Source organism: Bradyrhizobium sp. JR4.3 (assembly GCF_040547695.1).
GTDB lineage: Bacteria > Pseudomonadota > Alphaproteobacteria > Rhizobiales > Xanthobacteraceae > Bradyrhizobium > Bradyrhizobium canariense.
The window spans coordinates 1-56,017 of sequence record NZ_JBEPQF010000035.1; the positions used below are offsets into that span (position 1 = coordinate 1).

At 64.9% G+C, this 56,017-nt stretch carries 50 protein-coding genes (1 of these 50 cut by a window edge); 26 read left to right on the forward strand and 24 right to left on the reverse strand.

Annotated features, from left to right (window positions below; translation table 11 throughout):
• Window positions 1-258: 258 nt before the first annotated feature.
• Complete coding sequence (locus ABIB91_RS34405) at window positions 259-3,918, reverse strand: AsmA family protein (protein WP_354171236.1); 3,660 nt, start codon at window positions 3,916-3,918, stop codon at window positions 259-261.
• Between the two features lie 278 nt (window positions 3,919-4,196).
• The gene (locus tag ABIB91_RS34410; protein ID WP_354171234.1) at window positions 4,197-5,426 is read right to left on the reverse strand and encodes a cytochrome P450; all 1,230 of its coding nucleotides are present in this window, start codon (window positions 5,424-5,426) and stop codon (window positions 4,197-4,199) included.
• Between the two features lie 129 nt (window positions 5,427-5,555).
• On the opposite strand from ABIB91_RS34410, the gene ABIB91_RS34415 reads away from it, so the two are divergent.
• The 4 genes from ABIB91_RS34415 (at window position 5,556) to ABIB91_RS34430 (ending at window position 7,745) form a co-directional block, all read left to right on the forward strand.
• Window positions 5,556-6,167: a TetR/AcrR family transcriptional regulator gene (locus ABIB91_RS34415; RefSeq protein WP_007600944.1), complete on the forward strand. Its 612-nt coding sequence runs from the start codon at window positions 5,556-5,558 to the stop codon at window positions 6,165-6,167.
• 182 nt (window positions 6,168-6,349) lie between these two features.
• The gene (locus ABIB91_RS34420; protein ID WP_219683461.1) at window positions 6,350-6,886 is read left to right on the forward strand and encodes a hypothetical protein; all 537 of its coding nucleotides are present in this window, start codon (window positions 6,350-6,352) and stop codon (window positions 6,884-6,886) included.
• 60 nt (window positions 6,887-6,946) lie between these two features.
• Window positions 6,947-7,300, forward strand: coding sequence for a hypothetical protein (locus ABIB91_RS34425; protein ID WP_354171231.1), 354 nt, complete (start codon window positions 6,947-6,949; stop codon window positions 7,298-7,300).
• A 22-nt stretch (window positions 7,301-7,322) separates the two neighbouring features.
• Window positions 7,323-7,745, forward strand: a complete 423-nt coding sequence (locus tag ABIB91_RS34430; protein WP_354171242.1) for a hypothetical protein — start codon at window positions 7,323-7,325, stop codon at window positions 7,743-7,745.
• 91 nt (window positions 7,746-7,836) lie between these two features.
• On the opposite strand, the gene ABIB91_RS34435 is transcribed toward ABIB91_RS34430, so the two are convergent.
• Both ABIB91_RS34435 and ABIB91_RS34440 read right to left on the reverse strand, forming a co-directional pair.
• Complete coding sequence (locus ABIB91_RS34435) at window positions 7,837-8,292, reverse strand: hypothetical protein (RefSeq protein ID WP_007600940.1); 456 nt, start codon at window positions 8,290-8,292, stop codon at window positions 7,837-7,839.
• Between the two features lie 137 nt (window positions 8,293-8,429).
• Complete coding sequence (locus tag ABIB91_RS34440; protein WP_354171229.1) at window positions 8,430-8,918, reverse strand: MarR family winged helix-turn-helix transcriptional regulator; 489 nt, start codon at window positions 8,916-8,918, stop codon at window positions 8,430-8,432.
• A gap of 120 nt (window positions 8,919-9,038) precedes the next feature.
• Here ABIB91_RS34440 and ABIB91_RS34445 point away from each other — a divergent pair, with 120 nt between their 5' ends.
• Together ABIB91_RS34445 and ABIB91_RS34450 are read left to right on the forward strand one after the other, a co-directional pair.
• The gene (locus tag ABIB91_RS34445) at window positions 9,039-9,938 is read left to right on the forward strand and encodes an alpha/beta fold hydrolase (RefSeq protein ID WP_354171227.1); all 900 of its coding nucleotides are present in this window, start codon (window positions 9,039-9,041) and stop codon (window positions 9,936-9,938) included.
• Window positions 9,939-9,994: 56 nt separating this feature from the next.
• Window positions 9,995-10,798, forward strand: a complete 804-nt coding sequence (locus ABIB91_RS34450; protein ID WP_354171225.1) for an isocitrate lyase/PEP mutase family protein — start codon at window positions 9,995-9,997, stop codon at window positions 10,796-10,798.
• Window positions 10,799-10,893: 95 nt separating this feature from the next.
• Here ABIB91_RS34450 and ABIB91_RS34455 read toward each other — a convergent pair whose 3' ends face one another.
• From ABIB91_RS34455 to ABIB91_RS34465, 3 genes are read right to left on the reverse strand one after another with little or no spacing between them, the layout of a single operon-like run.
• The gene (locus ABIB91_RS34455) at window positions 10,894-12,198 is read right to left on the reverse strand and encodes a glycoside hydrolase family 130 protein (RefSeq protein ID WP_354171223.1); all 1,305 of its coding nucleotides are present in this window, start codon (window positions 12,196-12,198) and stop codon (window positions 10,894-10,896) included.
• 43 nt (window positions 12,199-12,241) lie between these two features.
• Window positions 12,242-14,518: a glycosyltransferase family 4 protein gene (locus ABIB91_RS34460; RefSeq protein WP_354171240.1), complete on the reverse strand. Its 2,277-nt coding sequence runs from the start codon at window positions 14,516-14,518 to the stop codon at window positions 12,242-12,244.
• A complete protein-coding gene (locus ABIB91_RS34465; RefSeq protein ID WP_354171221.1) occupies window positions 14,506-15,471 on the reverse strand; it encodes a class I mannose-6-phosphate isomerase in 966 nt (321 codons plus the stop codon). Before ABIB91_RS34465 ends, ABIB91_RS34460 begins: the two co-directional genes overlap by 13 nt.
• 631 nt (window positions 15,472-16,102) lie before the next feature.
• Here ABIB91_RS34465 and ABIB91_RS34470 point away from each other — a divergent pair.
• Window positions 16,103-16,387 carry a hypothetical protein gene (locus tag ABIB91_RS34470; RefSeq protein ID WP_157158654.1) on the forward strand — a complete coding sequence of 95 codons (285 nt, stop codon included), beginning with the start codon at window positions 16,103-16,105 and terminating at the stop codon, window positions 16,385-16,387.
• A 65-nt stretch (window positions 16,388-16,452) separates the two neighbouring features.
• Here ABIB91_RS34470 and ABIB91_RS34475 read toward each other — a convergent pair whose 3' ends face one another.
• The 3 genes from ABIB91_RS34475 to ABIB91_RS34485 all read right to left on the reverse strand — a co-directional run bounded on the left by ABIB91_RS34475 (window position 16,453) and on the right by ABIB91_RS34485 (window position 23,122).
• Complete coding sequence (locus ABIB91_RS34475) at window positions 16,453-19,038, reverse strand: EAL domain-containing protein (RefSeq protein ID WP_354171219.1); 2,586 nt, start codon at window positions 19,036-19,038, stop codon at window positions 16,453-16,455.
• Window positions 19,039-19,180: 142 nt separating this feature from the next.
• Complete coding sequence (locus ABIB91_RS34480; RefSeq protein WP_354171238.1) at window positions 19,181-20,473, reverse strand: MFS transporter; 1,293 nt, start codon at window positions 20,471-20,473, stop codon at window positions 19,181-19,183.
• A gap of 258 nt (window positions 20,474-20,731) precedes the next feature.
• Window positions 20,732-23,122 (reverse strand): bifunctional diguanylate cyclase/phosphodiesterase, encoded by a 2,391-nt coding sequence (locus tag ABIB91_RS34485; protein WP_354171217.1) that lies wholly within the window; start codon window positions 23,120-23,122, stop codon window positions 20,732-20,734.
• Between the two features lie 316 nt (window positions 23,123-23,438).
• Here ABIB91_RS34485 and ABIB91_RS34490 point away from each other — a divergent pair, with 316 nt between their 5' ends.
• Window positions 23,439-24,605 (forward strand): ABC transporter substrate-binding protein, encoded by a 1,167-nt coding sequence (locus ABIB91_RS34490; protein ID WP_502917057.1) that lies wholly within the window; start codon window positions 23,439-23,441, stop codon window positions 24,603-24,605.
• A gap of 6 nt (window positions 24,606-24,611) precedes the next feature.
• Here ABIB91_RS34490 and ABIB91_RS34495 read toward each other — a convergent pair whose 3' ends face one another.
• From ABIB91_RS34495 to ABIB91_RS34510, 4 genes are read right to left on the reverse strand one after another with little or no spacing between them, the layout of a single operon-like run.
• Window positions 24,612-25,589, reverse strand: a complete 978-nt coding sequence (locus ABIB91_RS34495) for an NAD(P)-dependent oxidoreductase (protein ID WP_354171213.1) — start codon at window positions 25,587-25,589, stop codon at window positions 24,612-24,614.
• A 12-nt stretch (window positions 25,590-25,601) separates the two neighbouring features.
• Window positions 25,602-27,479: a TRAP transporter large permease gene (locus tag ABIB91_RS34500; protein ID WP_354171211.1), complete on the reverse strand. Its 1,878-nt coding sequence runs from the start codon at window positions 27,477-27,479 to the stop codon at window positions 25,602-25,604.
• A 7-nt stretch (window positions 27,480-27,486) separates the two neighbouring features.
• Entirely contained in the window at window positions 27,487-28,518 is a 1,032-nt protein-coding gene (locus ABIB91_RS34505; RefSeq protein WP_354171209.1) for a TRAP transporter substrate-binding protein, read from the reverse strand.
• Window positions 28,500-28,946 (reverse strand): hypothetical protein, encoded by a 447-nt coding sequence (locus ABIB91_RS34510; RefSeq protein WP_354213181.1) that lies wholly within the window; start codon window positions 28,944-28,946, stop codon window positions 28,500-28,502. The genes ABIB91_RS34505 and ABIB91_RS34510 overlap by 19 nt, the downstream gene beginning before the upstream one ends.
• On the opposite strand from ABIB91_RS34510, the gene ABIB91_RS34515 reads away from it, so the two are divergent.
• Together ABIB91_RS34515 and ABIB91_RS34520 are read left to right on the forward strand one after the other, a co-directional pair.
• Entirely contained in the window at window positions 28,945-30,432 is a 1,488-nt protein-coding gene (locus ABIB91_RS34515) for a caspase family protein (protein WP_354171205.1), read from the forward strand. The genes ABIB91_RS34510 and ABIB91_RS34515 overlap by 2 nt on opposite strands.
• Window positions 30,433-30,618: 186 nt before the next feature.
• On the forward strand, window positions 30,619-32,286 hold the full coding sequence (locus ABIB91_RS34520; RefSeq protein WP_354171203.1) for a SulP family inorganic anion transporter: 1,668 nt from the start codon (window positions 30,619-30,621) through the stop codon (window positions 32,284-32,286).
• A gap of 202 nt (window positions 32,287-32,488) precedes the next feature.
• On the opposite strand, the gene ABIB91_RS34525 is transcribed toward ABIB91_RS34520, so the two are convergent.
• The 3 genes from ABIB91_RS34525 to ABIB91_RS34535 form a co-directional block, all read right to left on the reverse strand.
• On the reverse strand, window positions 32,489-32,851 hold the full coding sequence (locus ABIB91_RS34525; RefSeq protein ID WP_354171201.1) for a hypothetical protein: 363 nt from the start codon (window positions 32,849-32,851) through the stop codon (window positions 32,489-32,491).
• Window positions 32,852-32,969: 118 nt separating this feature from the next.
• Complete coding sequence (locus tag ABIB91_RS34530; RefSeq protein ID WP_354171199.1) at window positions 32,970-34,289, reverse strand: Spy/CpxP family protein refolding chaperone; 1,320 nt, start codon at window positions 34,287-34,289, stop codon at window positions 32,970-32,972.
• Window positions 34,290-34,389: 100 nt separating this feature from the next.
• Window positions 34,390-35,814 carry an FAD-binding oxidoreductase gene (locus tag ABIB91_RS34535; protein ID WP_354171197.1) on the reverse strand — a complete coding sequence of 475 codons (1,425 nt, stop codon included), beginning with the start codon at window positions 35,812-35,814 and terminating at the stop codon, window positions 34,390-34,392.
• Window positions 35,815-35,901: 87 nt separating this feature from the next.
• On the opposite strand from ABIB91_RS34535, the gene ABIB91_RS34540 reads away from it, so the two are divergent.
• Window positions 35,902-36,408, forward strand: coding sequence for a thioesterase family protein (locus tag ABIB91_RS34540; protein WP_354171195.1), 507 nt, complete (start codon window positions 35,902-35,904; stop codon window positions 36,406-36,408).
• A 122-nt stretch (window positions 36,409-36,530) separates the two neighbouring features.
• Here ABIB91_RS34540 and ABIB91_RS34545 read toward each other — a convergent pair whose 3' ends face one another.
• On the reverse strand, window positions 36,531-36,704 hold the full coding sequence (locus tag ABIB91_RS34545) for a DUF1328 domain-containing protein (protein WP_007600914.1): 174 nt from the start codon (window positions 36,702-36,704) through the stop codon (window positions 36,531-36,533).
• A gap of 241 nt (window positions 36,705-36,945) precedes the next feature.
• Between ABIB91_RS34545 and ABIB91_RS34550 the strand changes: the two genes are divergently transcribed.
• From ABIB91_RS34550 to ABIB91_RS34590, 9 genes are all read left to right on the forward strand, one after another.
• Window positions 36,946-39,552: an ATP-dependent helicase gene (locus tag ABIB91_RS34550; RefSeq protein ID WP_354171192.1), complete on the forward strand. Its 2,607-nt coding sequence runs from the start codon at window positions 36,946-36,948 to the stop codon at window positions 39,550-39,552.
• 7 nt (window positions 39,553-39,559) lie between these two features.
• Complete coding sequence (locus tag ABIB91_RS34555) at window positions 39,560-39,850, forward strand: type II toxin-antitoxin system HicB family antitoxin (RefSeq protein ID WP_007600912.1); 291 nt, start codon at window positions 39,560-39,562, stop codon at window positions 39,848-39,850.
• An 88-nt stretch (window positions 39,851-39,938) separates the two neighbouring features.
• Window positions 39,939-40,355 (forward strand): hypothetical protein, encoded by a 417-nt coding sequence (locus tag ABIB91_RS34560; protein ID WP_007600911.1) that lies wholly within the window; start codon window positions 39,939-39,941, stop codon window positions 40,353-40,355.
• Window positions 40,355-41,026 carry an OmpA family protein gene (locus ABIB91_RS34565; RefSeq protein ID WP_007600910.1) on the forward strand — a complete coding sequence of 224 codons (672 nt, stop codon included), beginning with the start codon at window positions 40,355-40,357 and terminating at the stop codon, window positions 41,024-41,026. The genes ABIB91_RS34560 and ABIB91_RS34565 overlap by 1 nt, the downstream gene beginning before the upstream one ends.
• Window positions 41,027-41,180: 154 nt before the next feature.
• On the forward strand, window positions 41,181-41,717 hold the full coding sequence (locus tag ABIB91_RS34570) for an Mpo1 family 2-hydroxy fatty acid dioxygenase (RefSeq protein WP_354171189.1): 537 nt from the start codon (window positions 41,181-41,183) through the stop codon (window positions 41,715-41,717).
• A 29-nt stretch (window positions 41,718-41,746) separates the two neighbouring features.
• Complete coding sequence (locus tag ABIB91_RS34575) at window positions 41,747-42,778, forward strand: NAD-dependent epimerase/dehydratase family protein (protein WP_354171187.1); 1,032 nt, start codon at window positions 41,747-41,749, stop codon at window positions 42,776-42,778.
• A gap of 30 nt (window positions 42,779-42,808) precedes the next feature.
• Complete coding sequence (locus tag ABIB91_RS34580) at window positions 42,809-43,435, forward strand: methyltransferase family protein (RefSeq protein ID WP_354171185.1); 627 nt, start codon at window positions 42,809-42,811, stop codon at window positions 43,433-43,435.
• 287 nt (window positions 43,436-43,722) lie between these two features.
• Window positions 43,723-43,932: a hypothetical protein gene (locus tag ABIB91_RS34585; RefSeq protein ID WP_007600906.1), complete on the forward strand. Its 210-nt coding sequence runs from the start codon at window positions 43,723-43,725 to the stop codon at window positions 43,930-43,932.
• Between the two features lie 140 nt (window positions 43,933-44,072).
• Window positions 44,073-45,377, forward strand: coding sequence for a PQQ-dependent sugar dehydrogenase (locus ABIB91_RS34590; protein ID WP_007600905.1), 1,305 nt, complete (start codon window positions 44,073-44,075; stop codon window positions 45,375-45,377).
• Window positions 45,378-45,380: 3 nt separating this feature from the next.
• Here the strand turns inward: ABIB91_RS34590 and ABIB91_RS34595 are convergent, their stop codons facing one another.
• Window positions 45,381-46,205, reverse strand: a complete 825-nt coding sequence (locus ABIB91_RS34595) for an aspartate dehydrogenase (RefSeq protein WP_219683446.1) — start codon at window positions 46,203-46,205, stop codon at window positions 45,381-45,383.
• A gap of 37 nt (window positions 46,206-46,242) precedes the next feature.
• Window positions 46,243-47,160, reverse strand: a complete 918-nt coding sequence (locus ABIB91_RS34600; protein WP_354171182.1) for a LysR substrate-binding domain-containing protein — start codon at window positions 47,158-47,160, stop codon at window positions 46,243-46,245.
• A 133-nt stretch (window positions 47,161-47,293) separates the two neighbouring features.
• Between ABIB91_RS34600 and ABIB91_RS34605 the strand changes: the two genes are divergently transcribed.
• The 4 genes from ABIB91_RS34605 (at window position 47,294) to ABIB91_RS34620 (ending at window position 49,752) form a co-directional block, all read left to right on the forward strand.
• On the forward strand, window positions 47,294-48,367 hold the full coding sequence (locus tag ABIB91_RS34605) for a tartrate dehydrogenase (protein ID WP_354171180.1): 1,074 nt from the start codon (window positions 47,294-47,296) through the stop codon (window positions 48,365-48,367).
• Between the two features lie 229 nt (window positions 48,368-48,596).
• Complete coding sequence (gene hspD / locus ABIB91_RS34610) at window positions 48,597-49,052, forward strand: small heat shock protein HspD (protein ID WP_035994254.1); 456 nt, start codon at window positions 48,597-48,599, stop codon at window positions 49,050-49,052.
• 116 nt (window positions 49,053-49,168) lie between these two features.
• Complete coding sequence (locus ABIB91_RS34615) at window positions 49,169-49,486, forward strand: hypothetical protein (RefSeq protein WP_007600899.1); 318 nt, start codon at window positions 49,169-49,171, stop codon at window positions 49,484-49,486.
• A gap of 26 nt (window positions 49,487-49,512) precedes the next feature.
• Window positions 49,513-49,752 carry a hypothetical protein gene (locus tag ABIB91_RS34620; RefSeq protein ID WP_354171178.1) on the forward strand — a complete coding sequence of 80 codons (240 nt, stop codon included), beginning with the start codon at window positions 49,513-49,515 and terminating at the stop codon, window positions 49,750-49,752.
• 343 nt (window positions 49,753-50,095) lie between these two features.
• Here the strand turns inward: ABIB91_RS34620 and ABIB91_RS34625 are convergent, their stop codons facing one another.
• Window positions 50,096-51,028 (reverse strand): LysM peptidoglycan-binding domain-containing protein, encoded by a 933-nt coding sequence (locus ABIB91_RS34625; protein WP_354171175.1) that lies wholly within the window; start codon window positions 51,026-51,028, stop codon window positions 50,096-50,098.
• A 128-nt stretch (window positions 51,029-51,156) separates the two neighbouring features.
• The gene (locus tag ABIB91_RS34630) at window positions 51,157-51,774 is read right to left on the reverse strand and encodes a CGNR zinc finger domain-containing protein (protein WP_354171173.1); all 618 of its coding nucleotides are present in this window, start codon (window positions 51,772-51,774) and stop codon (window positions 51,157-51,159) included.
• Window positions 51,775-51,901: 127 nt separating this feature from the next.
• On the opposite strand from ABIB91_RS34630, the gene ABIB91_RS34635 reads away from it, so the two are divergent.
• Window positions 51,902-52,750 (forward strand): alpha/beta fold hydrolase, encoded by an 849-nt coding sequence (locus tag ABIB91_RS34635; protein WP_354171171.1) that lies wholly within the window; start codon window positions 51,902-51,904, stop codon window positions 52,748-52,750.
• Window positions 52,751-52,772: 22 nt separating this feature from the next.
• Here the strand turns inward: ABIB91_RS34635 and ABIB91_RS34640 are convergent, their stop codons facing one another.
• Window positions 52,773-53,762 carry a zinc-binding metallopeptidase family protein gene (locus ABIB91_RS34640; protein ID WP_354171169.1) on the reverse strand — a complete coding sequence of 330 codons (990 nt, stop codon included), beginning with the start codon at window positions 53,760-53,762 and terminating at the stop codon, window positions 52,773-52,775.
• Window positions 53,763-54,164: 402 nt separating this feature from the next.
• Window positions 54,165-54,878 carry a hypothetical protein gene (locus ABIB91_RS34645; protein ID WP_354171167.1) on the reverse strand — a complete coding sequence of 238 codons (714 nt, stop codon included), beginning with the start codon at window positions 54,876-54,878 and terminating at the stop codon, window positions 54,165-54,167.
• A 281-nt stretch (window positions 54,879-55,159) separates the two neighbouring features.
• On the opposite strand from ABIB91_RS34645, the gene ABIB91_RS34650 reads away from it, so the two are divergent.
• Window positions 55,160-56,017, forward strand: the 5' portion of a protein-coding gene (locus ABIB91_RS34650) for an ABC transporter ATP-binding protein (protein ID WP_027570727.1). 66 nt of this gene lie beyond the right edge of the window; 858 of the gene's 924 nt are visible here — the first part of the coding sequence; its start codon is at window positions 55,160-55,162; the stop codon falls past the right edge of the window.

Below are 56,017 nucleotides of genomic sequence, written 5' to 3' on the forward strand. Positions count from 1 at the left end.
AAGACCGTCTGCGTTCGCGCGCCATCCGAGGCCGCACAAAAAAATACCCCATATCGAGCCTCACTCCCGCTCGGCCAATTAAGCAAAGCCCTCGCCTGCGGGAGAGGGGTGGGGAGAGGGTGTCTCAACGGAGGGATTCCCCCAGAGGAGAGAGCCCTCACCCGGCACGCGGGACGATGCTTCGCATCGCCCGGACGCGCCGACCTCTCCCGCGAGCGGGAGAGGTTAAGAAGGCGAGCGGCCCGACCTCCAAACCAATCACGGATTTGACGGCGTCAGCACCAGCGGCGGCTTTGGCTTGGGCTTTGCGGGGGGCGGCCCCGGGGCCGGCCTCACGTCGATCGGCGGGGGCAACGGCGCGATCTGTTGGCTTGCAAGCGGCTGGCTTGTGAGTGGAGGGCTTGTCAGTGGCGGGCTTGGCGCCGCGGGAGCGGCGTGCGGCGGCTTCGGTGTCGGCGCGACCCTGATGTCGGCCTTGGGCTTCGGCGGCGGCGCACGGCGGGGATCGCGGCCGGGCATCGGCACATCCTGCAGCGACGGCTCCGGCACGGGATCCGGCGACACCAGCGTCGGCAGCGCGGCGGTCGCCGGCGGCGGCTCGCCGCGCTCGATGGCGTCCAGCCGGCGCGTCTCGCGGTCGATCGTGCGTACCGCAAGCCACGAGGACAGCGGCCCGACATCGACGGTGCGATTGAGCCTGTCGGGGGGACCGGCCGCGAACAGCTGGATCTCCGGCGGTGCGCCGGAGAGCCCGGTCATGATCGGCGTCAGGCTGGCGCGTATGTCGGCCTGGTCGGCGGGGATGTCGTAGCCGCCGGAGACGATGGCACGCGCGTTCTTCGCCTCCAACGACGTTGCGCCGACGCGCAGGCGCCCGTCGCGGATCGTGAACGGGATCTGCGCCGAGGCCACTGCAATCGGACCCGCCGACAGCGCGGGCTCGACCAGTTGCCGCAGCCGGTTGTCGTCGGCAATTTGGCCGCCGTCGCTGGCGCGGATGGCGATCTCGAAGGCGCGCGGATTGAGGCCGGAGATTTCAGCGGATTCGAGCGTCACCGTGCCGTTGCCGGCGAGCGCACCGGTGAGCGCCGCAACGCTGCGGCCCTGGCTGGTCAGCGCCATCTGCGCCGAGGCGCGTCCCTTCGGCAGCGCAAGGTCGCGATAGCGCAGCGCCGCCGCGTCGACATTGCCGAGTTCGATGCGCGCGTTGAGCGTCAGACCATTGGCGCCATTGCGCGCATCAAGGCTCGCCGACATCTCGCCGCCGCCGACGCCGCCCTTCATTGCGTCGAGCGCGAGCGACTGACCGTCGCTCCGGACCGTGCCGCCGAAGGGGCGCAGCTCGATGCCGCCGGGCAACGTGCCGTGCAACGCCTGGAAGGCGACGCGGCCGCGCCAGCCGCCGAGAAGCCCGGCATTCAACGGCGCATTCGCATCGTGTCCGGCCGCGCCGATGGCCATCGCGAGCGCGGGCACGAGGTCGAGCGTATCGAGGCCGACTTCGCCGTCGACGGTCTTCTCCTGATCGAGCGTCACCGCCAGATGACCGCGCAAATGCGAGCCGGCCAGTGTGCTGTCGAGATCGTTGAAGGTCAGGCGGTTGCCGGCGAGGCCGACGCGCGAGGACAGATTGACGCTCTGCACCGATTTATCGGCCAGGCTGGTCCCGAACAGCGGGGCCAGATTGGCGTTGCGCACGCGCAAATTCACGCTGCCTTTCGGCTCCGACAATTCGACGTTGCCTTGTGCGTCCGCGTCCAGCCCGCCGCCGCTAAGCTTTGCATTCAATTGCAGCTGATGGCGCCACGCGCCGCCCAAGTGGCCTTCGAACTGCGAAGCGCCCTCGCCCGCGGCCACCACGCGATCGAGCCCCAGCAACGCCAGCAGCGCACTTCCCTGTGGTGTCGAGACTTTCGAATCCAGCGTGAAGTCGCTGTTGCGCAAACGGTCGATGTCGATGCCGTTGAGGGCGGCCACCGGCGTCTGCGCGGCCAGCGTCGCGGTGGCCTTGAGTTGCGGCGCGTCGAGCTCGATCACCGCGCGCGCGTCGTTGCGATCGGCATGCTCGGCGTTCTTGTCGAGGCTGAGGTCGAGCTTGAGGCGGGTCGCACCTGGCAGCGACGGGATGGCGTCGAAGCGCGCGCGCACCGACGGCGCAAACGGCTCGATCAGTGCGGTGAGATCGCGCAGCGAATTGGCGGAGGATTTCAGCGCGAGCTTGCCAATGGCCTTGGCGCGGTCGAAGCTGCCGCTCGCTTCCGTGGTCACGCCGCTGGCCTGGCCGAACCGCAACTGCTCCAGCGAGAGCGACGCCGGACCGTAGCCGAGTTTCGCGGTGAACGGCCGCAGCTCCTGCCCGGCCGAGATCGCGCGGCCGATATCGAGCGAAAGCTTCGCTTCCTCCGGCCATTCGCCCTGCGGCCCCGAAAGCGCGCGCACGAAACTCGCGGCGGCATCGAGGTCGAGGCGGTCGGCCTTGAGCTCCGCGTCGATCCGCGAGCCCTTGCTCGCGCCGGTCTGGACGAAAGCAATGCGGCCTTCGACCGCGCCGCCCTCGATCTCGGCCTTCAGCCTGTCAATGGCGAAATGGTTGGCGGCAATGGTCACGTCGCCGGCAAGGCGCATCGGCCGGGTGCTGCGGCGGTTGACCTCGCTGCGGCCCTGAAGCCAGGCCACCAGCGTATCGGGATCGGAGGAATCGACGCTGAGACGGCCGCTGAAACTGTCGGCGCCGGGCGTGGCGCCGTTGAGCGAGAGCTGCGTCTGGCCCGGGGCGCGCAGCTCGAGCCGCTGGAAGGTCCAGGATCGTCCGTCGGTCGCAAGCTCGGCCGTGATGTTCTGGAGCGGCCGGCCGCCGAGCATGATCTGGTCGGAGTTGAACTCGATCTGTGCCGGGATCGGCGCCTGCGGGATTGCGGCGAGGCCTGCGCGGAGCGCCGGAAGGATGCGCTGCGGCTCGGCATCGTTCTTGGCCGTCAGCTTGTCGGCATCGACCTGGCGCGCCGACAGCACCGCGCGCAGCAGCGGCGAGGCCCCGAACCTGACATCGCCGACGCCGCCGAGCTTCAGCGCGGAGTCTTCGGGCCCGAAGCTGGCGTCGACCTGCTCGAACTTGGCGCCGGCCGGATCGGCCTTGAGTTTCGTCGTGAGCTTCCAGGGCATCGGCCCCGCATCGCTCGGCTTCTTCGGCGCGGGCACCGCGAGCGTCAGCGCGCCTTCGAATTTCGGCAGGCGATTGTCGAAGGCAAGCACGCCTTCGAGATCGGCCAGGATGGCGCGCTCGCCGGGATCGACGTTGAGGTGGAGGCGGGTGGCGTTGCCGTCGGCGCTCGGGCCGGAGGAGACGCGGAACGGATAGCGCACCCCAGCGGCGGTGAAACTGCCGTCGCCCCGGACCGAGCCGGCCAGCGAGCGCACGTCGCCGGAGAAGGCGATGTCGTTGAGCTCCAGCGTCGAACGGCTGGCGGCATCATGCAGGGCAATGCGGCCGGTGAGGTTCAGCCGCTCGATCGCCAGCGAAGCCAGATTGAAGCTGCCGTTTGCGGTGGACGGCAAATCGACCCGCCCGTGCGCGTCGAGGCCGAGATCGACCGCCATGCCGTTGACCGAAAGCTCGGTGGCGCGCCATTCGCCGCGCATCAGCGAGCTCAGGCTGAACTCGACGTCGAGCTTGTCGGCGCGCAGGCGGCCGAGATCGTTGTTGCCGCCGAAGGTGACCGCGCGCAGCCGCAGCGTCGGCGCCGGCAACAGCCGCGCGTCGAGCTCGCCCGCCACCCGCACCGGCACGCCGATGATCCTGCCGGCCTCTGCTTCGAACTGGGGCCTGAACTGGTTCCAGTCGACGAAGTAAGGCCCGATCAGAGCGGCCAGCAGCGCTAAGATAAAGGCAATCGCCAATCCGAGCAGCGTCGTCTGCACGGGTCTCCCCTCGGCCAAACCGGATGCGGGCCTTGCCTGAGCCGCAGGGCCTCAGACGTACCGGAACAGCCCCTTATATAGGGGGAAGTGTGGCGAAGTCACAGCGACTGTTGCGCGCGGAGGTTAACGCGGGTGTGAGATCCTCATGGTGAGGAGGCGCGAAGCGCCGTCTCGAACCATAGAGGCCCCGCTCTCGCCCGCGGCCATCCTTGGAGACGCCCGCTTTGCGGGCTCCTCAGGATGAGGGCCAATGCTCGCAGAATCAGTGCTGGCGGCCATCACCAGCTCGCCGGCAGCCGCTTCAGGCCGCGTAGTACGAAGGTCGGCCGCCATTCCGGGTTTTCGAGGTCGTCGATGCGCAGGTTCGGCAGCCGCCGCAACAGCGTGGCGATGGCGATCTCGGCCTCGAGACGGGCCAATTGGGCCCCCAGGCAGAAATGGATGCCACCGCCGAACGACAGCGGCCTCACGTTCTGGCGGGTGACGTCGAGTCGGTCGGGCCGGTCAGGATAGACCGCCGGGTCGCGGTTGGCCGAGCCAAGCAGGCAGAGCACGGTCTCGCCCTTCGGGATCTTCGCGCCGCCGACATCGTCGATGTCCTCCAGCGCGACCCGCCCGGTCATCTGCACCGAGGAATCGTAGCGCAAGAACTCCTCGATCGCGCCCACCATCAGCTCAGGTCGCGCCTTCAAAAGCGCGAGCTGGTCCGGATTGCGATGCAGCGCCAGCAGGCCGTTGCCGATCAGATTGACCGTGGTCTCGTGGCCGGCGCCGAACAACAGGATGATGTTGGCGGTCAGTTCCTCGTTGGTGAGCTTGTTGCCGTCTTCCTCGGCCTGCACCAGCTGGGTGATGAGATCGTCGCCGGGATTTTTGCGACGCAGCTCGAACAGCTGCTGGAAATACATCTGCGCCATCATGTTGCCGGCGTTGCCCTTGGCAATCTCCTCCGGCGAAAGCGGCACGGGGTCGAGCAGCCGTCCGCCGTCGCGTGAGCTGTTATAGAAAGTCTCGCGATGGTCCTCGGGGATGCCGAGCATGTCGCAGATGATGGTGACCGGCAGGCGGAAGGCGAAATCCTCGATCAGGTCCATGTGGCCGCGTTCGATCACGGCATCGATGGTCTGGTCGACGATCTGCTGGATGCGCGGCCGCATGTCCTCGACGCGGCGGGCGGTGAAGGCCTTCACGACGAGGCCGCGCAGGCGGGTGTGGTCGGGCGGATCGGCCTGCAGCATCCAGTGGCTCATGCTGCGGAAGACCGGCTCCTCCATGATCTTCTCGCTATAGCGGCGCTTGGAACGCTCGACGAAATCCTTGCCGAACCGCTTGTCGCGCATCACGAGGCTGACATCGGCATGGCGGCTGGTGACGAACTGGCCGAACGGCGTCACGTGAATCGGAAAGATCGCGCGGAGCCGCTCATAATGCGGATAGGGATCGCGGATGAAGTCCGGCGACAGTGGATTAAACAGCGGACCGCCGGTGCCTTGCACATGCTCGTTCATGGTGACCTCACATCGGTTGCCGCATGAATCGCATACGCCGGGCAGCCCCTCTTGCGCGGCGCAATCATCCCTGAATTGTTAACTCGATACATTGTTGTATCGAGTTGCATTCTGCCCTAACCTGCTCCGATGTCAAGGGTGAGAACCAGGCCGACCAGGGACGACACGCGCGACAGGCTGTTCGAGGCGGCCGCGCGCGTGTTCGAGGAGGACGGCATCGGCGGCGCCAGCATCGAGGCGATCGCAGCGGCGGCCGGATTCAGCCGCGGTGCGTTCTATTCCAACTTCAAGAGCAAGGACGAGCTGATCATCGCCATGATCGAGGACCATGTCGCGCAGTCGATCCGGCGCAACATGGACATCCTCGCGCAGCACGACAATCTCGACGACTTCATCGCAGCGCTGAAGGCGATGGATCGCACAAGGCAGGACCCGCTCGGCCGCTCGCCGCTGCTGCACATGGAGATGATCCTGTTCGTCGCGCGCGCCGAGAAGCGCCGGCCGGAGCTTGCAAAACGCCTGCGCGCGCGGCGCAAGCTGGTCGCCGACATCGTCGAGGCCACACTGAAGAGCAACGCAAAGGACGACACGCTCAATCCGCCATGGATGGCCTCCGTCGTGCTGGCGCTGGAAGACGGCTTTCGTCTGCATCGCCTGATCGATCCGGAGACGACGCCGGCCGACAGCTTTCTGCGCGCGATCACTGATCTGCGGCGCAGGACGGGATTGTCGTCGAAGTAGCGTTTGTTTTCTTCAGATCGTCGCGCTGTTCCCGCTCGACATCGGCGCGCCGCGCCGCTGGAACCTCGTCGCAATTCTCGCGCGCATTTTCCACATCGTCATACCGATCCAAGGAACGTTTCTGCAGCTTGCCACTTTATCCCGGGCCTGTTTTGGCAATTTGATCATTGGAGGAGACAGCGATGAGGATTCTGAAATTGTCTGCGGCCGCAGCCGCGCTGCTGGCCGGTACCGCGCTCGCCGTGGCGCAGTCGAGCTCGACGGTCGGCACTGGCGGCTCGTCAGCCGGCGGCGGCACCAGCAACTCGACGATCGGTACGGGCGGTTCATCGGCAGGTTCGGGCAGCGGCTCAGGCTCGGCCTCGACGCTTGGCACCGGCGGCTCGTCGGCCGGCGGCGGCACCAGCAGTTCGTCCATCGGCACCGGCGGCTCTGCCGCGGGCTCCGGCAGCGGCTCAGGCTCGGCCTCGACGCTCGGCACCGGCGGTTCGTCGGCTGGTGGCGGCAAGAGCTCGTCCAGCGTCGGCACGGGCGGCTCTGCGGCAGGCTCCGGCTCCAACTCCGCATCGACGCTCGGCACCGGCGGCTCGTCGGCCGGCGGCGGCAAGAGCGGCTCGACCGTGGGAGCCGCCGGCTCCTCCGCGGGACATGCCAGCGACATGGGCATGGAAAAAGGCAAAGGCCACCACAAGGACGAGATGAAGAAGGACAAGGACTGACATCCCGGCCGGCGGAGCGGCAGCAATGCCGCTCCTTCGTCCTTCCTGAGGAGGACTGGCATGAACAGATCAATCGTTGCGATCGCAGTTTTGACTTTGATGAGCAGCGCCGCTGTGGGGGAAACCATGCAGAAAACCGGCAAGACCGCGTCCGGCGAGACCTGCCGTGTCACGGTGGAAAAACATCCCGACGGCAGCATCACTGCGCTGGGGTCATCGGGTTCGGGAACAACGGGCTCGACCTCATCGAGCGGCTCGCTGTCGAGCTCGAGCTCGGCCGGCGGATCGTCGGTGCACATCCAGGCCGGTGGCGGCAACGTGTCGAGTTCGTCCTCGACGGCCGGCGGCCCGGGTTCGACCAGTGCGAGCACCGTCACAGTCAACGGCTGCACCATCTCGACATCGTCGCCATAGCAAAAGGATTTCACAGATGAGAATGTTGATCGCGACCTCGTCGGTCGCACTCCTGCTCACCGCCGCCTCGCCGTTGTCGGCGCAAACCAGCATGACCGGCGGCACCGGCGGCTCGGCTGCCGCCGGCGGCACCTCGGCCAGCACGCTCGGCACCGGCGGCACGTCGACGTCGGGCTCCGGACAGACCGGCTCGTCCATTGCAGCCGGCGGCAGCGCCGCCTCCGCCAACGGCAAGGCGCAGTCCGGCACCAGCATGAACAAGGGCAACGGTCCGGTGCTAAATTCCAATGCGCGCGCGCAGGCGCATGAGGGTGGCACGTTCAGCCGCTCCCACACCCGCACGAAAGTGAAGGCGGGCGAGGAGGTCGGGTCCACCACCAAAACCATGTCGCACGTGCCGGGCTCCAAACCGACCATGTCGACGACATCGACCAATTTGCGCTGAACCATCCTCACGAGACTGCTGCCCGCGATTTGCGGGCAGTTTTTTCTTTGTGAGCAGATTTTTTTGTAAGCAGGTTTTTCTTTGTGAACGATCAACCGCCGCTCAGCGTGTGGCTGACGCGGGTCACGACTGCATCCCACTGCCGCTTCTCGGCGGCCGGGTAGTTGATCAGCACGCAATGCACGTAGCGGCGGCCAAAATTGCAGCGGTCGTACCAGATCTTGCCGCCCCGGGTGCTGGAGACCACGAAGAAGCGCGGCGTGATGCGCTTGTAGGTGATGCCGGACGGCGGATTCTTCCGCGCCAGGAAAGCCGCCGGTGAACTGCCTTCGTTCGGAACGGCCTGAACCGTCAAATCCGCCCGGCCGTCGCTGGTCCGGTACTGCATGCCATAGCCGTCGGGCCGACCGGCTTGCTCGGTGAAGATGGACGAAGGGATGTCGACACTGGTCCCGGTCTCGGGAATGCGGTAGCCGCTCCAACTCTCCGCACCGGCAGCAGCCGGCAAGGCAGAGAGCATCACAAGGATGGCGGCGATCTTCTTCATCGTATGGCCCAGTTTGCGCTCGACGGCCGACAACGTGGAGAAACGCCGGACGTTCCTATCCGCGACGTGAACGCGCGTTGCGCCCCGAGTCGCTCGACCAGACCTCGCAAGCCGGATGATGGCGTCGAGTGCACCCGCTAGCGAGCGCGTTTGCCCTTGTCCGTGGGCAACGGGCAGTTCGTACAAACGCTGTCGTCGCACATGCGACAGATCGTGAAGCGATCCATCTCGGACGTATCCTGCCGAGCCAACAACTCGTGGAGCAGCGTTTCGAGTCGTTTCGTTTCAGCCGGCGACAGCACATCCAGAAGCGACGCGACGGCCGAAATTCGCGACGTCATCAACTCGTTGCGGGTTGAGGCGCCCTTCGCTGTCAGGTGCAGAGCAACCTCGCGGCCGTCCTGTCCGGGCCGACGTTCGACCAGCCGATCCGACACCAGACGGTCCACCAGCCGGACCGTTCCTGAATGCGACAGGCCAAGGATCCGCCGCAGCTTGTCGTTGGTCATGCCCTGGCCATAGCCGATGACGACCAGTGCGGCAGGCGTCTCGCCGCCGCGGCCTATGACCTCGCGCGCGCCCTGCTCGATCCGATCCATGACGGCGAGCGAAAGCGCCCCCAGCAAATTTGCGATTCCAGTTTCCATGAGCCGGACAATATGTGCGGAGCGCACAAAAAACAACTTGACGAATATGTGCGCTCCGCACATATTTGCTCGCGGGGCACGATGACATGGAGAATGACGATGAATATCGGGAGCGCGGCACGACAAGCGGATGCCCAAGCGAATACCAGAGGCATTGAACCCGCCTTGAAATACGTGCAGGCCAACGGCGTGCGCTTCGCCTATCTCGAACAGGGCGACGGCCCCTTGGTCATGTTCCTGCACGGCTTTCCCGACAATGCCTGGTCGTATCGAAAGCAGCTGCAGGTCTTCGCGGATGCAGGCTATCGTGCGGTCGCGCCGTTCCTGCGCGGCTATGCGCCGACCGAGATTCCGGCGGACGGAGTTTTCGATCCCATCGCACTGGGCAAGGATCTAGAAGCCCTCATCGCGGCGCTGAGCGACGACGGACAGGCACGCGTCGTCGGCATGGATTGGGGCGGCACGTCGACCTTTCAGGCGCTGGCCACGGCGCCATCCGCGATCAAGGCCGCCGTGGTCATGAACACCGCACATCCGATTACAATTTCAAGCATCAGAAGAGATCCGGAGCTCGTTCGAGCCGTCTTCCATGTCTATTTCTTCCAGTTGCCCGGCGCCGTATCGGCGGTCAGCACCGAGGGTCTTCCCTTCGTCGACTATCTCTGGAAGCTGTGGTCGCCGACATCCAACAATGCCGAGCACATCCGTTCGATCAAGGAGACGCTCAGCTCGCCCGGCACGATGGCCGCGGCGCTTAAATATTACGGAGGCCTGACCGATGCGGCGCTCGCGGGCCGGCTGCCGATCAATGACATGCACACGCCGACGCTGACGATCTACGGCAGCAACGATCCGACAGCGAGGTACTCGGTCGAGGAGGAGCCGCTGTTCAAGGGGCCGCACCAGCGGATTGTCCTGCCCGATGTCGGGCACTTCCCGCACCTCGAGCGTGAGGAAGAAGTCACCGGCCTGATCATGGACTGGTTCAAGACGCACTGAACGCAGAGGGCGTGGCCCACAACACCCTTTGAGTTCTCTAATCCGGAGTGCGCGCAATGGACGCCAAGACCCAACAGCAATACGCCGAGACCTTTCATGCCCTTCACAGGAAGGGCGATCCGCTCGTCCTGTTCAACGCCTGGGACGCCGCCACCGCCAAAGCCATCGCGAAGACCTCTCCGGCCATCGCAACCAGCAGCGGAGCGGTCGCCTCCGCACTTGGATACGCCGACGGAGAAAATATCCCGCTCGACATGCTGACCGGCCTGGTCTCGCGAATGACCGCGGCCGTGTCGGTGCCAGTCTCAATCGATCTGGAGGCAGGATATGGCGACACCCCGGAGGCCGCCGCAAGATCGGCGACCGAGATTTTGAAAGCCGGCGCCGTCGGCATCAATATCGAGGACGGGCTCTCGGGGGGACAGCGGCAGCTGGTCAATCCCGAACGCCATGCCGCCAAGATCAAGGCCGTGCGGGACGCCGCGAAAGATCTGGGAGTTCAGCTGTTCATCAATGCGAGAACGGATCCGTTCCTTCTGAAATTCGGATCGCCGGACGAGTGCATGAACGAAGCGGCACGGCGGGCGAAGGTCTATGCCGAGGCCGGCGCCGACGGAATTTTCGTCCCCGGCCTCACCGACCTCGCTCTCATTGAAAGGTTCGTTCAGCTCACGCCTCTGCCGGTCAACATCATGGTGACAAAAGGCGTTCCCGCAATCCGGGATCTGGCTCGCGTCGGCGTTCGGCGGGTGAGCCTTGGCCCGTGGCCGATGATGGCAGCGATGCGGATGATCGGACAGGCCGCGGCTGCGGTCGCTGCGACCAAGCAATACGGCACGTTCCTGCAACCGAACGCCTGAGCCTGGCCATCACTAGCTCGAAGCAGCGTTCTGCGCCGACCGCTTCACGCTTTTCGAATCCATCGGATGGACGTCGAGAGCGGTCAGCGCAGTTCCTATGCGTTACTGTCCATGGCCGCGATCAACGATGCGATCTCGATGGTCGCGAAATTGCAGAAGCTGTCGGAGACCGCGTAGGGGAAGATGATCTTGTCGCGGTGGCGCATCGCGCCGCAGGTGTAGACGACGTTTGGAACATATCCTTCGCGTTCGGAAGGGTCCGGGCGCAATAGCGGCTCGCGCAGGCGGCCGAGCACCTTCGAAGGGTCGTTCTTGTCCAGCAACGCGGCCCCGATCGAATATTTCCTCACAGGGCCGACACCGTGCGTCAGCAGCAGCCATCCCTCATCGAGCTCGATCGGAGATCCGCAATTGCCGATCTGTACGAACTCCCAGGGGTATCGCGGCTTCAGAATCGGCTGGCCGCCATCCCACGTATGGAGATCGTCGGAAAAAATCAGATAGAGGTTCTCGTTGTCCTGGCGCGCGATCATCGCATATCTGCCCCCGATCTTGCGCGGGAATAACGCCATGCCCTTGTTGCGCGCGGCATTGCCCTTCAGGGTCGATAGCCGGAACGATACAAAGTCGGACGTCTCGATCAGCTCCGACCGGATCGCGCGTCCGCTATAGGCGGTGTAGGTCGCGTAGTAGATCGTCTCGCCGGCGTTGCTGAAATGCACAAAACGGGCATCCTCGATCCCGTTCGACTGCGCTTCGGTGACCGGAAAAATCACCCGCTCGCTCAGATCTTGGCCAGCCGCGAATGTAACATCAACCCCGTCGCCGCCGGCGCTCGATGTCAGCCTGACGAGATCGGGGCTGGATGCAAGACGCGCCGTCGGGTCGATCGTCACGGTCCCGTCTGCCGCAATAAGCCCCGACCGAAATGTCAGGGACGACACATGACCTTCGCCGACGGCACGCAGACTCAGGATGAAGCGGAGGCTGCCTTCCGGCGTTCCGGATTGATCGGGATGTGGCACGATACTCGGATTGAACAATGCCGAGGCCTCGAACGAATATTCGTTAAGAAAATAGGCGCCCGCGAGTTGGCGCTGCACCTGCGTGAATACAGCATGGTCGGCCAGCGCCTCTTCCATTTCCGCGGCGCGTGCCTCGAAAATCTGCAACAGGTTGCGGTGACGGCCGAGGAAATTCTCCAGAACGTCGGCCAATTGCCGGTTAGCCGTCTCGGGATCGAGCGCGAGGACCCGTTCGACGATATGATTGGCGCGGGTCTTGTCTGTCGGATTGAGGTCGCGCGGCTCGGTTGCCGGCTTGAAAGGCCGAACGATGACACGGGTCGGATCAGGCCGCAGCTGAAGGGCTTGGCGTTTGAGGAAGGGAGATTGCGACAAAACGGCCTCGATGGGTTGAAGGAGGAAATTGTAACCGGCTCCGTCAGGCGACGAGAGGAGCAGGCTTGGCCCGGCTTTCGCTCAGGCGGGCAATTTGCCGAATCTCGGAAAGCCCAAGCAAATACGACACCACGGATTCCCCTCCGCGATTCTCATTGGGACGATCGGGGTGCAGGCCATCCCGGCAGCTTCCGGTTTCCAAATCGACCAGCGAGGCCGATAGATCGTTGCTGCCCAGAAACCACGCAAAGACCCGCGCGGCTTCGGCTTTCCACTCGACATCGTGATCGGCCCGCCATGCGGCAAGGCATGCCGCGATGGTCGCCGCGGCCTCCAGCGGCTGCTGGTCGAAGGCTTGCGAGGGTTGGCGTCGCTCACCAAATCCCGCCGTGCCGATCGGGCGGAATTGGCCCTTCGCCGAAGTTTGCCTCTTCACAAGCCAGCGCAGCGACTCCAGCCCGATATTGACATAGCGCGATGTCTTACTCGCCAGGCCCGTCATGATCAGCGCCTGGGGCAAGCGCGCGTTATCGTAGGCCAACCCATCCTCGAACCAGACCCAATCGCCTGTTGCCACAGTGTCGAAGATCAAGATCAACCGATCGGCAAGCACGGCACGCAAACGGGTCGCCTGGACATCGTTCGGGACAGCCGAGCAGTATGCATCAAGGCCCAGCAATACGAACGCCCACGCACGGGGCGAACGAAACTCTTCCGCTGTTGCCATCGCTTCGGAAAACAGCGCCGCGGCCCATGAGCGCCGCGACGTGCTGGCATCGGTCAACGCGCACACGCCTAAGGCCCAGAGCGTGCGTCCGTGACTATCCTCCGACCCCTGGTCCTCCAACCAGCAGCGGTTGAAGCCCATGAAATTGCGAAATCGTCGTGTATCCGGATTCCAGGCATGCTGGACGAAGGCGGCAAATCGCGCCGTCAGCGCTTCCGGCAGCCGCTCTTCGCCCGGATTGTTGAGTGCACAGGCCACCAGCAGCGCCCGGGCGTTGTCGTCGACGCAATAGCCGTGGGCACGATCCGGCACGCTATGAACGGCATGCTGAAACAGTCCCGTGTCGTCGCACATCGACAGGAAGTGGCCGAGCTGCATTTCCGGCGGCGCGCGGCTGTCGCGCAGCAGCGTACCAGTATCCGTGCGCGCGATGGTCTTGAGCCGATGCCGGCGGCCGGCGTTCTCGAAGATCGACATATAGCGCTCGGCGGTTCTTTCCCATGTCATCGCGCGGCTGCTCGAATAGGCGCGCTTGCGCATCGCCTGCCGAAGCACGTCGTTGGTGAGCAGCTTGGCGATTTCGATGCCAAGCGCTGCCGCATCGCCGAACGGAACCAGGATGCCGCGGCCATCGGCCAATAGTTCACGGGCATGCCAATACGGGGTGGACACCACGGCTTTACCGAGGCCGAAACTATAGGCCAGCGTGCCCGAGGTCATCTGGGCCTCACTGAGGTACGGCGTCACGTAGACGTCGGACATCGAGATGAAATCGAGCAGCGTTTTCTTGTCGACGAACTGATCGAGGAACACGACGTGATCCTCGACGCCAGCCTGGCGCGCGTGCGCCATCAGGGACTCACGATAGGCTTCGCCACGATCGCGCACGAGGTTGGGATGCGTCGCACCGAGGACGACGTAAACGGCGTCGGGTCGGGTCTTCAGAATCGAAGGCATCGCATCGATCATGACTTCGATACCCTTGTTCGGCGACAGCAATCCGAAGGTCAGGATGACCGACTTGTTGCTGAATCCGAGCGCAGCCTTGGCCGCGTCGGGTTCGACGAACGCAAATTCCGGGATACCGTGTGGGATGATTTCGATCTTCTCGTCAGCCACGTGGTAGACGGAACGCAACAACTCCCGACCCTTCTCCGCCATCACGACGACCTTGGACGAGCATTCGACGATGCGCGCGATGACGTCACGCTGAGCCTCCGTCGGCTCGGACAAGATCGTATGCAGGGTTGTCACGATCGGTATGGTCAGGCGCGACAGGAGCGCCATGATCTGGCCTCCGGCCTCGCCGCCGAAAATGCCGAACTCGTGTTGCAGCGAAACGGCCTCGAAGCCGCCGCTGTTCAGATAAGTGGCCGCACGGACATAATCATCTTGCCTGTCGTCGTTGATCTCCAGGCCCACGGTGGCAGGATAATCGTAGACCTGGCCGTGATCGGTCATCGCGACGATGACGGTCTCCAGATCACTCCGGGACGCCGCAATGGCGCTCTGCAAGTCGGTGGTGAAGGTCGCAATGCCGCAGCGGCGGGGAAGCGAATTGCCGATGAATGCGATACGATTTACGGCAGCCAATTTGGCGTCTCCGATTGTTTGAGCGCGGCGGTCTCGAAGGGAGACGCGACCAGGGTGCTGGGAAAGGCGTGCGGTGCGCAACTGGCGCTCGCGGCGCTGCGCTCTATCAACGCAGCGAGGTTTATCTTCGGGCCGGGATAGGCCAGTAGCGCTTTCAACCCGTTCGCACCGACCTCGATTTCCGCATGGTCGGCTTCCAGGAAGATCGCCTCCCCCGGCGCCAGCCTCGTCGAGCCGAGTTGGGCCTGGCCTTCTATCGCCAGCAGCCAGGTCTCTTTCGGTGCGTCGAGCATCCAAACGGAGCCCGGAGCAAGGTCAATTTGCTCCAGCGCAAAATATGAATTGACCGTGAGGACCGTTCGCGCGCCGCTCAGACGTTCGGACGGCAATTGGATCTGGCGCGGGCCTGCTGTCGCCACCGCGACGGCATTGTCGATGTGCAGTTGGCGCTGTCGTCCATAGTCGAACAGCCGGAACGTGGCGTCGCTGTGCTGCTGGATTTCGACGAGCACGATGCCGGCGCCGATCGCATGTACGGTTCCGGCAGGAATGAAAATGGCGTCGCCTGGATGAACCGGCTGCCAATCCACGATATCGGCGATCGAGCCGTCAGTGATTGCCGCTCGCAACTCTGCGGCGGAGCGCGGATGGTTCAGTCCCACCGCGACCCTAGCACCGGGGACCGCGGAGACGATGTACCAGGCTTCGGTCTTGCCGTTGGCAAGCCCGATCGAGCGCGCGAACGCATCATCCGGGTGAACTTGAATCGATAGCGGCTCGGAGGTGAAGAGCATTTTTAGCAGCAACGCCGTCTCCGGCCCAGCAAGGCCCGGACGCTCGAACCACAATTCCCCGATCGGGCCGTCGCTCGTCGACGCCAGGCTCCAGGGCCGCAGATCGAGACTGCCCCAGGGCTTCGGCTTGGTTCGCACGATAGCATGTTCGATCGTCAAGCGGGCCCCCAAAGGCTGTGCGATCAATCGTTGACTGTTCGTGCCGGGCGCGGGCCGGTCCAGGGCGGAAGCGCATCCCATTCGGCCCTTCGCATGCGGCGCTCTTCATCGCCGACCTTCACGAAGACAAACGGAGCGTCGTCCTGCCCGGTCTTCGATCCCGTGAATGTGGCCGGAAGCCCGTTCGAATTTCGGATCGTTGCTGTGTTTGCCACGTAGCCTCCTGACGACCTGCGTGCGAGATCGCTGCTGCAGATCAATTGAAAATGGATTCCGCTGCATGAAGGCCGACGCAGCGACCCGCAGCGGCACCGGAGATACCAATCAGTCCAGGAGATTTGTATTTTGGGATATCGGACATCCGACCGCCTTCGTGGTTGAGGCGGGAGCGCAATGCTCTCAGTCACCGATAACTGCCAAGGGCGGGCGGCGATATCGAGCATATAGGAACGCTGTCGCCCAATAGCGAGACGAGAGCATCAATCAGATCGGCTTTATTAGCTGTATCTTTGTGTTGGCATTGCTCTATGGTCACACGGCCTGACGTCTGAGTTGACAGGGCTCATCGCTCGATTTCAATACTGGCCGGCTGATCCCCCTCTCAGAAGGGTTTTCGGCAATCGGATGTCGCATGGTTTCAACGGACCGTTTCCGGCAAGAGATTCGATCCCGGCTCGAATTGGCGAATGCGCAAGGCCTTAAGAACGTGACCATCGAGTGTGGCGAGCTTTACCGGTCCATGAGCCCGCTGCCCACGTTCAATCGATGGATGATCTTCTGCTGCAATGCTATGCGCGCGGAAATGGCCTTGACCGATCATTTGATTTTCGACGACAGGAACGAAAGCTTGCTGACCGTTCACTATGCATTGCCGCGTCAATGCCGACCAAAGCCAAACCAGGCACGATCGAAGTAACGCGTTTCGTTGATTTCGATGGCTAGCCCGTCGTTGCTGCCGTGGCGGCTCCGAGAGTAGACGCCCTACGCCGACCGCTTCACCGCAGTCGCGCCGGCCGGTGCAATGTCGAGACGAGCCAGCATCGCCTGCGCCTGCTCGGCGCAGTGCTCGATCAGCCAGCGCTCGAAGGCAACAGGCGCGAGCGCGGGTGCGTAAAGAAAACCCTGCACGACGTCGCAGCCAAGTTCGGCCAGCACCTTGCGCTGCGCCTCGGTCTCGACCCCTTCGCCGACGACGGTCATGCCGAGGCCCTGCCCGACGCGCACCACGGCGGTGGCGATCGCGAGCGCGCCAGCGTCGCGCTCGATGTCGCGCATGAAGCTGCGGTCGATCTTGAGCTCGCGGATCGGCAGATGGGCGAGCCGGCTGAGGCTGGAATAGCCGGTGCCGAAATCGTCCACGGAAAGCCCGACGCCGAGCTCCCGGATCGCGTTCATCGTCTCGAGCGCGGCGACGCTGTCCTGCATGAATGCGCCCTCGGTGATCTCGAGCATGAGCGCATCCGCCGGCAGATCGTATTCGGCGAGGATGTCCTTGAGCCGCGCGGCCAGCGTGACGTTGCGGAAGTTGATCGGCGACAGGTTCACCGACACAGATGGAATGTCGAGCCCGGCGCGGCGCCAGCTCGCCATCTGCCGGCAGGCCTCGCGCACCGACCACAGGCCGATCTGCTCGATCAGGCCGCACTCTTCGGCAAGCGGGATGAATTTTGCCGGCGAGACGTCGCCGAGTTCGGCATCGTGCCAACGCGCCAGCGCCTCGACGCCATGGATCGCGCCGTCGCAGCTGCGAATCTGCGGCTGATACCTGAGGGTCAGCGCGCCCTCGGCGATGGCGCGGCGCAGCGCCGCAATCAAGGCTAGCCGCTGCTCGGTGAGCCCGTTCATCTCGGCGCTGAACAGGCGATGGGTCGAACGTCCCGCCTGCTTGGCCATGTACATTGCCGCGTCCGCCTGTTGCATCAGGGTGTCGATGTCGGTCGCGTGATCGGGATAGAGGCTGACGCCGATGCTCGCCGACATCTGCAGCTGCCTGGAGCCGAGCCGCAGCGGCGCGGCCAGCGCTTCGGTGATTCCGGCCGCCACGCGCGCGGCACCCTCGGCGTTGCGTCGTGGCAGCAGGATGACGAACTCGTCGCCGCCGAGCCGCCCCAGCATGTCCTCGGGTCCGATCTGCTCGCGCAGGCGCTGCGCCAGCTGGATCAGGAGCTCGTCGCCGGCGGCATGACCGAGCGTGTCGTTGACGTCCTTGAAATGATCGACGTCGAGGAAGGCCAGCGCGACGTGGCTGCCGGTCGGGCAGGCATCGATGGCGGTGGTGATCAGGCGTCGCAATTGTGCGCGGTTTGGCAGACCAGTGAGGATGTCGTGATAGGCGAGCCGCGCGATCTCGGCGCGCGCTTCCTTGCGCTCGATCGCGAAGGCGCCGAGATTGACGCAGGCATCGACGATGCGGCGGTGCCAATTGCTCGGCGCGCGCGGCTCCCGGTAGTAGAAAGCGAAGGTGGCGATGACCCGTCCGTCCTTGGCCTTGACCGGCGTCGACCAGCATGCGCGCAGGCCAATCGCGAGCGGCATCGCCTTGTAGGGCTGCCAGCGCGGGTCGGTCTCCAGATCGGTCGCCAGCACCGGCTCGCCGTAGAAGGCCGCGGTTCCGCACGAGCCGACATTGGGGCCAATGGCAATGCCCTCCAGTGCGCGGGAATAGCCCTCGGGCAGGCTTGGGCCGCCGAGCGGATGGATCAGGCCCGCGGCATCGACGTGAAGCAGCGAACAGACGACGTCGGGCGCGATCTGCTCGACACGGCGGCACAGCCGGTCTGCAATCTCGCCGATCGGAACCTCATCAGCGAGCGCGCCCATGATGAGCTGCTGGAGCGAGTGCAGCTGCTTGGTCTCCGTGATGTCCTCGAGCAGCGCGAAGATGTGCTTGACCTGGCCCTTCCTGTCGCGGAAGGCATCGATGCGGGCACAGACCCAGATCTCCTCGCCATCCTTGTCATAGGCGAGCATCTCGACCTCGCCGCGGTGGCCGCCATCCATCAGGCGCTTGACGAGCTTCGCAACGGCCTTGCGATCGGTGTGGCGGCCGGCGATCAGGCCCCGGGCACGGCGGCCTTCGGCTTCCTCGCTGGTGTAGCCGAACAGCGTCGTGAAGGCGGAATTGACGTAGACGATGTTCTGGTCGGTGTCGGTGATGAGCACCGCGCGGTTGGTCTGGTCGGAGACGGCGTGGAGAAGCCCGATCCTGACGCGGCGCTCGGCATCCGCGGTAACGTCACGCGCGAACACGATGCGATGGGTCACGCCGCCACTTGCAATGGATGAAAGCGAGATGGCCGCCCGGATGCGGCTGCCGTCGTGTCGCACCAGGCTGATCTCGTCACGGAATTCCGCACACGGTTCGGCCTGGAGGCATTTGAGGCTGAGAAGTCCGGCGTCGCGGCCGAGCACCTCAGCCCGTGCGAGTTTCCAGATCCGCTCTGCACCGGCATTGAAATGCGTGATGCGATACGCGCTGTCGACGATGACGATGCCCTCGTCGGCGCGTTCGAGCGCGGCCAACAGCACTTCCGGAGTTTCTGTCATGGGACAATCGGAGGCAGACATCGTTGGACCCGGAGGCATCGGGAAGATATGGCAACCGAGGCTAGCGCCGCGATGGTGTCCAAGACGTTTTTGCAGTCCGCTCGCACCGCGACATGCTTAACATTCCGCAAAAGACGCGAAGGTAATTCGGTGCGTACGGAACCTATTCGGGGGCGGTTCCCGCCTGAAGCTTGCCGGCGACGGCGCGCACCTTGCGCGGCGCGGCTTGCCAGATCGAGAGCGCCGACAATCCGCTCACGATGATGGCAACGCCAAAGGCGAGCGTGTAGTCGCCGAGTCGATCGTAAAGCAAGCCTGTGACCCAGGGACCGGCGGCGCCGCCCGCCAATGCCGCCAGCATGATCGTGCCGAAAATGCTGCCCTGGTGCCTGCCCTGAAAAATCTCGAACACCACTGCGCCCATGATCGAGGTCAGGCCGTAGCCGAGCGCGCCTTGGGTGAACACCATGAGATAGACCAGCCACAATGACGGCTGGAATTTCAGAGCCATCAGCGCCGCGAAAGAGATCGCAAAACCCGCGCAGCTGATTGCCCATACCCATTCCCGCCCGATCCGGTCGGAGACATGGCCGAGCAGGATCTGGCCGGGAATGCCGAGCAGGCTGACGATGCCGAGCGCCCACACCGCGACACCCGGGCTGAAGCCGATGTCGAGCAGGAATTTGGTCTGGTGCACCTGCACCGCGTACCAGATGTACAGGCCGCAGAAATAGCCGAGCGCGATCCACCAGAACCGCGCCGTGGTGACCGCTTTCCGGAGTGTCCATTCGGTCCGGGCCCAGACGGGATCGACGATGTTGGAGACGGGTTTTGCGGCGCCTGCGGCCGGCGCGGCATCGCCGTCAGGCCGCAGGCCGATATCCTCGGGGCGCCTGTGCAGGAACAGATTGATCGGCGCCAGCACGATCAGAATCATCAGGCCCATCGCCGTGCAGGCCGCGCGCCAGCCGGTCTGTTCGATCAAGTGCTGCACCCAGGGCAGCAGCGTCACCGAGCCGATGCCGACCCCGGCGAAGGCAATGCCGATGGCGAGGCCGCGTGTGCGGATGAACCAGTTCGGCAGGAACAGCGACTGGCCGGAATAGCCGAGACACACCGAGCCGGCGCCAACCATGACGCCGATGGTGACGTAGAGATGCCATGGCTGGCTGGTGAGCGGCGCGAGCAGCAGCCCGCCACCCATCAGAACCACGCCGAGCTCCATCACCGCGCGCGGGCCGGCGCGGTCCATCAGCCGGCCGATCAACGGGCTGACCATGCCCGACACCACGAAGCCGAAGGAAAAGGCGCCCGCGGTGACGCCGCGCTCCCAGCCGAACTCGGAGATGATGGGAGGAAAGAACAGCGAGAAGGCGGTGCGCGCGTTGACGCCGATGGCCATGGTGACGAAAGTCACCGCGACCACGACCCAGCCGTAGAAGAACGGAAGCCGCATTGTGTGTTTCATCCCTGGACGGTCCTTCCGACCATCCGGGACTGCCCGGGTCAAGCGCTTTTCGCGCATGCCCGTTGAGCGAGAGCGCGATCGCATTCGAGTGCGGTTTCCCTGCGGCCATCCTTCGAGACGCCCGCTTTAGGCGGGCTCCTCAGGATGAGGACGGAGTGTGCGGCAGCAGTTCGACCGGCAGCGATGCCACCTAGCCTCATCCTGAGGAGACCGCGAAGCGGTCGTCTCGAAGGACGAGGCGGGCGCTCAGGCGGCGTCGAGCTGGGATGGTTTGACGGCCGGGTCGAACAGGATCCGTTCGATCGGGTGCGGGCGGCCGAACAGATAGCCTTGCGCGAAATTGACGCCGAGCGCCTTCAGCCGCTCGTACTCCTCGCGGGTCTCGACGCCTTCGGCGGTGACCGACATGTCCAGCCCGCGCGCCAGCGTCACGATCGAGGAGATGATGGCGGAGCTGCGCGGCTGATGCGTGAGGTTGCGGATGAACGATTTGTCGATCTTGATCTTGTCGAACGGGAACGCGGTCAGATAGCTGAGCGACGAATAGCCGGTGCCGAAATCGTCGAGTGCGAGCGCGATGCCGATGCTCTTCAGCCGCTCCATGAAGGCGTGGTTCTCGACGCCGCGTTCCAGCAGAACGGATTCCGTGATCTCAATCTCCAGCCGCCGGGGCGGCAACCCGGAATCGGCGAGCGCCGCGCTGATCATCTCGAACAGCTCGGCCTCCTTGAACTGGATCGGCGACAGGTTGACTGCAACCGCAAGGTCGGACGGCCAGCCGGCCGCGTCCGCGCAGGCGCGTCGCAGCACGAACTCGCCGAGCGGCACGATCAGCCCGGTCTCCTCCGCAAGCGGGATGAACTGGTCCGGCGCAATCAAGCCGCGCGTCGGATGCCTCCAGCGCACCAACGCCTCGAAGCCGCGCCGCGCGCCGCTGAGGGCGTCGACGAACGGCTGGTAGTGCACCTCGAGCTGACACCGCGCAATGGCGTCGCGCAGATCGCCTTCCAGCGTGCTGCGCGCCTCGAGCTCGGCCGACATCGCCTTATCGTAGATGGTGAAGCAGTTGCGGCCCGACGATTTCGAGCGGTAGAGCGCCAGGTCGGCCTTCTTCAGCAGCTGCTCCTGATCGCTGCCGTGATCGGGCGCGATCGCAATGCCGATGCTGGTGCCGATCTCGACGCGGTGTCCGGGAAGAAGGAACGGCTCGGCCACAAGCTTGGCGATCCGCCCCGCCAGTTCGGTCGAGCAGACGCGCTGATCCTCGCAAGCTTCCTGGATGATGGCGAATTCGTCGCCACCAAGCCGGGCCAGCACGTCGCTGGCGCGCAGCGCGGATTTCAGCCGCTGTGCGACCTGACGCAGCAGCGCATCGCCGGCACCGTGACCGAGCGAGTCGTTGACGTTCTTGAAGCGGTCGAGGTCGAGCATCAGGATCGAGAAGGTCCGACCGCCGTCCTTCAAACGGCCATTGAGCTCGTCGAGCCGGGCCAGGAAGAAAGCGCGGTTCGGCAATCCGGTCAGGATGTCGGTCTGGGCGAGTTCGAGCACCCGCCGGTTCGCCAGCGACAACCGCTGCGAATTGCGGCTTGCGAGCATGAGATAGGTCGAAAGCGACAGCGTCAGCAGCATGCCGACGATCAGCACCGCGCCCGCGCGATCGTAAGTCGTCTCCAGCGGACCGCCGGCAGTCGGCACCGCCCGCACCTGCCAGTCGGTGTCGCCGATCTTGAGATTGCCCGACCAGTGCAGGGCCCGCGCGACGTCCCGCATCGACTGCGGCGCCGTGGCGGCCGACGAATAATCCGGCAGCATCTCCTCCAGGCCGACGATCTGCCACGCAAACGGCGGATAGACGTTGACGCTGACCGCGGGGCTTGCGCCGGTGGTCACGCGAATGGACTGGATCAGCAGCGGCAGGTCGAAGACGCCGACGACGAAGCCGGCGAGATTGCGGCGTCGGTCCACGACCGTGTCGCGCGACGTTCCCTTGGCGTAGACGGGAATGGCGACGAGAACGTCGGGCAACCGGCCGCCCGCCCTCGGCTCGAAGAGGCGGGTGCGAATGGCCGAGACCCGGTCGGTGTCGCGCGCGCGCTCGAGGAGCGCGCGGCGCTCCGGAACGGTCGCGTAGTCCATGCCGTAGACCGGAGACGTCTTCGGCTGGGTCGAGTAGAGCACCGGAAAATATTCGTCGCTCTGCGGCGCGGTCGCGAACCCATCGCCCTGGAGCGACTTGATGCGATACCCGGAGACACCGTCCATGATCGCCGCGGCCTCGTATTCGGCGCGCTCCTTGCGGTTCACGCGCGGCACCCAGGAGATGCGCAGCATGCCGGGATGGCGCTCGAACAGGCGGGTGCTGAAGGTCTCGAATTCGCTGCGGGTGATCTCCTGGTTGGTCGATTCGAACAGCGTGCGCAGCGCGACGAGCCTGGAGATGTACTCGCCCATGCCGTTCTGCATGACGATCACTTCAGTCTCGGCCGCGTTCTCGAACTCGATCTTGTTGACGCGGCCTTCCCATCGCGCCACCGCGGCCGCAGCCACGACCGAAAACAGAAGACCAACGCCGACCGCAACGAGCGCAGGGCGATAGAGCCCGAGCAGCGGCGCGGCACGCCACCATCCGGTCATACGCCTCCGATCCTGATCGTTCTGATCCCGACCGCCCATTCCAGAAACCGCCGTCCCCTCTCCCGGTCAACCGAACCTCTGGTTGAACCGCCGGAGCCATTATCGGAACAGGACCGCGGTTAAGAACTGCACAATTTCGGAACCCGGCTTTTCTGCATTAGCCGGCTTAGTTAATGAAGTGCAGGGTGATGCGGACGTTGTCGAAGCAAGTTGCCGGTTTTCCCCGGAGTAGTACGGAGCCATCGATACATCGCCGATTCATCCTGCGGCGATAGCTTTCCCGAAGCTACTCACCGCACCGGCAAGACTTTTCCTGATGTATCGATCTCGATCTGCGACGTCCATCGTCATGACCGTCGTCCTGCTGGCAGCAATCATGCTGCCGGCGAAAGCCGACGAGATCGGCGTCAGCGAGGATGCGATCCTGTTCGGCCAGGCCGCAGCACTCGAGGGTCCCTCCTCCGCACTCGGACAGCGGATGCGGCAGGGCATCGTCGCAGCCTTCACCGAAATCAACGCCAAGGGCGGCGTCCACGGCCGCAAGCTCCAGCTCATCAGCCGCGACGACGGCTACGACCCCGACCGCTCGGTAGCGCAGACGCTGCAGCTGATCGAGGACGACAAGGTGTTTGCGCTGATCGGTGCGGTGGGCACACCGACCGCGGTGGCGACGATACCGATCACCAGCGCCAGGAACGTGCCCTTCATCGGTCCGTTCAGCGGTGCCGAGTTCTTACGCGACCTCGAGCTCGCCAACGTGGTCAACATCCGTGCGAGCTATGGCGCCGAGGCCGAGGCATGGGTCAAGCACCTCACGGAGGATCGCCATTTCACCCGCATCGCCATTTTCTACCAGGACGATTCCTTCGGGCGCGACGGTCTTTCCGGCGTGAAGCGCGCGCTTGCCAGGCGCGGCCTCGAGCTCGCCGCCGAAGGCAGCTTCGAGCGCAACACCCGCGCCGTCGCTTCGGCCTGGCGCACGATCAAGCGCGTCGAACCCGAGGCGATCGTCATGGTCGGGACCTACGGTCCCTGCGCCGAGTTCATCAAGCTCGCGCACCGCAGCGGCGCCAATCCGACCTTCGTCAACATCTCTTTCGTCGGCGCCGTTGCGCTCGCCCGGGAGCTCGGCCCCGAGGGCGAAGGCGTCGTCGTCACGCAGGTCGTGCCGTTTCCCTGGGACCGCTCGCTCAAGCTCGTCGCCGACTATCAGGCCGCGCAAACCGCGTTCGACCCGACGCTGACGCCGAATTTCGTGTCGCTCGAAGGCTACATCGCCGGCCGTCTCGCGGCCGCGGCGCTGGAACAGGCCGGACCGCAACCGACCCGCGCGAGCCTGCTGCGCGCGATCAACGATGTCGGCCGCTTCGACATCAGCGGCAGCACCGTCACCGTCGGCATGCGCATGATCGACGCGCCACCAAAGGTGTTTTTAACGGTGATCCAGAAGGACGGGACGTTCAAAGCCGTGGACCGGCTGTAGAGCGGATCACGGCCGCCGCGTCCAGCGCTCGGCGTTGACGGCGCCTTGTGGGGCCTCGCCTTTGACGATCGCCTCGACCTGGCGCACGGTTTCCAGCGACTGATATTCGATCGCCTGCGGCGTCAGGCCGCCGACATGCGGCGTGGCGATGACGTTGGGATACTTCGCAAGCTCCGGATTTGGCATCTGGTCAGGCGCGCGGCCGACATCCATCGCGGCACCCGCGATACGATCTTCAAGCAGCGCCTTCGCCAGCGCCGCTTCGTCGACGAGATTGCCGCGGGAGAGATTGACGAAGACCGCATGCTTCTGCATGCGCGCCAGCGCCGCCTCGCCGATCAGGTTTTCGGTCTGCTCGTTGGCGATGGCAAGGCAGACGACATAGTCGGACGCGGCGAGGAGCTCGTCGAGGCCGACCTGCCGGATGGCGCTGTCGCTCACGGTCGCAAACGGATCTGCGACCAGCACCTCCATGCGCATCACCTTGGCGATGTCGGCGAGGTAACGCCCGATGCTGCCATAGCCGATAATGCCGATCTTGCTGCCGGCGAGCTGACGGCCCATCCGGGCTTCCGGCCTGCGACCGGCGTGATAATCGGCCGTCGCTCGGGACACGCCGCGGGAGAGATCGACCATGAAGCCAACCGCGAGCTCGGCAACGGCTTGCACGAAGCCGGGCCCGGCGCGGGTCACGAGCACGCCGGCGTTCGACGCGGCCTCGACATCGACGTTGCGAATGTCGACGGCGCAGCGGACGAAGGCGCGCAGGCGCGGCAACTGCGCAAAGATCTCGCCGCGTCCCTCGGTCATCCGATCGGCCACGATGATGTCGACATCTTGCGCAGCGCGCACGAGGCTGGCTGAGACCAGCGTCTCATCGCTCTCGTGCAGCACCACCTCGGCGGCCGCGCGCAAACCGTTCAGGCTGCGATCGCCGTAGTAATTGCGGCGCATCTCCGGCGTGTGGGCCAGCAGGACTTTCACGGCAAGACTCCTTCAGTAGCCGAACGCGCGCGGCAATGCCGTGCTGAGCCATGGCACGAACGCGATCACGAGCAGGCAAAGGAACAATAGGCCGAGATAGCCCATGATCGGCTTCACCGTCTGCTCGATCGGCACGTTGCCGATCAGGCAAGCGCCGTAGAGCCCGAGCCCGAGCGGCGGCGCGAACAGGCCGATGCCCATCGCGATCACGAGCACGACGCCGAAATGCAGGGGATCGATCCCGAGCTGCACGGCCACCGGCAGCAGCAGCGGCCCGAAGATGATCAGCGCGGCCGCGCCCTCGAGCACCGAGCCCATCACGATCAGCACGGCGATTGCGAGCAGGATGAACAGCCAGGTGCCCGAGGTCTTGGACAGTCCCAGCATGAAATCGCCGACCGCATGCGGCACCTGCTGCAAGGTCAGCGTGAACGCCAGCGATTGCGCCGCCGCGACGATGAACAGCACGAGCCCCGCGCGCGTTGCCCCCTGGACGAAGCTGTGCGCAGCCGATGTGAAGCTGAGCTCGCGGAACACCACGCTGCCGACGACGAGCGCATAGGCCACCGCGAAGGCGGATATCTCGGTCGCGGTGGCAAAGCCGCTCTTGAAGCCGAAGAAGATCATGAAGATCAGGCCGAACGAGGCGATCGCGCCACTCCACAGGCCCGACACCGGCATCTGCGGCGCGATGTCCTCGGCATCAGCCGGAGTCTCAGTTGGAGCCTCAGTCGGCGTCTTGCCGAAGATGATGGAGACGGCGATCAACGCGAGCGCCATCAGCGCCGCCGGCAACAGCCCTGCGACGAACAGGCCGCCGATCGACAGGTTCGCGACGAAGCCCAGGATGATCAAATTGATGCAGGGCGGAATGGTCTCCGCCATCACCGCGGAGGCTGCGAGCAGCGCCACGGCACCGCCCGGGTTCTGCTTGGAGCGGCGCGCCGCCGGAATCAGCACGGAGCCGACCGCGGCGACATCGGCCATCTTCGAGCCGGAGATGCCGGAGAACAGCACCATCGAGGCTACCATCACGACGTTGAGGCCGCCGCGCATGCGCCCGACTCCGCGCTGCAACAGCTCGATCAGCCGCACCGACATGCCGTTGGCTTCCATGAGGTAGCCGACAAGGATGAAGAACGGAATCGCGAGCAGCACGAAATTATCGATGCCGCGCGCCATCTGCTGTGCGAAGATGACGCCGGGCAGCGCGCCCTCGACCCAGATGAAGATCAGCGCGGCCAGCGCCAGCGCAAAGCCGATCGGCAACCCACCGACCAACGTCGCGAAGAAGCCGATCAGCATCAGCGTGCCCGCCGATGGCACCGTGGCGGGCGACAGATAATCCCACGCGAGATAGAGGCCGGTCACGATGGCAACCGCGACGAGGCCTCTGACGATATCGGGAAGCGGCCTGGCGCAGAGCTGGTCGATCGCGAACACCGTCATGAACAGCGCGCCGAGGCCCATCGGGTAGAAGGTCAGCTCCAGCGGCAAGCCGGATCCGGTGGTCTGCCCCGCCGTCAGCGAGCCCAGCTTGATGGAATTGTAGGCGACGTAACCCGAAATCAGCACCACGAGCAGCGCACTCGCGGCGTCGACCAGCGCGCGCAGCCGTGCCGGCGCCAAATCGCGGAAGAAGGAGACGCCGACATTCTCGCCGCGCGCGAGCGCACTCGCCGCGCCGAAGAAGGCCGAGCCGACCATCAGGCCGCGCGCGACGTCGTCGGACCACTCCACCGGCGCGTTGAAGCAGAAGCGCAGCAGCACGGAACCGCAGACGACGACGAGGTCCGCGGCCAGCAAAATGGCCGCGATCGCGTCGCTGAGGCGAAGCAGCAGGGCGATGCTCCCGTGGCGGTCGCCCGAGAGAGGTACGGCAGCTGTCATTGCCACGTCAGGCCTGCGTGGCGCGAATGATGTCGATGACGGCCTTGGATTCCGGCCGCGCCTTGATGAAGTTCTCGATTTGCGGCGCGACGCGCTTCTTGAACGCCTCGCGGTCGCATTCGGCCACCGTCACGCCCTTTTCGGTCAAGGCCGACAGCGCCTCCTTCTCGACCGCGAGCCCATGGGTCCGCGTGTCCGCCGCAGCCTTCTTCGCGGCATCGAGGAAACCGTCGCGCAGCTTCGGATCCATGCGATTGTAGGTCGTGTCGCTGAAATAGATCGCGAGCGGCGAGAAATTGTGCTGCGTCAGTGAATAGAATTTCGCCGTTTCGAAGAACTTGCTGGCCAGGATGGTCGGCGGATCGTGCTCCAGCCCGTCCAGCACGCCGGCCTGCAATGCCGTGTAGATTTCGCCGAACGCCAGCGGCGTCGCGGCGGCCCCCATCAGGCGCAGGCATTCCGTGATGACGGGATTTGGCAGGGTGCGGATCTTGAGACCGGCGAGATCTTCCGGCGTCTTCACCGGCTTCCTCGCAAGTACGCTGCGCGAGCCGAAATTATAGGCCCAGGCGATGATGCGGATGTTGCTGCCCTTGAGCAGCGCGTCCTCGATCGGCTTGGCCGCGCCGGCGTCGAACGCCTTGGTCTGCTGCGGGAAACTCGAGAACAGAAAGCCGAGGTCGTAGGTGCCGACCAGCGGCACCAGATTGGCCGAGATCGACGAGCCCGACACCATGAGGTCGATGACGCCGAGCTTCACCGAGTTGATAACGTCGATTTCCTGACCCAGTTGGTTGTCGGGAAAGAACGCAACCTCGACCTGCTCACCGAGGCCGTTCGCCTTCAGGTTCTTCACGAGATTGTCGTAATAGACACGGCCGTTGGCGAATTTGGGATCGTTCGGCAGCGAGGAGGAGCATTTCAGCTTCAGCGTCGCGGCTTCGGCGCGGCCGATGAGTGCGGGGGAGAACACGAGGCCGGCGGCAAGTCCCGTCGACGACTTGATGAACGCGCGACGGTTCACGGGCACGATGGACATGGTGCGGTCTCTCCCCAATTATTATTTTTCGCGCCACGGTCGTTGCCGCAGCCCGTTTCGCGGACTGTATGGCCAAAGCGGCGGTGCAGGCAAGACTTGTGGCCGACCGCTGCAAAGCGGCGGATCGCGAAGATCGCCGGCATCAGCGCGCGGCGAAACAGCCATGTTTTTGCGGGATTCTCGATCAGATCGGCATGGGGCCGATGCGCGAGAAGATGCTTTCGCGTAGCATTGGGCATCGATCCAATTGGCGCATGGATCAATGCGCAATTCACATGGATGCCGCCAGAACGATGCTGCACCAGCTCCGGCAGACCTTCTGCCCCATTTTGCCGCAGCTCAACGTGATCCAGTGCACAGACAGACGCATGGCGGCCACCTAGAAAAGGTGACATCATCGTGCGCATTGCCGATGGAGGTGACACCATGCGCCGTCCAGTTCTTCGCAATTTGTTTCTTGCATCCGGTCTTCTCGCGCTCACGCAATTGACGACGCCCACGGAGGCGGCGGCCGAAGCGCGGCTCGCACTCGTGATCGGTCAATCGGCCTATCGCACCGTGCCGGAACTGCCCAACGCAGCCAACGATGCCAAGGGCATGACGGAGCTGCTCGGCAATGCCGGCTTCACCGTCACCACGGCATCCAATCTGGCGCAGAACGATATGCGTCAGGCGATCTCGGATTTCGCCGGCAAGGTCAGCGCCAGCGGCGCCGACACCGTCGCGCTGGTGTTCTATGCCGGCCACGGCCTCCAGATCGACGGCGAGAACTATCTCGTTCCCGTCGATCTCGACCCCAAGCGCGAAGCGGACATTCCGCTGCAGGGTGTGCGGCTCAACGATTTGCTCAACACGCTCGGCGCGCTGCCGACACGAGCCCGAATCTTCATGCTCGATGCCTGCCGCAACAATCCGTTCCCGGCGCTCAGCGGCGCCGGACACGGGCTCGCAATCGTCGACACCAAGGCCGGCGCGCCGGGCTCCTTCATTTCCTATTCGACCTCGCCGGGCTCCGAAGCCGAGGACGGCAGCGGCATCGACAGCCCCTACACCACCGCGGCGCTGACCGTCGCCAAGCAGCCCAATCTGCCGATCGAGGAAGTGTTCAAGCGCATTCGCGTCGCCGTGGCGCAATCGACCGACGGACGCCAGATCCCCTGGGAAAGCTCGTCGCTGACGACCGACTTCAAGTTTTTCGGCGGCGACAGCAGCGGCAGTCAGACTGCGCTTCCTGGCGCATCCTCCATGGCACTTGCGAGCGGCACGCGCAGCCTCGAGGATTGGCGCAAGGATTTGCAGGGCAAGCCGGCCATGGTCGCCTACGAGATGGTGATCACCGACGACACCGTGCCGGCGTATCAGGCCTATATCGAGTTGTATGCGCAGGATACCCGTACGCCGCGGCTGCGCACGATTGTGGAGCGCCGGCGCCAGATGCTGGCGTGGGAGCGCGCCACCGCGATCAACACCCGCGCCTCGTTCGAGGCTTATCTGGCGAACTGGGACAACAGCGACCTCGCTGCGACCGCACGCAGGCTGCTGCTTCGCGTGCAGAACCGCAACTACGTCTTGCCTGCCGCGGTCGCGGCCGCTCCTGCCCCGGTCGCCGTCGCAATGGCCCCGACCTGCCCCTGCTCGACACCTTCGACACCGGCAACGCCGATCAACCCGACAATCGCGCCTGTGATCAAGAAGCGCGTCGACGACACGCCGCCGAAGCGCAAGGTGGTCGACACGCCACCCAGGCCGCGCCGACCGCCGCCTGATGAAGTGATCTACGAGCGCGCGCCGCCACCGGATCGCGGCCCGCCGCCCGGCGCCATCATGCAAGGCATCGGAATTGGTGTCGGGATCGGCATGGGTATGGGCGGCGGCCGCGGCGGCGACTATCACAACGACCGCGGCCGGTACTGAGGCCACTCGCGAGATACGGAGGACAGATCTGTCCTCCGTCATTGCGAGCCACCGGGGCCGCGCTTCGCGCGGACCCGGTGGCTCGCAATGACGACGGATGGAGATAAACTGCGTCTTCTGCTTCCCGATACGGAAATGCTGTAGTCTAACCGACTAACGCCAGGGCTTTCCGGGGACTCCACATCGATGCCGCACGACGCTCACGCCAAGCCAGCTTGGCCGCTGTTTCGCTCACTCGCGTCCTATTCCCTCCCGGGCGACCTGATGGCGGGGCTGACGCTCGCGGCGATCGCGATTCCCGAGCAGATGGCCACGGCGCGGCTCGGCGGCTTCGCGCCGCAGATCGGCTTCTTCGCCTTTATGGCGGGCTCGCTCGGCTTTGCGATGCTCGGCGGCAACCGCTTCCTGTCCTGCGGCGCCGATTCCACGATCACGCCGATCTTCGCCGGCGGACTGGCGGCGCTGGCCGCCACCGGCTCGCCTGAGTATCAGGGGCTCGCGATCGCGCTGGCGCTGATGGTCGGCGCGATGATGCTGGCCGGCGGCGCCTTCCGCCTCGGCGGCATCGCCAATCTCTTGTCCGTGCCCGTCATGGTCGGCTTCCTCGCCGGCATCTCCGTCCACATCATCGTGTCGCAATTGCCGGGCGTGCTGGGTCTGGACTCGCCGGGCGGGCCGACGCTCGATCGCATCGGCGTGCTCGCAAGCGAGCTCGGCCGCACCAATCCGTTCACGTTGTGCATCGGTTTCGGTGTGCTGGCAGTGGTCTTCGTCTCCGAGAAGGTCAGCGCAAAAATTCCGGGCGCGCTGATCGGGCTCGTCGCCGCGACGCTGGCCACGATCGCACTCGGCCTCGAGAGCAAGGGCGTCAATGTCGTAGGCCTCGTGCCGGGGATGCTGCCGCGGCCGACCTTCCCCGAGCTTGCAGCGGAGCAATGGGTCCGCCTCGTGCCGCTCGCCTTTGTCATCACGGTCGTGGTGATGGTGCAGACTGCGGCGACGACGCGCTCGTTCCCGTCCGATCCCGACAAGCCGGCCGATGTCGATCGCGATTTTCTCGGCGCGGGCGCCGGCAGCGTGCTGTCGGGCCTGTTCGGCGCGTTTCCGGTCAATGCCAGCCCGCCGCGGACGGGCATTGTCGCCGAGACCGGCGGACAATCGCAGCTCGCGGGTCTCGCCGCCGCTGCGATCGTGCTGGCGCTGCTCGCGTTTGGAACGGGATTGCTGCAGCACGTTCCGGACGCAGCCCTCGGCGGCATCCTGCTGTTCGTCGCGCTGCGCATCATCCGCGTGAAGCAGATCGTCACGATCTATCACCAATCCCCGAGCGAATTCCTTCTGATCGCCGCCACCGCCGCGCTGATCATCGTGCTGCCGATCCAGCAGGGTGCGTTCCTCGGCATCGTGCTGTCGCTGCTGCACGGCATCTGGAGCACGACGCGCGCGCGGCTGGTCGAGTTCGAGCGCGTGCCGGGCACCACGATCTGGTGGCCGGCGCACCCGCACATCACCGGCGAGCGCATCGACGGCGTCGCCGTGATCGGGTTGCAGGCGCCGCTGTCGTTCCTCAATGCGCCCGGCTTTCGCAGCGACGTGTCCAGGGTGCTCGGCGCGACGCCGCCGCAACTGCTGGTGCTGGAGGCGAGCGGCATGGTCGAGATCGACTTCACCGCCGCGCAGATCCTGCTCGACGTTTTCAGGGCGTGCAGCGAACAGGGTGTCACGGTCGCGCTGGCCCGGCTGGAATCGGTACGCGCGCAGGCCGCGTTCGAGCGGTTCAGGCTGTTCGAGGCGCTGCCCCGGGAGAACGTCTTCCACAGTGTGGACGAGGCCGTGCGGAAGTTGGCGAAATAGAGTCAGCGGGTTTTGAGTCGAACCGGCGTGCCGCGGTCTCGGTGCACCTCGCCCGCCTGCGGGAGAGGTCGGCGCGTCCCGGGCGATGCGAAGCATCGTCCCGCGCGCCGGGTGAGGGCTTTGTCCTCTTGGGGATTGTCCCGTTGCGGAGACACCCTCTCCCCGACCCTCCCCCGCAAGCGGGGGAGGGAGCGCACCGCCTTCACTGCGCCAATATCGGGTGATCGCTCTGGACCGTTTCGCGGATCCAGCTGGCATGGATCGCGCGAAACAGGATCTGCGCCGTCTTGAGGTCGTTTGCCTTCATGCAGAGATCGACGATGCGGTGCACTGCGTCGTCGCGCATCAGTCCATCTGAGATCTTCATCGCGATTTCCATCGCGACTTTCGCCGCGCGCTCGTAGCGCGCGCTGTCGCGCTTGTCGTTGCGCGCGCTGCCTGCCGCGCTGGCCGCAGCAGCGTCACAGATCGCACGGATGCGCTCGGCGGCCTCGATGTCGCCGAGCGGTCCTTCGACCGTCTCATCCCAGACGTCGCCCGCCTTCTTCCTTGCGAACCACTCCATCACCCCGCCACCCGTGGTCTTCCGGCCACCGCATTGTTTCTGCTTCAGCGCCACCCACCATAGAGAACCGCAGTGCGATCGGCGAGGCGGTTTTCCGCCACGGCTTTTTGCGACGCGCTCAGGACGTCCGACGCGGCCCGATCGCCTCGAACTGCGCCTTCTGCTCGTCGCTCAAGGTGCCATAGAAATCCTCGAGCGCGGCCCGCACTGATTTCACGCCGTCCAGCATCATTTCGAGCCGCTTGTGAACCGCGGCCATGCGCGCCGGTGGTGTCATCACGTCGCTGGGCTGGCACGCGTCCTTGAGCGAATCTTTGACCCTGGCGCTGGTATCCTGAAGCACTTGCAGAGCAGCACGCTGAGTCTCACTGGGATGGAGCCGCGCGCCGATCTCGCCGGCTGGCCAATCGAGCCCAACAGGCGCACCGCAATTCTGAACCAGCGATGCGCTGGCGTCGCGGGAAGCCGCTGTCCGGCGCTGATCCTCGGCCAACGCATTGAAACGGGCCTTCTGCTCGTCGGTGAGGGCCCCATAGAATTTGTCGAGCGCCGGTTGCACCAGCTCGACGGCCTTCTCCATCGCCTCGATGCGCTGCTGCATCGCCGCCAACCGACCGGGCGCCGTCGCCGCGACTTGCGTTGGACAGGCCGCGCGGATGAGCTCTGCTGCCTGGATCGAGACATTGCCGAGTTCGTCGAGGCTTGCGCCTTGCGCCTCGGTCGGCTGCACCGCCGCGACGATCTGGTCGATCGGCAGACCGACGATTTCGCGACGGTCGCTGCCGCAAAGCTGATCGAGCGCAACGCCTCGCGCTTGCCGTCGTCCCTGCGGTCGTTGCGGCAGATAGGCCGAGAGGCGATCATAGCCATAGGGGCCGAACATGCCGGCATAGATGTCGGGATAGCCGTAGCCCCAGAAGCCGAGACCGTCGCCCCAGATCGCGTAGTCGTAGAGGTCGTTGTAGGCGAACGGCCAGAACAGCGGCCCGACCCAGCCATAGCCGCCCCCGGCATGTTGCCACCAACCGCTGCTTGCGCCATGCCAGCCGGCAAGGGCGGCCGCAGCTGCGATCTGGGCCCGCGCCGCCGGATTGCTGATCAGCCGGCCATTGCGAAACGCGCTGGAGTGCGCGTTCAGGGCATTGCGAAAATGCGCGGGACGGATACCCGCATTGCGGATCTGACCGAAGTTCGAGGAACCATGTCGGGCTCCGGCTGCGAACCGCGTCCCGCCATGATGCCCGCCGCCGCCATGCGCGTGCCCGAAACCGTGACCGCCGAAATGACCGCCGCCATGATGGCCACCCCCGTGCCCACCGCCATGCCCGCCCCCGTGCCCACCGCCATGGCCGCCGCCATGGCCGCCTTTCGCCAGTACCGCTCCCGCCAGCATGCACGCAAATGCCACCGCGGCAATTCGAATGACCGGTCGCACCATTGTACCCTCCCGCGCAGAACCCGGCCATAAGGCGTCGGAACTGGCGGGAATTGGAACCGGCAGGACTGCCGAAAGTTCCCGGTCGTTAGCTGCCCAGACTCTACGCCTCCGGAACGATCTTGCCGGGGTTGAAGATGTTTTGCGGATCGAGCGCCTTTTTCAGCGCCCGCATCGCGTCGATCGCCTCGGGGCCGAGCTCCGCCTTGAGATATTTCTGCTTGCCCTGGCCGATGCCGTGCTCGCCGGTGCAGGTGCCGTCCATCGCCTGCGCGCGCTCGACCAGCCGATGCATGAACTCCTCGCCGCGGGCCATCTCGTCGGCATCGTTGGTGTCGCAGACCAGCGAGCAGTGGAAATTGCCGTCGCCGACATGGCCGACGATCGGCGACAACAGGTTGAGACGCTTGAGATCTTCCTCGGTCTCGCCAACGCATTCGGCAAGCCGCGAGATCGGCACGCAGACGTCGGTCGCGACCACACCGATGCTGTCGCCCGGCCGCAGCGCCTTCACCGACCAATAGGCGTCGTGCCGCGCCTGCCACAGTTTTGTGCGATCCTCCGGCTTGGTGGTCCAGGAGAAGTCGCCGCCGCCGCAGTCTTTTGCGATCTCGCCGAAGGCCTTGGACTGTTCGCCGACCTCGATCTCGCTGCCGTGGAATTCCATCAGCAGCAGCGGCGTTTCCGGCAGGGTCAACTTCGAATAGGCGTTGCAGGCCCGCACCTGCGCGGCGTTGAGCAGCTCGATGCGCGCCACGGGAATGCCGGTCTGGATCGCTAGGATCACGGCCTGACACGCCCCGTCCACGGTCTCGAACGACACCGCGCCGGCCGCGATCGTATCGGGGATGCCGCGCAGGCGGATGGTCAGTTCGGAGATGATGCCGAGCGTGCCCTCGGCGCCGACGAACAGATGCGTCAGGTCGTAGCCGGCGGATGATTTCTTCGCACGCGTGCCGGTCGTGATGATCTCGCCGTCGCCGCGGACCACTTTCAGCGCCAGCACACTGTCGCGCATCGTGCCGTAGCGCACCGCGTTGGTGCCGGAGGCGCGGGTCGAGGCCATGCCGCCGAGGGACGCGTCCGCGCCGGGGTCGATCGGGAAGAACAGGCCCTGGTCGCGCAGATGCTCGTTGAGCGCCTTGCGGGTGACGCCGGGCTGGATCACGCAGTCGAGGTCCTCGGCATGCACCGCGAGCACCTTGTTCATGTCGCGCAGGTCGATGCAGATTCCGCCGGCGGGTGCGTTGACCTGGCCCTCGAGCGAGGTGCCGGTGCCGAAGGCGATGACGGGCACGCCGTTTGTCGCGCAGATCCGCACCACGTCCTGGATGTCGGCGGTCTCCTGCGCCATCACCACGCCGTCCGGCGGCTGGTTCACGAGCCAGGTGGTGGTGTGGCCGTGCTGCTCGCGGACGGCCTGCGAGGTGATGAGGCGGTTGCCGAACTGCGCGGCAAGCTGCTCCAGCGCGTTCGCGAGGGCTTTCGGCGCCGGCCGCGGCGGATTATTGGTGATGGTCGTACCCACGGACGTTCCTCCCGACGAGACGAACCGTGGCAAAGGACATCTCACCGGTCAAGTCAAGCGACCGGACGCATAGCTGGGGAAGGACACATGCCGGAGACTGCTGCCACAACGATCGAGGGCGCGCCGTTCCGCGCCTTGATCATGCAGATCGAGCCGCAATGGATCGACTACAACGGCCACCTCAACATGGCCTATTACAACGTGATGTTCGACCGCGCGATCGACCAGATGTGGCTGACGCTTGGGGTCGGGCCGGGCTACATGAAGGAGCGCGGCGGCTCGACCTTCACCGCGGAATGCCATGTGCGGTATTTGCGCGAAATCCACCTCGGTGATCCCGTGCAGGTCTCGGTCTGGCTGCTGGAAGCCGATGACAAGCGGCTTCACACCTTCCAGGAGCTGCGGCACGCGACCGAAGGCTGGTTGTCGGCAACCTCCGAAAACATGTCGCTGCACATCGACATGGGCTCACGAAAGGTGGCGGCGTTTCCGCCAGACATTCGCGAGCGCATTGCGGCGGTGGTCAAGGCTCATAGCGCCATGCCGCGGCCCGAGGGCATCGGCCGGAACGTGGCGATGCCCTCGAAGCGGTAAGGGTCTAACCTCCTCATCCTGAGGAGCCCGCAAAGCGGGCGTCTCGAAGGATGCAAGGCCACAGCCGGGCCTTCATGGTTCGAGACGCGCGTTCCGCGCTCCTCACCATGAGGATCACATGGCTAAACCCTGTTACGACCCCGTGCCAGACCGACAACGGCCGAGACCAGGAACAGCACGACCGCGATGAAGAAGATGATCTTGGCGATTTCGATCGACGCGCCGGCGAGGCCGCCAAAGCCCAGGATACCGGCGATCAAGGCGATAACCAGAAACGTCACAACCCAGCTAAGCATGATCCGAACCTCTGTTTCGATGTCTGTCTGCGATCGGCGCGGCTGACGCGCCTCACTTGCAGAACCAATCGCCAACTCGGAACAATGGTTCCGGGCCGCTGGGGCCGGAAATTCGCCTGACCCGCAGGAACAAATTGGCTTTCCGCGCACGTGGAAAACCCCCGTCCGCGGCCCCATATAGGGACCAATCCCTGTTAAGAAGGCTCCCCTTTCACCACCCCGCGGTGCCAACGTGGGGCAAATGATTCGCATGACCGAGCCGAGCAAGATCACGTCCCAGAGCGTCCCCGACCACCAGCCCGCAGCCGGCGGCATCGCCGCGCGTGCGCGCGCCTCGGTGGGCCCGCAATACCTGTCCGGGCTCAATCCGGAGCAGCGCGAGGCGGTGGAGACGCTGGACGGCCCGGTTCTGGTGCTGGCCGGCGCCGGCACCGGCAAGACCCGCGTGCTGACCACGCGCATCGCCCATATCCTGAGCCAGGGCCGCGCCCGCCCCTCCGAAATCCTGTCGGTGACCTTCACCAACAAGGCCGCGCGCGAGATGAAGCATCGGCTCGGCCAGATGCTCGGCCATGCGGTGGAAGGGATGCCGTGGCTCGGCACCTTCCACTCCATCGGCGGACGCATCCTGCGCACCCACGCCGAACTGGCGCAGCTCAAGTCGAACTTCACCGTGCTCGACGTCGACGATCAGGTGCGGCTCTTGAAGCAGCTGCTGCAAGCCGACCACATCGACGACAAGCGCTGGCCCGCGCGCATGCTCGCCGGCCTGATCGACGGCTGGAAGAACCGCGGCCTGACACCGTCGCAGGTGCCGTCGGGCGAAGCCGCCGTGTTCGCCAACGGCAAGGGCGGCAAGCTCTATGCGAGCTACCAGGAGCGGTTGAAGATTTTGAACGCCGCCGATTTCGGCGATCTGCTGCTCGAGGACATCCGCATCTTCCGCGAGCATCCGGATATCCTGCGGCAGTATCAGCAGCGCTTCAAATTCATCCTGGTCGATGAGTATCAAGACACCAACGTCGCGCAGTATCTGTGGCTGCGGCTATTGTCGCAGGCACCGACGAAGCCAACCTCGCCCACTGTCATTCCGGGGCGGCTCGAAGAGCCGAACCCGGAATCCGGAGATGAGTCTGCCGTTCGAGATTCTCAGGTGCGCGATCGCGCACCGGAGTTCGATGCTACGCATCGCCCCGGAATGACGGAACTCGCTGCCCCCCACGTCAAGAACATCTGCTGCGTCGGCGATGACGATCAGTCGATCTATGGCTGGCGCGGCGCGGAGGTCGACAACATCCTGCGCTTCGACCATGATTTTCCCGGCGCCAAGGTCATCCGCCTCGAGCGCAACTACCGCTCGACCGGCCACATCCTCGCCGCCGCCTCGCACCTGATCGCCCACAACGAGGGCCGGCTCGGCAAGACGCTGCGCACCGAGGACCATGACGGCGAGAAGGTCACGGTGACGGGCTCGTGGGATTCGGAAGAGGAAGCCCGCGGCATCGGCGAGGAGATCGAGCAGATCCAGCGCCAGGGCGACAAGCTCAACGAGATCGCGATTCTCGTTCGCGCCTCCTACCAGATGCGCGAGTTCGAGGACCGCTTCGTCACGCTCGGCCTGCCCTATCGCGTCATCGGCGGCCCGCGCTTCTACGAGCGCGCCGAAATCCGCGATGCGTTGGCCTATCTGCGCGTCATCAATTCACCGGCCGACGATCTCGCCTTCGAGCGCATCGTCAACACGCCCAAGCGCGGCCTTGGCGATGCCACCGTGCAGATGCTGCACGATCACGCCCGCAAGCGCCGCATTCCGCTGTTCGAAGCGGCGCGCGCGGTGGTCGAGACCGACGAGCTGAAGCCGAAGGCGCGCGGCTCGTTGCGCGACGTCGTCGCCCAGTTCGACCGCTGGCGCGCCCAGCGCGAGGTCACGTCGCACACGGATCTCGCCCAGATCGTGCTCGACGAGAGCGGCTACACCGAGATGTGGCAGAAGGACCGTTCGGCGGACGCCGCGGGCCGGCTCGAGAACCTCAAGGAGCTGGTGCGCTCGATGGAGGAGTTCGAGAACCTGCAAGGGTTCTTGGAGCACATCTCGCTGGTGATGGACCGCGACAGCGGCGCCGATGAGGACGCGGTGTCGCTGATGACGTTGCATTCGGCCAAGGGGCTGGAATTCGACAACGTGTTCCTGCCGGGTTGGGAGGAAGGTCTGTTTCCGAGCCAACGGACGCTGGACGAACAGGGCCGCGCCGGCCTTGAGGAAGAGCGCCGGCTCGGTCATGTCGGCCTGACCCGGGCCCGCCGCCGCGCCAAAATCTATTTTGCCACCAATCGGCGGATCCATGGCACCTGGTCGACCACGATCCCCTCGCGCTTCCTCGACGAATTGCCCGCGGCCAATGTCGAGATCACGGAATCCAAGGGCGGCTCGGCCTGGGGCGGCACCGGCGGCTACGGCGCCTCCCGCTTCGACGACATGGAAGCGTTCGGCTCCACCTATTCGACCCCCGGCTGGCAGCGCGCCCAGGCCAATCGCAATCGCGGCGGCGGCGGGGGCGGCAATGGCGGCCGCGGCAGCTTCGAGGAACAGGCCTCGTCGTTTTCGTCCCAGTCGTCCTCGCCCGATTTCGGCAGCTTCTCCTCGCGCCGTCGGGGGCCCCTGACGATCGAGGGCGAGCTGGTGGCCAAATCCACCGGCACGACCTCGGAATTCGCCCTCTCCGACCGCGTCTTCCACCAGAAATTCGGCTATGGCCGCGTCACTAAGATCGACGGCAACAAGCTCACCATCGCCTTCGACAAGGCGGGGGAAAAGAAGGTCGTGGACAGTTTTGTGCAGCGGGCGTGAGGCCTGCATGCCGCACTACATCGCCATCATCGAGGATGCCGGCCCGGACGAGGCCGTCGGCGTGTGGTTTCCCGACCTGCCCGGCTGCATTTCCGGCGGCGACGACGTCGATGAGGCCCTGGAGAATGCGCCCGAGGCACTCGCGTTCTATGCACAGGAACTGATCGCGGACGGCCGCCAGCTTCCCCCGCCGCGGACATTGGACGAGCTCAAGGCCGACCCTGATGTGGCCGACGACCTCGCGAAGCACACGGTCGCCCTGATCGAATGGCCGCCCCTCACTGAGGCCACGGAGTGAGGACTGTTCGCCGCACTGGTCGGACTCTCGACACTTCTCGCCCGAACGCCTCTTGACCCCCGCGAACTTCCCCGTATCAGATGCGGCCATGGTCCGGGGCTCCATCACACTGATCTTGCTGGCATTGGGTATGCCGTCGCTTGCGGCGGCGGAGACCATGAGCTTTGGCGATGCGATCGGGCTGCTGGCGAAAAGTTGCGGCGCGGAAATCGTCGCCAATTGCCGCGGCGTCAACCCGGATTCGACCCGCCTGAAGGAGTGCCTGTCGCGCAACCGCGACGTGCTCTCGCAGCAGTGCCAGAGCGACTATCTCGGCGCCTTCGATGCGATCCAGAAGCGCGTCGCTGCCCGCGTCACGGTGGCGAACGCCTGCCAGCGCGAGATCGTCAAGGTCTGCGGCGGCTCGACCAAGGAGACCAGCAAGGCGGTCCCCTGCCTGATCTCGACGCCCAAGGGCATCAGCAACAACTGCCTGAAGGCCGTCGACGACGCGGGGTATCGGTGATGCCAGCGAACAGGCTTACCACCGCCGGAATATGCATCGCGCTTGGCCTCGCTTTGCTCGCGGGCACAGCCGAGGCGCAGACGGCGCCGCCGACCCGCGACGACATCGTCGGCAAGCTCAACCATTTCGAACAGCCCGCCGAGATCGATATCCCCGCGCTGAAGCTGCAGGTGATGGAGCGGGCCAAGGCCAGGATCAAGAACGATCCGGGTCCGGTGAACCGGCCGTTGATCGCGCCTGATCTGGCCAGTTTGCCGACGTTCACCGCGCAGATCCAGTTCGACGCCGACACTCCGATCATCCAGCCGGCGTCCTACCAGACCGTCGGCCGCCTCGCCGACGCGCTGGTCCATGCCGCGCTGCTGCCCTACACGTTCCTGATCGTCGGCCACGTGGAATCCAACGCGAAGACGCGCGAGGCCAACGCGATCCTGAGCCAGCGCCGGGCGGACGCGATTCGCGACGTGCTGGTGAACACGTTCAAGATCTCGACCAAGCGGCTGCATCCGATCGGCCTCGGCGAGGAGCAGTTTCTCGACCGCGCCAAGCCAAGCTCAGTCGTCAACGGCCAGTTGCAAATCCTGACCTATGCCAAGGTACCGGAGGAAGCGCCTGCGCATCCGGCTGCGACACCTGCGCCTGCGGCGAAAAAGCCCGCTAGGAAGCACTGAGCGGACGCGCCACGGCGCCCGACGGAACCCTTTGAAGTCCCGATCGTTTTGTGACCTGTCTCACAGCGCGACAGCGCGGCTTCGCGCGACAATCGCGCCGGTTTGTGCACCGCCCTATCAGGTGCTATAGGCTTTTTTCGTCCTCCCCGACCCCATGCTGCACGAGACCGAGATGGCCAGTTATTTTCAACACCAACTGGCCGACTACGTCGAATATCATCGCGATCCCTGGAACTGCGCGATGCACGTGGTCGGCATCCTCTTGCTCTTCACCGGTGCTGTGCTGCCGCTGACGCAGGTGCATTTCCCGCTGTTCGGGATCGAGGTCAGCCTGGCCGTAATTCTTGCCCTGCCGGTGCTGGTCTACTGGCTGATGCTGGACGCCGGGATCGGGCTCGGCATCCTCGCCGCGATGATCGTGCTGCTTTTGGTCGCAACCGCGATCGGCAATCAGGTCTCGATCGTCATGATGTGGTCGATTTTTGCGGTGCTGATCGGACTTGGCGTCACTGCGCAGATCGTCGGCCACAAGGTTTTCGAGGAGCGGCAGCCGTCGATGGTCGACCACCCCACGCATTTCCTGCTTGGACCGATGTTTGTCATGGCAAAATTATTCATTGCATTGGGCTTCCGTCGCGACCTTGCCGCGATTCTGGCGCCTGTTCCGACCAATTCCCTTTCAACCCGATAGTTCTAGACGCGAAACAGCAAACCTTCTGCATGGCTCTCGTACTGGTTACCGGTGGCAGCGGCTTCATCGGACATCATCTCGTAGAAGCGCTCCGCGCCCGTGGGCAGCGGGTGCGTGTTCTCGATGTTCGTGCGCCGGCCACGCCGTATGCCGACGTTGAATATGCCCGTGGCTCGGTGCTGGACGGCGCCGCGGTCGGTGCCGCGATGGCGGGTGTGGATCAGGTCTATCACCTCGCCGGCCTGCCCGGCATGTGGGTCGCCGACAAGCAGGCCTTTCACGATGTCAATTGCCGCGGCACCGAGATCATGCTCGCGGCCGCGATGAAGCGCGGGGTCTCGCGCTTCCTACACTGCTCGACGGAATCGATCCTGTTCCCCTATTCCGACCTCAACGGTGTTCCCGCCGAAGAGGCGCTGCAGCCGGCCGATGCGATGCCGGGCGCCTACACGCGGTCGAAATCGCTGGCCGAGCATTGCGCCGCGAAGGCCGCAGCCGCAGGCTTCCCGCTGGTGATCGGCACCCCGACCATGCCGATCGGTGCCGCCGACCATAATCTGACGCCGCCGACCGCGATGCTGTGGTACTTCCTGCAGAAGAAAGTGCAGCCGCATCTCGACTTCCCGGTCAATCTCGTCGACGTCCGCGACGTCGCCATGGGCCTCGTGCTGACCATGGAACGCGGGCGTAACGGCCAGCGCTACATCCTCGGCGGCGACTGCGTCAGGCTCGGCCAGATTCTGCGGATGATGTCCGCGATGAGCGGCCGCCGGCAATTCCCGGTCGTCGTTCCCGGCAAGATGGCCGAGCTGTCGGGCATCATGCTCGAATATCTCTCCGATCGTATCACGCGCCGGCCTCCCAACGGCACTGCCGAGGGCGTGCGCATCGCGCTCGCCGCTAGCGACCTCTCGATCGGCAAGGCGCGCACCGAGCTCGGCTACGCGCCGCGCCCGATCGAGCCGGTCCTGCGCGAAACGGTCACCCATCTTCTCGCCCGCGGCGGCGCGCTTGCCTCCGGCGCCATCGAGCATCACGCGCTCTCCTCGCGCGCCAGCTGAGCTGCCGCCCAACCCAAAGAACCTTTCCGCATGTCCTTCGATTTCAGCAAGCTTCTCTCTGTCGCCTGGGGTGGTTGGACCACGACCTGGCCGACGCAACTGCTCGCCCTGATCTGGCTCGCCTGGCTCGCAAGCTGGGTCGGCGCCTCGTTCTGGCAGGGCCGTACCCAGAAGCAGGTGATGACGCTGGAGTCCGGCCGCTATCGCATCCCGATCCTGGTCGGCGGCATCCTGTTCACGCCCTGGACCGCCGAGGTGCTCGGTGAGAAGCCGCTCTGGGTGTTCAGCAATAGCGCCGTCTACGTCGTGGCGCTGATCGTGCTGGCCGGCATCTCCTTCACATGGTGGGGACGGCTGCATCTCGGACAGTTCTGGTCCAACACCATCACCCACAAGCAAGACCACCGCGTCATCGACACCGGCCCGTACGGCATCGTGCGCCATCCGATCTACACCGGCCTGATCCTCGGCATGCTGGTGACCGGCATCGCGGTCGGCACGGTCACTGCGATGCTCGGCGCGATCCTGATCTCGCTCGGCATGTGGCAGAAGGGCCGAATGGAAGAAGTGTTCCTGTCCAAGGAGCTCGGCGAAGACGCCTACGGCGCTTATTGCCGCCGCGTGCCGATGATCATCCCGTTCCTGTCGCCGCGGTAAGAGCGGGTATCGCTTCAACGCTGTCATCGCAAGCGTAGCGCAGCTGCACCTCCGGAGTCGTCCTGGCGAAAGCCAGGACCCATTACCCCAGGGAGCGGTTTGGCGAGGATTGCCCGGAACTGAGGTCGCACGCAATCGATGGATTCCGCGGTATGGGTCCTGGCTTTCGCCAGGACGACGTTGAGGAAGCTGTGTGCGCAACACATCGGCCCCCTGCTGCCAGGAACCCCTGCTGCCTGCGCCCGTTAGCCCCTCGATACCTGCCACCACTCGCAGAGCATCGAGCCATGTCCGACGCCTACGATTATTTTCGCGAGCACGCGATCGCCGCCGTCCGCAAGGCGCGGGCGCTGCCGCCCGGGCGGCCGAAGCAGAAGCAGCGCACGGTGGCGCGCGTCTATCATCTCCTGTCCAGGGAGGCCGCGCTGGCGCCGAACGTTCATCATCTGGATGATTTCCGCACGGCGCGACGGCTAGAGCAACAGATCGGCCGCTGATCCCCGGGCAGCCTGCCGGGATTCGTCCCATGCAAATTCGAACGGCTGCCATTCCACGGGAATAGAGCCCCGCGGCGCTCCACACAGGTTGACGTCTGGCCCGTCAGCCCGTTGGATGCGCGCGCAAACAGGGGCCTCTCATGACGTTTTCCAGCATCTTTGCGCAGTTCGTTGCGCTTCTCGGCGGCATCGCGCTGCAATGGCGGAAGCTGTCGGGCACCGTGCCTGCGCCGGCCTGGGGCCAGTCGCCCGCTATTCCCGAAGCCAAGCCGCAGGGCGCCATCCCGACACTGAAGATGCCGACGGCGCGGGGCTGGAGCGAAGGACAGAAGCCGACGGTCGCACCCGGGCTCAAGGTCAATGCGTTCGCGACCGGCCTCGACCATCCGCGCTGGATCGAGGTGCTGCCCAATGGCGATGTGCTGATCGCGGAGGCGACGCAGATCGCGGGGGCGCCGCGGTCCGTGTTTCATTACGCGATGCAGGCAACGATGCGGCGCGCCGCCGCGCTCGGCGTCAGTGCCAACCGCATCACGCTGCTGCGCGACAAGGATGGCGACGGCGTCGCGGAGTATCGCGGCGCGTTCATGGAAAATCTCAGCCAGCCGTTCGGCATGGCGCTGGTCGGCGACACCTTCTATGTCGGCAACACCGACGGCGTGATGGCCTTCCCGTACGTGGCGAACGCCGATCGCATTACCGCGCCGGGCAAGCGCCTCACCAATTTCAAGCCAAGCGGCCACTGGACCCGCAGCCTGCTCGCAAGCCCCGACGGCAAAAAACTCTATGCCGGCGTCGGCTCGCTCAGCAACATCGCCGAGATGGGCATGGAGGTCGAGGAAGGCCGCGCCGCGGTCTACGAACTCGACCTCGTCGCCGGCACGCACCGCATCTTCGGCGCCGGCCTGCGCAATCCCGTTGGTCTTGCCTGGGAGCCGACGACCGGTGTGCTTTGGACCGTCGTCAACGAGCGCGACGGCCTCGGCGACGAAACGCCGCCGGACTATCTGACCTCGGTGCGCGACGGCGGCTTCTACGGCTGGCCCTATTGCTACTGGGGCAAGACGGTTGACGAGCGCGTGCCGCAGGATCCGGCGATGGTCGCCAAGGCGCTCACGCCGGACTACGCGCTCGGCGGCCACACCGCTTCGCTCGGCCTGTGCTGGATGCCGGCGGGCACGCTGCCTGGCTTCCCCGACGGCATGGCGATCGGCCAGCACGGCTCGTGGAATCGCAGCACGCTGTCCGGCTACAAACTGGTGTTCATCCCGTTCGAGAACGGAAAGCCTTCGGGTCCCGCACGCGACATCCTGTCCGGCTTCCTGGCACCCGACGAAAAGGAATCCTACGGCCGCCCGGTCGGCGTCGTGATCGGTCCTGACAAGAAGTCGCTGCTGATGGCCGACGACGTCGGCAATGTGATCTGGCGTGTCACCGGCGCTTGAAGGTTATGTTCCAACACTGAGCGTGGCGCGCTGCTTGCGGAGCAGGGCGATCACGGACAGCGCCGTAATCAACCCGGTCTTGGGATTCTCGGACGGGATATTCTCGATTGACATCGAGAAGCGCGCCGAATCCGCCTCGACCTCGATGCGGTGAACATTGCGCGTCACGGTCGGGTCGGCCCAGATTTGCACCTGGGTGCGATCCGGCCCGACGCCCGCGAGCGACAGCGCGACCGCGACGTTGAGATTGGCCGGAAAGCCTTTTGCGGCCTCGCGCGCCGTGCCTTCGAACAGCTTCAGCGGCTCGCGCAGATTGTCGATATCGATGTTGTTCTGGACGATGAACGGCGCGCCCTTCAAGCCGTCGATCGGCTTGCGCGTCACCATCCTCACCGAATGAATGGTGCCGATCGCAGCCGCGTTGACGGCGTCGAGTCCGATCAGCGCGCCGGTCGGCACGAGGATGCGGCCGCCATTGGCGCGGGCGAGATCGACAAGATCGAAATTGTCGAGCAGCCCGCCGACACTGACGACGACCGCGGCCCTGCCGCGTTTCACCGCGGGCTCGACGATCGCACGCAGTTGGCTGCTCGGCGCGCATTCGACCACGATGTCGGCGGCGTCGCCGAGTTGGTCGAGCGGCAGGACGGATGGCGGACGACGCAGGCTGGCGAGGAACGTCTGATGCTTTGCGGGATCGCGCACCGCCACGGCAGAGAGCGTCAATCCTTCGATGCCCTGATCGAGCGCGGTCGCGATCTTGGTGCCGATCGAGCCGAGCCCCGCGATGGCAACCCGCAATTCGTTCGAAGCTCTCCGTTCCGTCATCGCATCACCCTTCTCGCCCAGCCGATGTCATAGCGCCTCAGGCGTCCCGCGCATAGCTGCGCAGGCGCGCCTCGAGCACGGACAGCATCGCGTCGCGGGCCGGGTCACGCGAGCCGCGCAGCCATGCGGCAGCGAGCGGCAGCCGGCCGACGGGTCCGATCTGCTTTGGCCGCAGCGGCACGAAGCGCACGCCGGATACCGCCATCCGGGTGGACCAACGCGGCACGATTGCGACACCGAGCCTGGTTGCGACGAGATTGATGATGGTCTGCTTCTCGTCGGCGACCTGCACGATGCGCGGCGTGAGGCCAGCCTGCTCGAACAGTTTCATGGTGAGGTCGTGGCTGTGCGGCCGCGAGCGGCGATCAGGCACCAGCATCGCCTCCTCGGCAATCTCAGCCAGCGTGATCGACTTGCGTTTGGCCAGCGCGTGGCGCTGCGGGAATGCCACGATGGCTGTTTCCTGCAGCAGATCGCGGAATTCAAGCCGCTTGTCCGGCTGGGCCGGCGGACGCACGAAAGCGAGATCGAGCGCACCGGTCAGGATCTTTGGCAGCAGCCGGACGGTCTTGTCCTCGAGAAGCTGCACCGCAATGTCAGGATGTTTTGCACGGAAGTCGCGCAAGAGCGCCGGCAACAACCCGGCCGCAGCACTGTCGATGGCGCCGACCCGGAGTTTTCGAGCAGCCCCTGCGCGCGAGCGATTGCGCAGATTGCTCTCGACCGCCTCGACGCGGGCGAGGATGGCACGGGCATCGCGCAGCAGCGTCGCGCCATCTTCCGTCAGCGACACCGCCCGCGTCGTCCGCGCGAACAGCCGCGTATCCAGATCCTGCTCCAGCAGCTTAATCTGGCGGCCGAGTGCGGAGGGCAGCATCTGGAGATGCTGCGCCGCGCGGCCGAAATGCAACTGCTCGGCCGCCGCCACGAAGCATCGCAACTGATGCAATTCCATTCACCGGTCCTCTGATCCTGTGACGGAATTATATCATTTTTTTGTATAAACCAGTGTCGATTGAGTCCCTGCCCCTCCCCGCCTAGGTTCCCTAGCGTCACGCAATCCCACCGACATCTGGACGGAGCACTTCATGCGCACCCATTCGATTGCAGCGATCCCCGCCGACGGCATCGGCCCCGAGGTCATCTCCGCCGGCGTTCGCGTGCTGGAGGCGCTGGCCAAACGTAGCGGCGATCTCGCCTTCAACATCAAGACGTTCGACTGGGGTTCGGACTATTACAAGAAGCACGGCGTCATGATGCCGGCCGACGGCCTCGCGGAGCTCAAGAAATTCGACGCGATCTATTTCGGCGCGGTCGGTGCGCCCGACGTGCCCGATCACATCACGCTGTGGGGCCTGCGGCTACCGATCTGCCAGGGCTTTGACCAATACGCCAATGTGCGGCCGACCAAGATCTTGCCGGGCGTCGCCTCGCCGCTGCGCAATGTCGGCGTCGGCGACCTCGACTGGGTGATCGTGCGCGAGAATTCGGAGGGCGAGTATGCCGGCATGGGCGGCCGCGCCCACAGGGGTCTCCCGGAAGAGGTCGGCACCGAGGTCGCGGTGTTCACCCGCGTCGGCGTGACGCGGATCATGCGCTATGCATTCGAGCTCGCCCGGTCGCGTCCGCGCAAATTCCTGACCGTGGTGACCAAGTCGAACGCGCAGCGCCATGGCATGGTGATGTGGGACGAGATCGCCGCCGAGGTCGCGGCCGAATTCCCAGATGTGACCTGGGACAAGATGCTGGTCGACGCCATGACGGTGCGCATGACGCTGCATCCGAAGAGCCTCGACACCATTGTCGCGACGAATTTGCACGCCGACATCCTCTCCGACCTCGCCGGGGCGCTGGCGGGCAGCCTCGGCGTCGCGCCGACCGCCAATATCGATCCGCAGCGCCGCTTCCCCTCGATGTTCGAGCCGATCCACGGCTCGGCCTTCGACATCACCGGCAAGGGCATCGCCAATCCGGTCGCGACGTTCTGGACCGGCGCGCAGATGCTGGAGCATCTCGGCGAGAAGGACGCGGCGGTGCGGTTGATGGCGGCGGTGGAGAAAGTATGTGCAGCCGGCGTGCTGACGCCCGATGTCGGTGGCACGGCGACGACGAAGGACGTGACGGACGCCGTGATCGAGGCGATCCACGGATCGAACGCGTAGTCCGAGGTGCGTCTCCCTCCCCGCCCGTTCTTGCGGCGAGAGGGTTAGGGAGGCGCGGGGGATTCCAAAAAATTTTGGACCCCCTCTTGAAACCAAAACAGGCTTTTTTTATTTTTCCGCTGCCGCCGAGAGGTGGCGTTCCCGACGCCTGGTGGGTCGGGAAGCTGAGACGGGCACCGGTCGTGTCCGGTGTCGTTCGTATCCATTTTGCTCCTTGGAGGATCTGGCTATGCGCACTTACGACTTCTCTCCCTTGTGGCGTTCGACCGTTGGTTTCGACCGCCTTTTCGACCTCGTTGAAACGGCACAGCGTGCCGGCGAGGACAACTATCCCCCCTACAACATCGAACGCATCGGCGAGGATCGCTACCAGATTTCGCTTGCGATTGCGGGCTTTGCACCCAACGAGGTCGCGGTGACGGCCGAGCAGAACGCGGTGACCGTCGAGGGAAACAAGCCGGACAGGACCGAACGCGAATATCTCTACCGGGGCATTTCCGCGCGGCCGTTCAAGCGGCAGTTTAACCTGGCCGATTATGTTCAGGTGCACAGCGCCTCGTTCGAGAACGGCCTGCTCAAGATCGAACTGGTCCGGGAAATCCCTGAAGCCATGAAGCCGCGGCGAATTGCCATCAATGCCGCGCCGTCCGGCAACGTGCATCAACTCGAGGGCAAAGCCGCCTGAATTTGGTCTGTCGGAGACCCGGTGATCCCGCCCGATCGTCGGGCGGGATCGACCATGGCCTTCGACCGCGCACCCGAATGCAAGTCAGAGGTTTAAAGAAAGGAGGAGGACCTCTCATGCTCGATCATGTCGACAACATCATCGATCTGAATGCGATATTGCACCCTGGCTCTGTCTATGATCATCCCCGCGACGTCCTAGCCGATCCAACTCTGTCGATCGGCGAGAAGCGTGCAATCCTCGCGTCCTGGGCTTCGGACGCAGCCAGTATCGCCTCGAGTCCGGCATTGCGCGAACTGCCCGGCTCGGGCAAAGCCGTCACCATCGACGAAATTCTGGAAGCGCTCGCGAGCCTCGACCACCATCCGAAAGGACCTCCGGGTGGCAAGCCGGTCCGCACGCGATCCGTCGAACGAACCGGCCTCGCAGCCTAGGCAACGACAGCTCGACGGGGATTGCGATGAGGGTTGATGAAGAGCTGGCCTTGTTGCGCGGCCACCGCAGCAACATCAGCCGCTATCAGCGGCTGCTCAAGACCGAGCTGACCGAGTTCGAACGGCGGTTCATCGAGAGACGTGTGTCCGAGGAGCGCTCGGCGATCGAGAAGCTCGCGGTCTCCGCCTTTCCGCTCACCTTTCAGGCTCCGAACCGGGCAATGGGGAACGCAATCACGCGCCCGACGGCGAGCAGCCACGGCTAATCGACATGCCCGAACAGCTCCCGACATTCGAAGCGTTCCTGAAGAAATGCGGTCGCAGGACGTGGCGGTGGCGTGTCTGCACGACGGAAGGGCGCCTGGTCATGCACGGCTTCGAAAATGGCCGACCCGCTGCCAAATATGCGGCTGAAAGAGCATTGTTTCTGATGCTTCTCGCCGCGCCCTATCGCCCGGCGGGCCGGGCTTCCACCACGGCTCGCTCCTCCTTGGCGACATCCGCATCAAGATGGCTGCCGCGGCACAAGATGCGTGAATGACAGAGGCCGCGAGGGATGGTGCCTGGCAGCAGCCAAGCTCCATCCCGGCCAACTCCGTTGCTGACCGCTTACCGCCGTCCCGGCGGTGGCGTCGCCATGGCGGCTGTCGGGTCCGGCGGCGTCAGGTGGCGCGGGACGATGATGGACTGGCCGGGGGTAAGCGTTGCGTTCTCCGGCAACGAATTGCTCTGCGCCAGCGACCACAACGGCACGCGATTGGCTGCCGCGATGCTCTCCATGGTGTCGCCCCGGCGCACCGGTAGTCGCACGCCACTGTCCCACAATTCGACCGGCGTATTCGCCGGCACGAGATAGCGTAGCGGCACGGCATCCACCTGCGTCTGGGGCGGAATGCGCGGCAACTGCGTGACCATGTCGACGATCTGACGGTGGATGTCGTCGGACTTCTCGATGTTGATGTGGCTGACCCGCGCGTTCTCCTTCAGGTCATAGCTCGCATAGTGACCGCGATAACCCGGCACCGCGACCACGTTGCCGCCGCCAAGCACGCTGTCGGAGAGGTAGATGTTGATGAAGCGCTCGACATTGAGCGGCACGTCGCCGGTCGCGTGCGCGGGATCGATGGTGATGACGAGGCTGATCGGGATGTTCTCCTTGGCCGCCATCTCCGAGATGACGATCGAGCAAAGCCCGCCCATCGAATGCCCGATCAGCACGATCGGCGCCGGCGTTTCCTTGTAGCTGGAGATGGCACGATCGCCGATCCATCGGCAGATGGTGAATTCATAGACGTTGGCGGAAAAGCCGGCCTGCGTCAGTTTCTCTTCGAGCCGGTCCATGCCGGTGGAGAAGAACGGCCCCATGGCGCCCCGAAACAGGTAGATTTTCGGCGGCGGCAATGGCTCAAACGGTACGGGCGGTGGTGCGGCGGGTGCGGCCGCGGCGGGCTTCGTCTTGGCAGGTGAGGCAACGGCCGTCCCGATGCTTAAGGCGAGCAGCGCAACGGCTGCCAGCGCGAGAAGTCGCCTCAAATCGATCATCAGTCCAGCAGTCCCACTCCGGGAGGCTGCAGCCTCCCCCAAAGGCGCTTAGTGACGGCCGATTGGGTGGAATTTGGGGCACGGAACCGGGGCTCGATCCGCGCTCATTCCAGCATCTCGACACCCAATCACTGCACGCTCTTGAGCCTGCTGCGGTGGGCAGCCTGTTTCGCGCGGTTGCCGCAGACCGCCATGATGCACCATCGCCGCGCGCGCCTGCGCGTGTGGTCGGCGAACAGCATGGTGCAGTTGTGCCCCTCGCACGCCTTGACGTTGGAAAAGTCCTCGTCGCATACGAACTTCGCCATGGCTTCGCCAACCGGCAGCAATAGCGCTTCCGGCGAGCGCCAGCGCCGTTTCATTCGCAATGCGAGAGCGCCGCCATCGTGAGGCCCGGGCTCGATCCGGCTGAAGGCTTCGTCGCGCTCCAGCAGGCTGTTCAATGGACCGAGCTCGCGCAATGCATCCCTCGTGAGCGGCCGGCCCGCATGCTTGCGCACGAATCCCCTGAACCATTCGCGCAAGGCGCGCGCCTGATCCGCGACCTTGTCCAGCTCGTCCGGCGTGGCGCGGGCCGTCAGCGCGTGCAGATCATCCGGCGGCACCAGCTTTGCCTGCGCCAGCCAGTCGATCAGGCCATGACCACCGTCGATCCAGTCCACCGGCGTATCGACCGGTGTCGCCACCGAGTTGAGAAAGTCGAGGCCGAGCGAGTCGGCGATGAACATGGCGGGCGCGCGATCCATGAGCGGTCCTTGGCCGGTCGGGAGAACATAGACCTACATAACCGGTTAAGGCGCCATTGACAAGTTACGACGGTTGGACGTAACCTCTTAGCTAGCTTTAATAGGGTTACTGCCAATGGAGAAGGTCATGTCAATCACGTACCGCAGCGCGGATGTCGACGGATTCAGGGTGGCCTATCGCGAGGCCGGCACTGTCGGAGCGCCAAAACTCCTGCTGCTTCACGGCTTCCCCAGCGCAGGCCACATGTTTCGCGACCTCATTCCGCTGCTTGGGGACAGGTTTCATATCGTGGCGCCCGACCTTCCCGGCTTCGGCCAATCCGACATGCCTTCGCGCGAAAACTTCCGTTACACGTTCGAGAGCGTCGCACGCGTGATCGAACGCTTCACCGAGGTGATCGGCTTCGACCGGTTCGCGGTCTACGTCTTCGACTACGGCGCGCCGACTGGTTTCCGGCTTGCGCTCAGCCACCCCGAGCGGATCACGGCGATCATCTCGCAGAACGGCAATGCCTATGAGGATGGCCTTAGCGACAACTGGACTCCGCTCAAGGCCTATTGGCAGGATCCCTCGCCGGCCAATCGCGACGCGCTGCGCGCGCTCCTCACGCCGGAAGCCACGCGCTGGCAGTACACGCATGGTGTTTCCGATCCGATGACCGTGTCACCGGATGGCCAGAACCTCGACAATTTCTACCTTGCGCGCCCGGGCTCGGACGACGTGCAGCTCGACCTGTTCGGCGACTACAAGAGCAACGTCGCGCTCTACCCCGCCTTCCAGGACTATTTCCGCAAGCACAAGCCGCCGTTCCTGGCGGTCTGGGGCAAGAACGATCCGTTCTTCATTCCGCCCGGCGCCGAAGCGTTCAAACGCGACAATCCGAATGCCGTGGTGCAGTTCTTTGACACCGGTCATTTCGCGCTGGAGACGCATGCGAAGGAGATCGCGGACAGCATTCGCGCGTTCCTGACGTAACGGGGGCCGTCCTGCGCGATGTTTACGCCGCCAAGCTCTGCTGATCGCGGAATGCGCTGATCGCCATGTGGACGAGATGCAGCTTGCCCTTGACCGCCGGCGATATGTCGAAGGGATATGCGTCGCTCATCCCAAGCGAGCGGTTGAGTTCGTTGATGCTGCGGGCAAGCGGCATCCACAGGGCCAGGAGTGCCTCGAAGTCGCTCTCGAGATAGGGATCCGTCAGGGTCTGGCGGGCGCGCTCGTCCAGCGACAACGGCAAACCTGCCAGCGAGTCGAGCGTCGACACAATGTGCAGGAAATGCGCGAACGTTTCCGCCCAATCCTCCCAGGGGTGGGACGTGGCGTACTCGCTGATGAAGCCGCTCCGGTCGTATGAACGGTCGGCGCGGCTGTAATAGGAGTTGATCGCGGCCTGATAGTCCTGCGCCTGGTCACCGAAGATCAGCTTGAACGGGGCCTGGAATGTCGTGCCGTCAACGAGCAGGTCCCAATAGAAGTGACCGATCTCGTGCCGGAAATGTCCGAGCAGCGTGCGGTACGGCTCCCGGAATGCCACGCGGCGAGATTCTCGTTCGACATCGTCGGCCTCGGCAAGGTTGAGCGTGATCAGGCCCGAGAGATGCCCGGTCAGGATCGGACTGACCTCGTCCGAGAGAATGTCGAAAGCCAATGGTTCGCCGCTGCGCGATGCGAGCGGAAGCCTGAGGCGGCTGAGATCATAGAGAAGACGGCGCTTGGCTTCCTCCATGCGGCGCCAGAGCATGACGTTTCTGGTGCTGCCGAGGTTCGGAATCGTGCGCGTGAGGCGACACGAGCCGCAATACCAGTCCGCGCCCTCGACACACCAGTTGCAGCCGATGATCTCGCGGTTACGGCAAGCTTGATGGGATGCAAGTTTCGTCATCTCGATACGCGAGGAATCGAACGCCAGCTCGGTGCTGCAATTCGCGCACGCGACGTGCTCGAACGAGACAGGATGGCGGCATGACGGGCACTGAAAAAACTTCACGTGGACTGGCCCCAGACAGACGGCACACCGGAACACCGGCCTGTCAGTTCGAGGAACTCTTAACTCTTGCGACCATCGCGGTTGCCGGCGAGCAACGCCCGCTGCGTTCGCAGCGCGTGCTGTCTCAACAGGCCAGCTCGCGTCGCGCTCAACTGGCTCGATTGAGGCTGCGGCTTTTTCTCAAGGACGTTTTCGGAAACAGGGCGACCGGCCCACGCCCGCTCGGGCTGAACCGCCATGGGGCCGACGTTTCGTTTCCTTGTCATAGTGTGACAACACCAGATCGGGTGCCGAGTTCCCTTCCTCCGGCGCGGCAGGTGATCGAGTTTGGCTCTGCAGATACGACAATGCCGCCGTCTGCATGACGGCGGCATTGTCAATTCAGCGGCTTGCGGCGAAGGCTTAGTTCCGGGGAGCCGTTGCCGCCGCCGACCGCGCCGGCCTGGGCGCGCCGGGTTCGGCAACCGGAGCCGGTGCGCGCGAGCGCATGATTGCGGCGTCGATCTCGGCGATCACGCGGCGCTGGATCGCTTCGTTCTTGTCGATCGAGATGTGGCCGACACCGGAGCCGCGGACGTCGACATTGTCGAGCTTGCCGCGAAAACCGTCCGCGCGCTTCACCGGCTCGCCGGGGCCGTCGCCGATATAGATGTTGATGTAGCGTTCGGCGCCGGTCGACAGTTTGGTCTTGAACACGGAGTCGAGCCCGATCGCGAGCTTCACGGGCACGCCAAGACGGTTGAGCTTGGCGATCATGTCCGGCAGCGCGGTTGCGCCGGAGGAGTGCCCGACCAGCACAATGGTCTTGATCCGGCCGGCCTTGTAGGCGGTGGCGGCCTCATCCGCGAGCGAGGACCACGACACGAAATTCGCGACGGTCACCGGGATGCCCTGCGCCTGGAGCCGGGCGCCGATCGTGTCGAGCCCGAGCGAGAAGATGTTGAGCACGCCGCGGAGGAGGTAGACATGCGTGGTCGCGACCGCAGCCTGGCTCGGCGCCGCCTTGACGGTGGTCGGGCTGATGGCAACAGCTGACAGCAGAAGCAGGCCCATCGCCCATGCACGGAGGGCGGACAACTGGCTGGTGCCGGCGGTGTGACGGCCGTTCGGTCTCATCGATCTTTTCCCTGGGAATATGCTTCGGCCGGAATCGTAGCCATGGCCTGCTCGCAGACGCAACAAAGAGCCGCGTGAACGACGATCTTAGCAGCAAGCCGTGACCATCGCGCAACACTTGCTCGAAACCGGCCACGGAAGGGCCTGTTTTGAGGCCATTTTTCTCCGGCTAATTGCAGCCGGGCAAGGGCATTCCTATCTCAGGGCTCCGCTGACCCGTCCTCCCGGCAGGTTCCAGCCTCCCCTCCCCAGCCTTCGCCCCCCTCAGACTTGCGGCCATCATGTCCTCCATCATTTCCGTCGCCAATTTGTCGAAGACCTATGGGTCCGGCTTCAAGGCGCTCAAGAACGTCAATCTCGACATCAAGCGCGGCGAAATCTTCGCGTTGCTCGGCCCCAACGGCGCCGGCAAGACCACGCTGATCTCGATCATCTGCGGCATCGCCAATCCGAGCGAAGGCAAGGTCCTGGTCGGCGGCGAGAACATCCAGACCTCCTATCGCAAAGCGCGCTCGCTGATCGGGCTGGTGCCGCAGGAATTGCACACCGATGCCTTCGAGAGCGTGTGGGCGACGGTGAGCTTCTCCCGCGGGCTGTTCGGCAAGCCGAAGAACCCCGATCATATCGAGAAGGTGCTGAAGGACCTCTCGCTGTGGGACAAGAAGGACAGCAAGATCATCACGCTTTCCGGTGGCATGAAGCGTCGCGTGATGATCGCCAAAGCGCTGTCGCACGAGCCGCAGATCCTGTTCCTGGACGAGCCCACCGCCGGCGTCGACGTCGAGCTGCGCAAGGGCATGTGGGAGGTGGTGCGCACGCTCCAGCAATCCGGCGTCACCATCATCCTGACCACGCACTACATCGAGGAAGCCGAGGAGATGGCCGACCGCATCGGCGTCATCAACAAGGGCGAGATCGTGCTGGTCGAGGACAAGGCGACCTTGATGCAGAAGCTCGGCAAGAAGCGGCTGACGCTGCATCTGCAAGGCAAGCTCGATGCGCTGCCGGAGAGCCTCAGGCATTACGAACTCGACCTCTGCGACGGCGGCGCGACGCTGGTCTACGACTACGACACCAAGGGCGAGCGCACCGGCATCACCAGCCTGCTCGGCGACCTCCGCACCGCCGGCATCCGTTTC

What these genes read in the sequence shown, in the direction of transcription:
- ABIB91_RS34410 (WP_354171234.1), bottom strand. Translation starts at nt 5,426, where the DNA reads ATGAACGAGCATGTGCAAGGCACCGGCGGTCCGCTGTTTAATCCACTG.
- ABIB91_RS34415 (WP_007600944.1), top strand. Translation starts at nt 5,556, where the DNA reads ATGTCAAGGGTGAGAACCAGGCCGACCAGGGACGACACGCGCGACAGG.
- ABIB91_RS34420 (WP_219683461.1), top strand. Translation starts at nt 6,350, where the DNA reads ATGAGGATTCTGAAATTGTCTGCGGCCGCAGCCGCGCTGCTGGCCGGT.
- ABIB91_RS34425 (WP_354171231.1), top strand. Translation starts at nt 6,947, where the DNA reads ATGAACAGATCAATCGTTGCGATCGCAGTTTTGACTTTGATGAGCAGC.
- ABIB91_RS34430 (WP_354171242.1), top strand. Translation starts at nt 7,323, where the DNA reads ATGTTGATCGCGACCTCGTCGGTCGCACTCCTGCTCACCGCCGCCTCG.
- ABIB91_RS34435 (WP_007600940.1), bottom strand. Translation starts at nt 8,292, where the DNA reads ATGAAGAAGATCGCCGCCATCCTTGTGATGCTCTCTGCCTTGCCGGCT.
- ABIB91_RS34445 (WP_354171227.1), top strand. Translation starts at nt 9,039, where the DNA reads ATGAATATCGGGAGCGCGGCACGACAAGCGGATGCCCAAGCGAATACC.
- ABIB91_RS34450 (WP_354171225.1), top strand. Translation starts at nt 9,995, where the DNA reads ATGGACGCCAAGACCCAACAGCAATACGCCGAGACCTTTCATGCCCTT.
- ABIB91_RS34470 (WP_157158654.1), top strand. Translation starts at nt 16,103, where the DNA reads ATGGTTTCAACGGACCGTTTCCGGCAAGAGATTCGATCCCGGCTCGAA.
- ABIB91_RS34475 (WP_354171219.1), bottom strand. Translation starts at nt 19,038, where the DNA reads ATGTCTGCCTCCGATTGTCCCATGACAGAAACTCCGGAAGTGCTGTTG.
- ABIB91_RS34480 (WP_354171238.1), bottom strand. Translation starts at nt 20,473, where the DNA reads ATGCGGCTTCCGTTCTTCTACGGCTGGGTCGTGGTCGCGGTGACTTTC.
- ABIB91_RS34485 (WP_354171217.1), bottom strand. Translation starts at nt 23,122, where the DNA reads ATGACCGGATGGTGGCGTGCCGCGCCGCTGCTCGGGCTCTATCGCCCT.
- ABIB91_RS34490 (WP_502917057.1), top strand. Translation starts at nt 23,439, where the DNA reads ATGTATCGATCTCGATCTGCGACGTCCATCGTCATGACCGTCGTCCTG.
- ABIB91_RS34500 (WP_354171211.1), bottom strand. Translation starts at nt 27,479, where the DNA reads ATGACAGCTGCCGTACCTCTCTCGGGCGACCGCCACGGGAGCATCGCC.
- ABIB91_RS34505 (WP_354171209.1), bottom strand. Translation starts at nt 28,518, where the DNA reads ATGTCCATCGTGCCCGTGAACCGTCGCGCGTTCATCAAGTCGTCGACG.
- ABIB91_RS34515 (WP_354171205.1), top strand. Translation starts at nt 28,945, where the DNA reads ATGCGCCGTCCAGTTCTTCGCAATTTGTTTCTTGCATCCGGTCTTCTC.
- ABIB91_RS34510 (WP_354213181.1), bottom strand. Translation starts at nt 28,946, where the DNA reads ATGGTGTCACCTCCATCGGCAATGCGCACGATGATGTCACCTTTTCTA.
- ABIB91_RS34520 (WP_354171203.1), top strand. Translation starts at nt 30,619, where the DNA reads ATGCCGCACGACGCTCACGCCAAGCCAGCTTGGCCGCTGTTTCGCTCA.
- ABIB91_RS34525 (WP_354171201.1), bottom strand. Translation starts at nt 32,851, where the DNA reads ATGGAGTGGTTCGCAAGGAAGAAGGCGGGCGACGTCTGGGATGAGACG.
- ABIB91_RS34530 (WP_354171199.1), bottom strand. Translation starts at nt 34,289, where the DNA reads ATGGTGCGACCGGTCATTCGAATTGCCGCGGTGGCATTTGCGTGCATG.
- ABIB91_RS34540 (WP_354171195.1), top strand. Translation starts at nt 35,902, where the DNA reads ATGCCGGAGACTGCTGCCACAACGATCGAGGGCGCGCCGTTCCGCGCC.
- ABIB91_RS34545 (WP_007600914.1), bottom strand. Translation starts at nt 36,704, where the DNA reads ATGCTTAGCTGGGTTGTGACGTTTCTGGTTATCGCCTTGATCGCCGGT.
- ABIB91_RS34550 (WP_354171192.1), top strand. Translation starts at nt 36,946, where the DNA reads ATGATTCGCATGACCGAGCCGAGCAAGATCACGTCCCAGAGCGTCCCC.
- ABIB91_RS34555 (WP_007600912.1), top strand. Translation starts at nt 39,560, where the DNA reads ATGCCGCACTACATCGCCATCATCGAGGATGCCGGCCCGGACGAGGCC.
- ABIB91_RS34560 (WP_007600911.1), top strand. Translation starts at nt 39,939, where the DNA reads ATGGTCCGGGGCTCCATCACACTGATCTTGCTGGCATTGGGTATGCCG.
- ABIB91_RS34565 (WP_007600910.1), top strand. Translation starts at nt 40,355, where the DNA reads ATGCCAGCGAACAGGCTTACCACCGCCGGAATATGCATCGCGCTTGGC.
- ABIB91_RS34570 (WP_354171189.1), top strand. Translation starts at nt 41,181, where the DNA reads ATGCTGCACGAGACCGAGATGGCCAGTTATTTTCAACACCAACTGGCC.
- ABIB91_RS34575 (WP_354171187.1), top strand. Translation starts at nt 41,747, where the DNA reads ATGGCTCTCGTACTGGTTACCGGTGGCAGCGGCTTCATCGGACATCAT.
- ABIB91_RS34580 (WP_354171185.1), top strand. Translation starts at nt 42,809, where the DNA reads ATGTCCTTCGATTTCAGCAAGCTTCTCTCTGTCGCCTGGGGTGGTTGG.
- ABIB91_RS34585 (WP_007600906.1), top strand. Translation starts at nt 43,723, where the DNA reads ATGTCCGACGCCTACGATTATTTTCGCGAGCACGCGATCGCCGCCGTC.
- ABIB91_RS34590 (WP_007600905.1), top strand. Translation starts at nt 44,073, where the DNA reads ATGACGTTTTCCAGCATCTTTGCGCAGTTCGTTGCGCTTCTCGGCGGC.
- ABIB91_RS34595 (WP_219683446.1), bottom strand. Translation starts at nt 46,205, where the DNA reads ATGACGGAACGGAGAGCTTCGAACGAATTGCGGGTTGCCATCGCGGGG.
- ABIB91_RS34600 (WP_354171182.1), bottom strand. Translation starts at nt 47,160, where the DNA reads ATGGAATTGCATCAGTTGCGATGCTTCGTGGCGGCGGCCGAGCAGTTG.
- ABIB91_RS34605 (WP_354171180.1), top strand. Translation starts at nt 47,294, where the DNA reads ATGCGCACCCATTCGATTGCAGCGATCCCCGCCGACGGCATCGGCCCC.
- hspD (WP_035994254.1), top strand. Translation starts at nt 48,597, where the DNA reads ATGCGCACTTACGACTTCTCTCCCTTGTGGCGTTCGACCGTTGGTTTC.
- ABIB91_RS34615 (WP_007600899.1), top strand. Translation starts at nt 49,169, where the DNA reads ATGCTCGATCATGTCGACAACATCATCGATCTGAATGCGATATTGCAC.
- ABIB91_RS34620 (WP_354171178.1), top strand. Translation starts at nt 49,513, where the DNA reads ATGAGGGTTGATGAAGAGCTGGCCTTGTTGCGCGGCCACCGCAGCAAC.
- ABIB91_RS34625 (WP_354171175.1), bottom strand. Translation starts at nt 51,028, where the DNA reads ATGATCGATTTGAGGCGACTTCTCGCGCTGGCAGCCGTTGCGCTGCTC.
- ABIB91_RS34630 (WP_354171173.1), bottom strand. Translation starts at nt 51,774, where the DNA reads ATGGATCGCGCGCCCGCCATGTTCATCGCCGACTCGCTCGGCCTCGAC.
- ABIB91_RS34635 (WP_354171171.1), top strand. Translation starts at nt 51,902, where the DNA reads ATGTCAATCACGTACCGCAGCGCGGATGTCGACGGATTCAGGGTGGCC.
- ABIB91_RS34645 (WP_354171167.1), bottom strand. Translation starts at nt 54,878, where the DNA reads ATGAGACCGAACGGCCGTCACACCGCCGGCACCAGCCAGTTGTCCGCC.